Consider the following 50149-nt stretch of genomic DNA (forward strand, 5'->3'; position numbering starts at 1 on the left):
CACGGCGCCTTCACCGGCCGCAGCCTCTCCTCGGCCTCCCGGCTGCGCGTCTCCCGCGTCTCGAAGCTGACGGACGCCTCCTTCGCGTACTCCTCGCTCTCCGGCTGGGAGGAGCAGGGCCGCCTCAACGGCTTCCTGGACCTGACCCGCGAGGTGTGGCGCACGCGCGCGTACGGCGACTTCTGGCCCTACATGCTGGTCGCCGAGGGCGCGGTGGACATCTGCGCCGAACCGGAGCTGTCCATGTGGGACATGGCCGCCAACGCGATCATCGTGACCGAGGCCGGCGGCGAGTTCACCGGCCTCGACGGCCGCCCCGGCCCGCACAGCGGGAACGCTGCGGCGTCGAACGGGCTGCTGCACGACGAGTTGCTGGGCTATCTCAACCAGCGCTACTGACCGGCGCGTAGGGCACACCCGTCGAGCGCAGATGAGCACGCACGCCCTCAATCGGCCGTGCGCGCCCTCTTGTTGACCGTTGCTTTACCTGCAACTCTGAGGGCACCCTCAATTTGTGAACTTGTGAATCCCTGAACTATCAGGGGTTCCCGGGAGGTGACTCGCAGCCCATGCTCGTCCGCGAAGCCATGAGCACCGTGGTGCTCACGATCGGCCCCGCCCACACCCTCCGCCAGGCAGCCGCCCTGATGTCCGCCCGCCGAGTCGGCGCCGCCGTGGTCCTCGACCCCGACGCCGGTGGCATCGGCATCCTCACCGAACGCGACATCCTCAACTCCGTCGGCCTCGGCCAGAACCCGGACTCCGAACGCGCCCACGCCCACACCACCACCGATGTCGTCTTCGCCGCCCCGTCCTGGACGCTGGAGGAGGCGGCGAGCGCCATGACCCACGGCGGCTTCCGCCACCTCGTCGTCCTGGACCGCGGCGACGCCGTCGGCATCGTCTCGGTCCGCGACATCATCCGCTGCTGGACACCGGCCCGACAGCACGTACCCGCCTGAGCACATGGTGGCGCCTTCGCGGGCGCCACCATGGACAAAGTCCAAGACCGGGCAAGCTCCAAAGTCACACCTGTTCGGATTCTGGGCCTCCCACTGTTAAACTGGCCCGCATGAGTGACCTTCTGGAGCGGCTGCGCGGACGCGGATGGCGGATGACCGCACAGCGGCGTGTCGTGGCCGAGGTCCTGGACGGCCGGCACGTCCACCTGACCGCCGACGAGGTGCACGCGCGCGCTGTCGCGAAGCTCCCCGAGATCTCCCGGGCGACCGTGTACAACACGCTGGGCGAGCTGGTCTCCCTCGGCGAGGTCCTGGAAGTCTCCACCGACAAGCGCGCCAAGCGGTACGACCCGAACGCGCACCAGCCGCACCACCACCTGGTCTGCGCCCAGTGCGGCACCATCAAGGACGTCCACCCGAGCGGCAACCCGCTGGCCGACCTCCCCGACTCGGAGCGCTTCGGCTTCAAGGTCTCGGACGTCGAGGTGACGTACCGCGGCGTCTGCCCGAACTGCTCGGCGGCCTGACGGCTTTCGACTTCGACGAAGCCCCGGCATCCTCCGCTTGAGTTCTAGTGGACGCCGGGGCTTCGCGCTGCGCGCAGGCATCCTGTCGCCCCGTACGGACCTTCCGTCGTCGCCTACAGGCTTCCTCAATCTGACGGTCCGTCATATCGTCTTGCGGCACCCTCCACTCCGTGACGAACTCCGCAAGGAGCAACCGTGGGAGACCCGCACCCCAAACTCCACGCCTCCGACCTGACCCGCGTCTTCGGCCGAACCCCCCACACCGTCGACGCCCTCGGCCCGCTCGATCTCACGGTCGCCCCCGGCGAGTTCGTCTGCGTCGTGGGCCCCTCCGGCTGCGGCAAGTCCACGCTGCTGCGGATCGCCGCCGGCCTGCTGCGCCCGAGCACCGGCACGCTGGCGATCCGTGCCTCGACCGCCCGACCGGCGGCGATGATCTTCCAGGACTACGGCATCTACGACTGGAAGACGGTCCAGGCCAACGTCCGCTTCGGCCTCGACGTCCAGCGCGTCCCGCGTCGGGAGGCGAACGCCCGCGCGGCCGACTGGCTGGCCCGCATGGGCCTCGCGGACTTCGCCGACGCCTACCCGGCCACGCTCTCCGGCGGGATGCGCCAGCGCGTGGCGATCGCCCGCGCCCTCGCCGTCGAGCCCGAACTGCTGCTCATGGACGAGCCGTTCGCCGCCCTGGACGCCCAACTCCGCATGATCCTCCAGGACGAGCTGCTGGAGATCACCCAAGCGCTGCGCACCACCACCCTGTTCATCACCCACAGCCTGGAGGAGGCGATCGTGCTGGGCGACCGCGTCCTGGTGATGTCGGCCCGCCCGGGCCGGATCATCGCCGAGCACCGCCCGCCGTTCCCCCGCCCGCGCACCGGCGACATCCGCTCGGCGCCCGAGTTCACGGCGCTCAAGAGCCAACTCTGGGAACTGCTGCGGAAGGAGGCGGTGCCGGCATGACGACCATCGCCCCCGGCAGGCAGCCGGAATCGGTCCTGGTCCGCCGCCCGGGCCCCGAGGAACTCCACCCCGTACGCACCCACCGCCGCCGGCGCGCCCTGGAACTGTCGCTCGCGGTCGCCGTGCCCCTCGTGCTGGTCCTGTGGTGGCAACTGGCCGCGGATCAGCGCTGGATCGACGCCCGCGTCTACCCCGCGCCCTCCACGATCCTGTCCGACGGCTGGGACCGGGCCGCCGCCGGTGACCTGTGGCCGGACGTGTGGGCGACCTTGAAGCGCGTCCTGGCCGGCTACGCGATCGGCACCGCGGCGGGCTACGCCCTGGGCCTCCTGATGGGCTCGCTGCCCTTGATCAGAGCGGCCCTTGAGCCTCTCCTGGACGCCCTGTACGTCGTCCCGAAGCTGGCGCTGCTGCCGGTCTTCCTGAATATGTTCGGCCTGGGCGAGGGCCCGCAGGTGGCGTTGGTGGCGGCGACGGTGTTCTTCTTCGTCTGGATCTCCACGATGTCCGCGGTGATCGCGATCCCGTCCGGCCACCTCGACGCGGGCCGGGTCTTCGGCGCCTCGCCCTGGCAGATGTTCCGGCACGTCCTGCTGCCTGCCTCGCTGCCGTCGGTCCTGGTCGGCGCGCGGATCGCGGCGGGCGTGGCGGTCCTGGTCATCGTCGCCTCGGAGCAGATCGCCGCGAGCAACGGCCTGGGCCACCTGATCTTCGACTCGCGCGCGCTGTTCCAGAACGACGTGATGTTCGTCGGCATCGTCTGCGTGGCCGTCCTCGGGGTGCTCTTCTCCGAACTGGTGCGGATCCTGGGCCGGTTGCTGACGCCGTGGGCACCTCGGGACCGGGGAAGGGGACAGTCATGAGAAGGCATGCGTACGGTCGTGCGTACGGTCTCGTGGCGGCCGTGGCCGCGCTGCTCGCGTCGGCGGCCTGCTCGTCGACGCCGTACTCGGACGACGCCGGTGCGCCGGCGGGCACGGGCGGGCGCACGATCCGGCCCGTCGACGGGTGCGGCAAGTCGTCCTGGACGGACCCGGCCGACCTCGCGACGGACCGGCTGCCGGCCCGCTGCATGCCGCTGGCGCCCGGCCCGCAACCCCTCGCCAAGACACGGAAGTTGACGATCGCGACGGGCACGCTGAGCGCCGAGTACGTGGCGCCGCTGGAAGTCGCCCTCGACAAGGGCGAGTTCGAGAAGGAGGGCCTGGACGTCACGCTGAAGGTCCTGCCGACGCCGGACGCGCTGCCCCTGCTGGCCAAGGGGGACATCGACGCGCTCTGGGCGGCGCCGGAGGCGGCCGTGATGAACGGCATCAAGGGCGGCTTCGACATCAAGTGGGTCGCGGGCAACTTCTCGCCCGCCCCGAAGTCGAAGAGCGGTCTGTGGGCGCGGCTGAAGGACGGCGAGACGGCGGCCCAGGTCCGGCTCGCGGGCCGCAGCCTCGGCACGATGATCGGCAAGGGCTCCGTGATCGCGTACCCCATGGAGAAGACCCTGGAGCGGCACGGCGGCGGCCTCGACAAGATCCAGTACCGCCAGCTGGGCTCCGCCGACGTCCTCACCGCCCTGCAGAACGGCGGTGTCGACTCGGCCTGGCTGCTCGACCCGATCTGGCGCAAGGTCGACGGAAGGCCGGGATACGCCTTCCTGGGCGGCCAGCCGCTCGGCGAGCCCCTCGGGGGCATGCTGTACGGCCGCAGCCTGCTGCACGACGACGTGGACGCCGGGGTGGCCCTGCTGCGGGCGTACCTCCGGACGGTGAACACGTACTTCGCGTCCGACTACAAACAGGACGCGGGCTTCGTCGGCTACCTCGCGAAGCTCCTGAAGACCGACGAGGCGGTCCTGGAGTCCACCCCGTCGCTCCGCATGGACTGGGAGATCCGCGAGGGCACCACGACCCGCCTCCAGTCCGCCTACCGGGCACAGGGCGTCGCGACAGGGGATGCGCTGCCCGAGTCGAAGACGGTGGACCGCTCGCTGTACGAGGAGGCCGTGGGCCACGTGCCGTGAGCACGATGAGCACCGTGAACACACCGAAGGCCGGAACCCTGATGGGTTCCGGCCTTCGGCCTTGAGTAGCGGGGACAGGATTTGAACCTGCGACCTCTGGGTTATGAGCCCAGCGAGCTACCGAGCTGCTCCACCCCGCGTCGGTAAACGCAACATTACGTCAGCCACGCGAGCAGAAGCAAATCGATTGACCGGCGGTCACTGAGAGGCGTCCGACCAGGTCTTTTGCGGCTCAGGCCGACAGCTCCTGGCCCAGCGCGTCCCGCAGCCGGGCCGCCCGCTTGCTCACCTCGGCCGGCCCCAGCGTCACCGCGCGGTCGGCCCAGCGCTGCCCCTCGGCCAGCTCGCCGCGCCGCGCGTAGACCAGGGCGAGCCGCAGCGCCGCGCGGCCGTGCCCGGCGTCGGCGGCGCGGGTCCACCACACCGCCGCCTCCGGCTCGCTGCCTTCGCGGGCGAGCAGCAGCCCGAGATTGAAGGCGCCGTTGCGGGAGCCTGCCTCGGCCGCCGCCCGGTACCAACGGGCCGCCTCGACGACATCGCCGCGGGCAGCGGCCATCATCCCGACACGCACCTGCGCGCGCCGGTGGCCCTGGGAAGCCGCCCGCTCGTACCACTCCTCGCACTCGGTCTTCTCGTGCACCGTCTCGCCCAGCTCGTGCGCCGGCTCCGGCGGGCGCCGCGCGTCGAGCACGGTGGCCAGCCGGTACGCCGCCTCCGGGCTGCCGCCGCCGGCCGCGCACCGCAGATGCCGCTCCGCCGCGCGCTCGTCGCCGTCGCGCAGCCGGGCGATGCCGACCTGCAGCGCCGCCTCGGTGTGCCCGGCGGCGGCCGCCCGCTCGTACCAGCGCAGCGCGACCTCGTCCTCGTCGCGCCCCGCGAACAGGATCCCCAGGTTGAAGGCCGCGTCCACGCTGCCGGCCTCCGCGGCCTTGGAGAACCACGGCTCGGCGCCGGTCGTGTCGCCGCCCTGCAGCAGCAGGATGGCCAGCGCGTTCGCCGCCTCGCGGTGCCCGGCGTACGCCGCCCGCCGGTACCACTGCTCGGCCTGCGCCGTGCGGCTCTGCTCGGCGCAGAGCAGCCCGAGGTTGTACGCGCCGTTGTCGTCGCCCGCGTCCATCGCCGCGCGGTACCAGCGCTCGGCGGTCTGGGTCTCGCCGCGCTCTGCGTGCAGGGCGCCCAGCGCGTTGGCCGCGTTGCCGTCGCCGTCCTGGGCAGCGCGGAGCCACCACACGGCGGCGCTCTCGGTGTCGCCGGCGTCGCGCAGCAGAAAGCCCAGGGCGCAGGCGGCCCGGGCCTCGCCGTCCTTGGCGGACGTCAGGTACCAGCGCCCGGCCTCCTTGAGCTCGCCGCGCCGCTCCAGGATCGCGCCGAGCTGCAGCGCGGCCCGCCGGTGTCCGCGCGCGGACGACTGCCGGTAGAACCGCTCGGCCTCCGCGGACAGCGCGGCGCCGTCGTCTCCCCCTGACCCGGTCTCGCTCTCGTGCGCGGCCCTGCGGTCGAGCGCGCGTGCCAGTCGGTACGCCGCCTCCCGGTGCCCCCGCTCGGCGGCGGCCCGCATCCAGTCCTCGGCGCCCGCGTCCGCGCGGTGCTCCAGCAGATCGGCGAGCGCGTAGGCGCCCAGGGCGTGTCCCTGCTCGGCGGACTGGCGCAGCCAGTACTCGGCGGCGGGCTCGTCCCCGCGCTCACGGTGGTACCGCCCGAGGGCGTGCGCGGCCGCGGCCGATCCGGCGACGGCGGCGATCCGCCACCATCCGGCGGCCTCGTCGGCGTAACCGCGCTGGTGGAGCAGGACTCCCAGGTTGTTGGCGGCGGCACGGTCGCCCGCCGCGGTGGCGCCACGCAGATGGGGCTCGGCTCCGTCGAGGTCGCCACGGCGCAGCAGCATGGCCCCGAGGACACTCTTCGCCTCGGCGTCGCCGGCCTCGGCCGCGAGCCGCTGACGAAGTTCCTCGGCAGCCTCCTCAGCGGCCTCCACGGCATCGCTCTGCCCGGAGGGCTGCACAAATCGCCCTGTCTCGAACAGAGTTGCCTTGTCCCCCATAACGTCCATCGTCGCACCACCTGCAACCTGGGTACACCTGGTATACCGCAGCCAGTGAGGTCACTTCAGCGTTTTGTCGACTTGCCCACAGAGAGACAAGTCAAACACAGTTCCCCCAACTCCCCACAGCGGCACGGCCACCTCCGGGTCGGTACATGCGTTCGCACACGCCGAAGGCCCGGATCCTTAAAGGATCCGGGCCTTCGAACTGCAGTAGCGGGGACAGGATTTGAACCTGCGACCTCTGGGTTATGAGCCCAGCGAGCTACCGAGCTGCTCCACCCCGCGCCGTTGTGTGGCAACCGTACCACGGTGCGAGGTGGGCACTTGACCGGTCATTCGCCGGTCAGGTGCTGCCAGGACTGCTGCTCGGTCTGCTCGTCGCGCTGGGACTACCGCTGGGTTTGGGACTGCCACTGGGACTTGGGCTGGCCTTGTTGCCGCTGCCGCCACTGCCGCTCGCCTTGTCGGCCTTGGACTGCGCGTCCTCGGCCCGCTGCAGCGCGTCCTGCAGATCCTTCTGCGCCTCGCCGTACGCCTCCCAGTCACCCTTCTTGAGCGCTGCCTGGCCGGCGTCGAAGGCCTTCTGGGCGTCGGTCAACGCCTCCTGGACCGTGGGGTTGTTGGACGTCGGTGGCGGGTTGGTGGTGGTGTCGTCGTCCGGTGGCGTGGTGACCGGACCCTCCGCTCCGAAGACCTTGTTGAGGGCCTGGTCGAGGGTGTCCTCGAAGGCGGTGGCGCCGCCGTAGGTCACCAACACCTTTCTCAGCAGCGGGTACTTGAGCCCGCCACCGCGCACATAGACCGGCTCCACGTAGAGCAGTCCGCCGTCCAACGGGACCGTCAGCAGGTTGCCGTACTCGACCTCGGAGTCGCCGCCCTTGAGCAGCTTGATCGACTCGGCGATGTCCTGTTCGGAGTTGAACTGGCTCTGCACCTGTTTAGGCCCGTTGACGGTCGTGCTGGTCGGCAGTTTCAGCACTCTGATCTTGCCGTAGTCGGGAGTGCCCGCCTCGGCGTCGACCGTCATGAACGCACTCAGGTTGTCCCGGCCGTTGGGCGAGAAGGTCGTCGTCAGCGAGAACGCCTGGGACGACTGGTCGGGCATCTTCATGCTCAGGTAGTACGGCGGCACCGCGTCACCCGACTTGTTGGTCGGGTCGTCCGGCACCTGCCACACCTCGCTGCCGGACAGGAACGTCTGCGCGTCCTTGACGTGGTAGCGGGTGAGCAGCTCGCGCTGGACCTTGAACAGGTCCTGCGGATACCGCAGATGGGCCATCAGCTCCGGCGAGATGGACTTCTTGGACTTCACCGTGTTCGGGAACGCCTTCATCCAGGTCTTCAGGACCGGATCCTCGGTGTCCCACTGGTAGAGCTTGACCTCGCCGGTGTACGCGTCGACGGTCGCCTTCACCGAGTTGCGGATGTAGTTGACCTGGTTCTGCTGGGCCACCACCGCGCGCGAGTTGTTCGTCGCGGTCAGCGAGTCCGCCGTCGTGTCACCGAGGGTCGTACGGGAGGCGTACGGGTATCCGTTCGTCGTGGTGTAAGCGTCGACGATCCACTGGATACGGCCGTCCACCACCGCCGGATAGGCGTCGCCGTCGATGGTCAGCCACGGGGCGACCGCCTCGACGCGCTCCTTGGGCGTGCGGTTGTATAGGATCCGCGAGCCCTCGCCGATCGCGCCGGAGTAGAGCATCTGCGGCTCGCTGAACGCCACCGCGTACGCGGCCCGGTTGACCGGGTTGGAGAGGTTGACCCCGCTCTTGCCGGTGTAGCTGGTGGTCTTCTCACCGCTGTCGTCGGAGTAGTCGATCTCCTTCTGGGGACCGCCGACGATCGAGTACGTGGTGGTCTTCTCGCCGTAGTAGATCTGCTGCTCGTACGAGCCCAGGTCGCCCTTGGAGGGCAGGTCGGACTCGGTGAAGACCGGGCGGCCCTCGGAGTCGGCCGTGGTGCCCTTGGCGGCGACCACGCCGTAGCCGTGGGTGTAGCGGAAGTGGTCGTTGATCCAGTTGTTCTTCGGAATGCCGTTGAGGTTCAGCTCACGCAGACCGATGACCGTGTCCTGGTCCTTGCCGTCCTTGCTGTAGCGGTCGACATCCAGGTTGGTCGGGAACGCGTAGTAGTTCCTGATCTGCTGGAGCTGCTGGAAGGTCGGCGAGACGATGTTCGGGTCCAGGATGCGGATGCTCGCCGTGGAGTCGACGTCGTCGCGCAGCTTGGTCTTGTCCTTGGTGTTGCCGGTACCCGAGTACTCGGTGACCTTGGCGTCGTCGATGCCGTACGCCTCGCGCGTCGCCTTGAGGTTCTTCTCGACGTACGGCGCTTCCTTGGCCTGCTCGTTCGGCTGGACCTGGAACTTCTGGACGATCGCCGGGTAGAGCCCGCCGATGAGGATCGCCGAGAGCACCATCAGGCCGAAGCCGATCACCGGGAGCTGCCAGGTGCGCCGCCACAGGGTGGCGAAGAACAGCAGCGCGCAGATGACGGCGATGCAGAACAGGATCGTCTTGGCCGGCAGATAGGCGTTCGCGTCGACGTACCTCAGGCCGGTCCAGTTGTCCGTCGCCTTGAAGTCGCTGGACTTCACCGCGAGGCCGTACCGGTCGAGCCAGTACGCGACCGCCTTGAGGGCGACGAAGATGCCGAGCAGCACCGACAGGTGCCCGGTCGCGGCGGCCGTGGCACGCGCGCCCGGGGAGGTGATCCGCAGTCCGCCGTACAGGTAGTGCGTGAGGGCGGCGGCGATCACGGAGAGGATCGCGGCCGCGAAGCCGAAACCGAGCAGGAACCGGTACCAGGGCAGGTCGAACGCGTAGAAGGACACGTCGAGGTGGAACTGCGGGTCCTTCTGATGGAAGGAGACGCCGTTGACCCACATCAGCCAGGTGCGCCACTGGCTGGACGCCGACGCGCCGGCGATCAGACCGACCAGGGAGGTGATGCCGAGCAGCAGCCACCTCTTGTAGGGCGCGATGCCCATCCGGTAGCGGTCCAGGCTCTGCTGCTCCATCGACATGGCGCTCAGCGGCGGCCTCAGCCGGTGCGCGAGCCAGATGTTGAGGCCGACCGCGAGGGCCATCAGCAGGCCGAAGACGAAGAACAGGCCGATCTTGGTCCACAGCGTGGTGGTGAAGACGGACGAGTACTTCACCGACCGGTACCAGAGCCAGTCCGTCCAGAAGCCCGCGAACATGGTGAACGCCATGCCGAGGACGGCCAGCACGCCCAGTGTCATGAGCAGGGTCCGGACGCGCCGCGACGGGCGGCCCACTCTCATCCGCGGCCCCGTCGGGCCTCCGCCGCGGTCCGGCATCTGGAAAGCCAAGGTGCGCACCTCGAAGTTCGCTGTCGATCCGTCAGGCCCGCGTGTTCGTGGACCTCCCGTGGCCCCCCGTGATCGCGGGCCCACACCTATGCAACTTACTCACCGCTTACTCGGTTCCCGATTCAGGTGACGAACGAGGCAGGATTGTGACCATGTCCAACACTCCCATGGCGGCGAGCCCGCTCACCCGGGCCGTGCTCGAGATCGACGAGTACGTCTCCGGCCTCGGCTGGGACCAGCCCGCCCGCCTCTTCGCCCTCGTAGACACCGCACGGCTGCGGGTCCAGGAACCCGCCCTCGCGGCCCAGCTCGGCCTGACGGACGAACAGGAAGTCACCGGTCTCACCCCGATCGAGCAGGAGGAGATCCCGGCCGGCAAGCCGCTGGACGAGTTCCTCGGCACGATCGCCTGGCCCGACGCGGTGGTCGGCTGCGCGCTCACGGTGGAGCGGCTGATGCTGCCGCCGTCCGCCGAGGCGTCCGTCCCCGAGGGGCTGAACGAGAAGAAGCTCGCCCAGTGGGTGGCCGAGCACCCCAGCCGTCAGGAGGTCCGGATGACGGTCGCGGTGCTGCGCGACGGCGCCCGTGACTCGGCCCTGCGGCTGCGCGAGAAGGACACGCCGACGGAGGTCCTCACGGGCGGCGCCCTGGTGCCTGGCCTCGCGGAGGCGCTGGCGGCGACGTTCGAGGAGTAGCGGGCGGCGGGTCCTACGAGGGGCGCCGGGGAGTCCGGTCGGCGGGACACTGTCCCGCCGGTCCGGCTACGAGGTCGTGCACTTCGGCAGGTCGGAGGTCTTGCCGGAACGGATGTCCTTCAGCGCGCCGAGGGCGTCGTCGATGGTCTTCACCTTGACCAGGGTGAGGCCGTCGGGGGTGTCCTTGGCGGCGGCCGCGCAGTTGTCGGCCGGCGTCAGGAAGTACTGGGCGCCCTTGCTGCGCGCGCCCACCGTCTTCATCTCGATGCCGCCGATCGGGCCGACCTTGCCGTCGTCGTCGATGGTCCCGGTGCCGGCCACGAACTTGCCGCCGGTGAGGTCGCCCGGAGTGAGCTTGTCGTAGATGCCGAGCGAGAACATCAGACCGGCGCTCGGTCCGCCGACGTCGGCGAGCTTGATGTCGATGGTGAACGGGAACGTGTGGTCGGTCCCGGCGGAGATCCCGACGATCGCGCGCTTCTCGCCGGTGTCGTCCGAGGCGACGGTCGTGACCGTGATGTCCTGCGTCTTGGTCGCCGTCTTGTTCTCCTTCTCGGCGGCGGCCTGCTCCTTGGCCGGCACGACCGTGAAGACGACGTCCTGGCCCGGCTGATGCTTGGTCACGAGCTTTGCGACGTCGGTCGGCTCCTTGACGGTGGTGCCGTCGACGGCCTTGATCACGTCACCGGCGTGCAGCTTGCCCTCGGACGGCGAGTCCTTGACGACCGTCGAGACGATCACCCAGGACTTCACCGGTACCTTCAGCTCCCTCAGGGCGGCGACCTTGGCGCTCTCCTGGGACTGGCTGAACTCCTCGGCGTTCTCCTGGGTGGACTGCTCCTCCGTCTTGCCGTCCGGGTAGAGCGTGTCGTGCGGGACGACCTTGTTGTCGTGCGCGAGCCAGCCGTACACGGCCTCGACGAGGTTCATCCGGTAGTCCGCGCTGGTGACCCGGACGGTGGTCATGTTCAGGTGGCCGCCGGCCGCATAGGTCTTGCGGCCGGAGATCTGCAGCACCGGCTCGCCGTCGTGGTCCCCGAGCGTGTTCACGGTCGGCCCCGGTGACATCTCCGAGTACGGCACGGGGATGAAGACTCCCGCGCACAGGAGCGCGATCAGCATCAGGGTGGAGGCGAGCATCGTCGCGGTGCGGCGTGGCATGGCACGACAGTACGGGACGTCACTGTCAGCGCACCGTCAGCCCCACCCCGCTTGGGGTACCGGGGCGTCAGGTGCCCGAGTGGGACTTCTCCATGGCCTCGCGGAACCGGGCGTATCCGTCCAGCTCGGGGCCGTCGCTGCGCACCTTGCGGGTGCGGTTGGCCCAACTGCCCCACAGGCCGGCGCCGACCGCGGCGATGAACGGAATCAACAACCAGAGAAGCGCTCCCATGTCGACCTCCCAACCCCGGTGAGCGTCCGCGTGAACTGACTGATCAGCAGATTAACCAGCCGCACTGACAACGCTCATGCCCGGGGTGCGGTTACGCAACCGGAGGGAGCGCCCGGAAGGCCGCGCAGTGACTCGCGCGGGGGCGCGCGCCGGTCAACAGGCGCCGACCCACTCCTCGGTGCCGTCGGAGAACGTCTGATGCTTCCAGATCGGCACTTCGTGCTTGAGGTCGTCGATCAGCTTCCGCGACGCGGCGAAGGCCTCGCCCCGGTGCGGGCACGACACGGCGACGACGACGGCGATGTCGCCGACCTCCAGGTCACCGATCCGGTGGACGGCGGCGAGCGCCCGCACCGGGTACTCGGCGACGACCTTCTCGGCGATCCGCCGCATCTCGGCCTCGGCGCTGGGGTGGCACGAGTACCCGAGCCGCTCGACGTCGGCCCCGCCGTCGTGGTTGCGCACGGTCCCCACGAACAGCGTGCTCCCGCCGGCGGCGGAGTCCCCGACGGCCCGGAAGACCTCGTCCACGGAGAGCGCCGTGTCACGGATCGCGATCAGCCTGATGGGGTCGTCCGCGGCCTGCTCACCGGGGTGGTCGCTCGTGGGTGCCATGACTCCATCGTGCCTCACGCCCGCGACAGCGCGGAATAGCACTTTCACCAGGCACGCGTGTGTGCGGCCTTGGAGCCTCCTACAGGGCGCACGCCGGACAGACCACGCCGGTCAGATCCGCCGACGTGCCTTCCGCGCGCGGCGCACCACGGCCGCCGCGCCCAGCAGGGCCACCGTCGCGCCCGCCGCGCCGGCCGCGGTCGCGTCCTTGCGGCCCAGCCGCCGGCCGACGACGGTGTGCCGCCCGGTGACCTCCTCAAGCAGCTCCGCGAGCACTTCCTCGTTGGTCCACTGCGGCCGCCACCCCGCGTCGTGCAGTCGGCTCCCGCTCACCACCCAGGGGTACATCGTGTACGCCAGGTCACCGGCCGGGGACGGCGTCAGCCCGATGCGGTGCAGCCGGGCCGCCGCGCCGAGCGCGACCGCGGACGGCAGCTCCATCCGCCGGATCCCGCTGAGCTCCTCGACCTCCTCCTGCTCCAGCCAGCCCTCGCAGCCCACGGCGAGTTCCCCGTCGACCTTCTCCAGGACGGCGTACTCCAGGGCGCTGCACAGGTCCTCGACGTGGCAGAACTGCCAGGCGGGCCGCGAGCCGGCCACCACGAGCAGCCGGGGCGACTCGAAGTACCTGGTCAGCGCGGTGTCGGTGCCGCCGATGAGGACGGCGGGCCGGACGACGGTGACATTGAGGCCGGGGTGCGCCCGGGGCGCGCGCCGCGCGAGCCGCTCGATCTCCAGCAGGTCGCCGACACCGGTGGCCTCGGCCGTCGCGCGCAGCTCGGCGTCCTCGGACAGCGGCAGCTCGTTGTCCGGCAGCGCCCCGTAGACCATCGCCGACGTGCACAGCACGACCCGGTGGACCCCGGCCGCGGCGGCCGCCGTGAGCACCGTCTGCGTCCCCCGGACGTTGTACGCCGTCCGGGCGGCGGCATCGGTCTTCAGGTCCAGGTCGAGCGCGAGGTGCACGACGACGTCCGCGCCGCGCAGCTTGTCGGCGATGGCCGGATCCCGTACGTCCAGGATGTGCCACAGGGCCGCCGCGCACTCGCCCCGCCGCTCGTCGATGGCGATGACCTGCTTGATCTCCTGCGAAGCGGCCAGCCGCTCGGTGAGCAGCGCTCCGATGCCGGACGCGGCGCCGGTGACCGCGACGACGGGCCCGCGCAAGGCGGGCGGGGTTGATTCGTTTCGCGCTGCGCGAACCTGCGGATCTGGGGAACTCACCGGGCGTCTCCAGCGGTTGTCTTCAGTACGAGCGCGAGTGACGCGTACGTACCAGGTGGCATCCATCCTGCCGCAGGCCGCGAGTCGGCGAAGCACCGAGGCCCGATCGGTCCGCGGTGTCTACGCTGGGTGGTGTTATCGGGCAGTCGTGCCGCCGGAGGCAACCGGTGGCCTTACCAGCCGAGGAATCCCGTGAGTGACACCCCATTCGGATTCGGCCTTCCGCCGGAGGAGCCGGACGACGGCGACGAGGGCAAGAAGAAGGACCAGGAGAGCGGTGGTGGTCAGGGCCCGGCCAACCCGTTCGGATTTGGCGGGCTGCCCGGCGCCGGCGGCTTTGGCGGCCCCGGTGCGGACAATCCGCTCGCAGCCATGTTCGGTTCGCTGAACCCCAACGACCTGGGCGCGGCCTTCCAGCAACTGGGCCAGATGCTCTCGTACGAGGGCGGCCCGGTGAACTGGGACATGGCCAAGCAGATCGCCCGCCAGACCGTCGCCCAGGGCACCGAGGACGGCACCAAGGACGCGAGCGTCGGCCCCGCCGAGCGCACCGCGGTCGAGGAGGCCGTGCGCCTGGCGGACCTGTGGCTGGACGACGCGACGTCCCTGCCCTCGGGCTCGGGCTCCGCCGTGGCGTGGTCCCGCGCGGAGTGGGTCGAGGCGACCCTGCCCGCGTGGCAGGAGCTCGTCGACCCCGTCGCGGAGCGCGTCGGCGCGGCGATGGGCGACGTCCTGCCGGAGGAGATGCAGGCCATGGCGGGCCCGCTGATCGGCATGATGCGCTCGATGGGCGGCGCCATGTTCGGCACCCAGATCGGGCAGGCCGTCGGCGTGCTCGCGGGCGAGGTCGTCGGCTCATCGGATGTCGGGCTGCCGCTCGGCCCGGCGGGCCGGGCCGCGCTGCTGCCGGTGAACATCGAGGCGTTCGGCAAGGACCTCGGCGTGCCCAAGGAGGAGGTGCGGCTGTATCTCGCCCTGCGCGAGGCCGCCCACCAGCGCCTCTTCGCGCACGTGCCGTGGCTGCGCTCGCACCTGTTCGGCGCGGTCGAGGGGTACGCGCGCGGGATCAAGGTCGACACGGCCAAGCTGGAGGACGTGGTCGGCCAGTTCGACCCGCAGAACCCGGAGCAGTTGCAGGACGCCCTTCAGCAGGGCATGTTCCAGCCGGAGGACTCGCCCGAACAGAAGGCGGCCCTGGCCCGGCTGGAGACGGCTCTGGCGCTCGTCGAGGGCTGGGTGGACGCGGTGGTCCACGCGGCCGCGAAGCCGCGCCTGTCGTCCGCTGACGCGCTGCGCGAGACCCTGCGCCGCCGCCGTGCGACGGGCGGCCCGGCGGAGCAGACCTTCGCCACGCTGATCGGCCTGGAGCTGCGCCCCCGCCGGCTGCGCGACGCCTCCCGCCTGTGGGCGTCCCTCACGGACGCGCGCGGGGTCGACGGCCGGGACGCCCTGTGGGCCCACCCGGACATGCTGCCCACCGCCTCCGACCTGGACGACCCGGACGGCTTCGTGCACCGCGAGCAGCTGGACTTCTCGGAGCTCGACAAGATGCTCGGCGAGGCGGCGGACGGCTCCGCCGAGAAGCCGAACCTGACGAAGGACGACGCGCCTAAGGACGACACCGAGGGCGACGCCAAGGGCAAGGGCGACGGCACGGAGTGAGCCTGTACGACGACGCGGTCCTCGTGCTGAAGGGGTACGAGGGCCAGGAAGAGCTGCGCCAGGCCTATCTGGATCATCTCCAGGCACACCCGGACGGCCTGTGGAAGGCCTGCCACGCGGGCCACATCACGGCGAGCGCCCTGGTGGTCGATCCGTCGCGCGAGCGCGTTCTGCTGACCCTCCACAAGAAGCTGCGCAGGTGGCTCCAGATGGGTGGCCACTGCGAGCCCGGCGACACCTCGCTGGAGGCGGCGGCCCTTCGGGAGGCGACGGAGGAGTCCGGCATCCCGGGGCTGACCCTGCTGCCGGGCGGCCCGGCCCGCCTGGACCGGCATCCGATCCCGGCGCCCTGCCACTGCCACTTCGACGTGCAGTACGCGGTCGTGGCGCCGCCGGGCGCGGTGCAGGAGATCAGCGACGAGTCCCTCGACCTGCGCTGGTTCGCCTACGACGAGGTCGCCGACGTGGCCGACGAGTCCGTCCTGCGCCTGCTGGAGGCGACCCGCGCGAGGCTCGCCGCCTGAGACATGCGTAAGGGGCGCCCGGAACGGCCGGCGCCCCTTACCTCGTACTCCTGCTACGTCGTACTCCTGGAGGCTCAGCTCCAGGCGTTGCCCTGGTTCTGTGCCCGAGCTCCCTGCTGCCCCATGCCGTACTGCGCGGCGAGACCGCCGCCGATGTTGGCGTTCTGCGGCGGCAGCAGCTCGCTGGGCTGAACGAGTGCGAACCCGCTGCCCATGAAGCTGAGCTCCCAGCCCTCACCGGTGCTGCCGCGGCGCCGCCACACCCCGGAGGAGTGCGTCTGGGCCTGCATCTGCACGCGCAGGCCGGTCGACCAGGCGACGATCGCGTCGGCGTCACAGTTGGCGTACTTGTCGGGCGTCACCTGCATCAGCAGCGGCGCGCCCGACGTCATCAGGGCGACCCGGCCGCGGCCGGTGATGTTGAGCTGGTACTTGCCCGAGCCGGAGATGCCGTACTGGCTGTCGACGGCGATCACCTCGTGGTGCAGCGAGGAGTCCATCGCCAGCACATAGCTGCTGTCGACGGTGAGGCCGTCCTGCTCGACGTCCATCACATGGACGTGCTGGGCGAGGTTGGCGAGGTAGACCGTGCCCTGCCCGTGGCAGCGCATCAGGTTGAGGCCCTCGCCGGTGGCGGCACGCGCGTACGCCTGCTGGGTGTTCTGGTACTCGGCGTCGAACTCGACGAGCCCCTGGTAGGCGACCATCGTGCCCTTGCGGGCGAGGATGTCGTCGTGGCCCTCCAGGGTGACGCGCAGCATCTGCTTGTTCTGCAGACTCCAGCGTTCCTGGGTCTGCTGGTCGTTGTAGCCGAAAAGCGAGCTCTGCATGACGGTTCTGGCTCCCCCTCAGCCCCGGACCCGGAGTCGGTCGGTGCTGTCCTCGCTGGGCTGGACGACGACGATGCCCTGACCGGAGAAGGCCATCTGGTAGGCCTCCCCGCTGCCGCGGCCGATCAGCGACTGCGCCTTGAAGCTGCGCTTGCCCTTCACCTTGAGGTTCGGGGACCAGGCGACGAGCGCGTCGGGGTCGACGTACGTCTCGTCCTCACCGCCGCCGCAGTCGACGACGATCGGCTTGCCCCGGGAGGTCAGCGCGACCCAGCCCGACCCGGTGATCTTGGTGTTCCACAGGCCCTGTCCGGCGAACTTCGCCAGGCCCTTGACCCGCTCGACACCCCAGGTGAGGTGGCTGTCGAAGGCGAGCAGGTTGGTGGCGTTGACGGAGATACCGTCCCCGTTGAGGTTGATGACGACGACATTGGCGCCGTAGTCGGCGAGATAGAGCAGTCCGTCGCCGGAGCACTTCATCAGCGGGGCGCCCTCGCCGGTCATCCAGTCGCGGGCGATCTGGCGCACGGCGGGCGGGTTGGGCTCGTACTGGATGAAGCCTTCGTAGGCGACCATCGAGCCCACGCGCGCGAAGAGGTCGCTTCCGGACTGCATGGCGACCTTCAGCATGTGGTTGCCGTGGTTCTCCATCCGGGCGGTGACGGGTGCGGGGGCGAAGCCCGCGAGTGGCTGGTTCATGACGGGCTCCCTCAGACCTCGTAGGGCTGGACGACGACGAAGTTGCCGGGAGCGGCCCGGAACTGCAGGTTGACGCTCTCGCCGGTGTCGCCCGGGTAGGCGTTGCGGCGCATACGTACCTGGCTGGAGACGATCACCTGGGCCGCGGCCGACCAGGCGACGACCGCGTTGCAGTCGGCGAAGGTGGTCGGCGTGACCGGCAGCACCACGGGCGTGCCGTGCGTCTTGACGACGATCGTGCCGGTGCCCTGGAACTGCATCGTGAACAGCGCGCCCCCGGGGATGCCGTGTCCCTCGATCCGGCGGACCTCGTACTGAAGGCTCTCGTCGAAGGCGAGGACGTTCTCGGCGGAGACGCAGATCGCGTCGCCCTGGAGCTCGACGGGGTGCAGATGGGTGGCCTCCTCGGCGAGGAAGACCTGGCCCTGGCCGGTGCAGCGCATCAGCTGCATCTCCTGGCCGGTCGCGTTGCCCACGAGCCGGCCGGCGAACCCGGCGCCCTTGTAGCTGAAGTCGACCTTGCCCTGGTAGAGCACCATGCTGCCCTGCCGGGCCAGCACGGGCTGGCCGCCGATGCCGAGGTCGACGCGGACGAGCTTCTTGTTCTGCTGCGTCCAGCGCTGGCCGGTGGGCGTCTCCTTGAACTGCTGGAGCGCCGCGGTCACACCGGCACCGCCCTGCGGCGCGCCCTGGGGGACGCCGTAGGACTGCTGACCCGGCACCTGCCCGAAGGCGGCGGGCTGCTGGCCGTAGCCCGGAGGCGGGGTCGGCTGCCCGTAGCCGGGCGGTGGGCCCGGGGCATGAGGCGCCTGCGGTGCCGGGGGCTGTCCGTAGCCGGGCGGCGGCGGGACGCTCTGGCCGGGCGGCTGACCGTACGGCTGCGGCTGGGGCGGCTGGCCGTAGGGCGCGGGCGCCGGGGCGGGCGGCGGCACCTGGGCGCCACCGGGCGGGGTCATCGGCGCGATGACGGTGGGCGCGCCGTGCACATTCGGTGCGGGCGCCGGGGCCGGAGGCGGCGTGAAGCCCTGCGGGGCGGGCTGCGGAGCGGCGAAAGGAGCAGGGGCGGGCGCGGGCGCCGGGGCTGCCGGGGCGCCGAACGCGGGCGGGGCGGCGGCCTGGGCCGGCGGGGCGAATCCGGGGGTGGCGCCGGTCTGCGGCTGCTGGGGAGCGGGCGCCGCGGGCGCCTCCTCCTCCATGACCTCGCCGCCGAAGTTCTTCAGCAGCGCGTCAAGACCGCCGTCGAAGCCCTGTCCGACGGCCGCGAACCGCCACACGTCCTTCAGGTAGAAGTCGCCCAGCATCACGGCACGCTCCGTGGAGAACTCCGAGCCGTTGAACGAATACCGGGCCACTTCTTCGCCGCCCGCGACGATCCGGATGTATCCGGGGGCGACCTGCGACATCTGCCCGGCGCCGTCGAGCGTCGCGGTGAACGACAGCTTGTGGATCTGCGCCGGGATCCGGTCGAGCGTGACCCGGAAGGACTCCGTGTCACCCGCCTGGGTACCCAGCAGCTGAATGGACTCCTCGGGAGACTTCGGCTGGTTGAAGAAGACGAAGTACTGGTCGTCCGAGAGCCGTTCGTCGGCGTCCAGGCCGAAGCAGCTGATGTCGAACGTCAGCCCGGGGCCGCCGATCTGCACACCTACGTACAGATCGGTGCCCGCAGTGAGGTCACTGATCTTGGCCTTGTGGCCGCGTTGGAATTCCCTGGCCATGCGTAACGACCGTCCCCCATCCCGAATGCGAGTGCGTCGCGTCAGGCTAACGGCAAACGCCGACACCGGAGGAAGTCGGTACAGACCCGGTACACAAGACCCACATGCACCAGGGAGGAGCCGTCAGTCGCCGCGGGCTCCCGGCGGGTGCGGCAACCGCTCGGCGGCGACCACCCCTTCGAGGTAGCCCCGGGCCCGCTCGGTACGGGGATACGCCTCCAGGAGCCGCCAGAAACGCGGCCCGTGTCCGGGCACCAGCAAATGGGCCAGCTCGTGCAGAAGCACGTAGTCGACGACGTACTCGGGCATGCCCTGCAGCCGGTGCGACAGCCTGATGCTGCCCTCCGCCGGGGTGCACGAGCCCCAGCGCGTGTTCTGGTTGGTGACCCAGCGCACCGAGGTGGGCCGGGCACGCCCCTCGAAGTACTGGGCCGACAGCCGCGCGGCGCGCTCCGCGAGCTCGTCGTCGCCGAGCACCCGTTTGCTTTCCTGTGCGGCGAGTTTGTCGAGCATGACGGTGACCCAGCGTTGCTCCTCCGCCTCGGACATCCGGGCAGGGATCAGTACGACGGTGCGATCGCCCTCGCGGTACGCGGAGACCGTCCTGCGGCGACGGGTGCTCCTGCGAACCTCGATCGCGCTCGCCCCGGAGCCGCTCGGCGGCTGGCTCGTCGTACTGCGCTGTGGCATTCCGGCGCGGTGCAGTGGGTCGGCGGGCACGCCCCGACGTTACCCGTTGCACACGGGGGAAGTCCCCTCTCCGGGACGGTTCCGTGGCGATCCCCCACCGAGCGTTTGATTTGTGCGACGAATATCCACCCCCTGTGGACAACTTTCGGCACCCCCTCCCCCGGTCCGTGCATGCTGACTCTCGCCGGCGGGGCCAGGACGGGCTTCACCGGCTCACGGGGACGTACGACGGGGGCTTGCCATGCAGTCGATGGACCGAATGGATCAGACGGACCAGATGAATCCGGTGGATCAGGTGGATCAGGTGGATCAGCCGGGTCGGGCGGATCGAACGGGGCGCACGGATCGGGTGGGCGACCAGATCGACGACCGGACCGGCAACCGGATCGACGATCGGATGGTTCCGGTAGTGAAGCCCGCGCTCAGGCGAGCCTGGCGCGATCTCAACACGGTGCAGTTCGGGATGGCTCCGGCACACGCGCTGACGCTGGGACCGATGGACACGGCGACCGGCAGTTTCCTTGACCAGCTCAACGGCACCCGCGGGCTGCCCCTGCTGCGCGAGGAGGGCCGTCGGATGGATCTGCCCGACGGGCACGTCGATGCGCTGGTGGAGGGGCTGGCGAAGGCCGGTCTGCTGGACGACGCGCGGGGAGGCGGCGCGGCTGCGGACGAACTGCGCGGCAAGAAGGACGTTCTCGACCGGCTGCGCCCGGACCTCGCTTCCCTGTCCCTGCTCACCGCCGAGCCGGGCGACGCGATGGGACGCCTCGCCGCCCGCCGGTCACTGCGCGTGCAGGTTCGGGGTGCCGGCCGGGTGGGTGCGGTCATCGCCGCGCTGCTGGCGGGTGCCGGGATCGGCGAGGTCGACGTGCGCGACGTGGGCCGGGTCGAGCCGTGGGACGTCGCGCCGGGCGGGCTGCCCGTCGAGTCGGTCGGCGAGCGCAGGGACGAGGCCGCCCGGCAGTCCGCACGCCGATCCGCGCCGGACCGCCCGCCACGCCGGGGCGCGAAGTCGGCCCGCACCGACGACGAGCCCGGTTTCTCGCTGGTGATCCTGGCCCCGCGGGACGACGTCGCTGTGCACGCGCCCGCTCAAGCCGAGGCCGAGCCGCTGATCGCCGCGGGCACCCCGCATCTGTACGCCGGGGTGGTGGAGGCGACCGGTGTCGTGGGTCCCCTCGTCCTGCCAGGTGAGACGGGCTGCGCGCGCTGTCTGCACGAGGGGCGTACCGACCGGGACCCGGTCTGGCCACGCCTGGTCGCGCAGTGGCGCTCGGGGGCACCGCGTCAGGCGCGGCCCTGTGACCTGACGCTGGCCACGACCATCGCCGGCCTGGCCGCCGCACATGCGCTCGCCTTCCTCGACGGCCGGCCGCCTTCGAGCACCGGCGCCCGCTGGGAGGTGTCGCTACCGGGTCTGAACTGGCACGCGCGGCCGATCTGGGCGCATCCGGCATGCCCCTGCGGGGCCGCGGAGAAAGGTAAGGGGGAACACACACCTAAGGACGGGGAGTCACACGAGACAATGAGGGGGCATCGGTCGTCGAAGGAGTCACGCCGTAAGGCAGACACGGCACGACCGGCTGGGACTTGGAGGGCGCATGTCTGATCTTCCCCGCAAGGCGGTCACCCGTACTGCCAAGCTGGCCGCGCTGCCACTCGGCTTCGCCGGGCGGGCGACCTGGGGACTCGGCAAGCGGATCGTCGGTGAGTCGGCGGAGCTCGTCGGCCGAGAGCTGCAACAGCGCACGGCGGACCAGTTGTTCAAGGTCCTCGGTGAGCTCAAGGGCGGCGCGATGAAGTTCGGCCAGGCCCTGTCCGTGTTCGAGTCGGCGCTTCCCGAAGAGGTCGCGGGCCCCTACCGGGCGGCCCTGACCAAACTGCAGGAGGCGGCACCGCCGATGCCGACACGCACCGTGCACGCGGTGCTGGAGGAGCGGCTCGGGAAGGACTGGCAGGAGCTGTTCCTGGAGTTCGAGGAGAAGCCCTCGGCGGCGGCGTCGATCGGCCAGGTGCATCACGGGGTGTGGCACGACGGCCGCGAGGTGGCGGTCAAGGTGCAGTACCCGGGAGCCGGCGAGGCCCTCCTCTCGGACCTCAACCAGTTGAGCCGCTTCGCCCGTCTCCTGGGTCCGCTCATCCCGGGCATGGACATCAAGCCCCTGATCGCCGAACTGAAGGACCGCGTCTCGGAGGAACTGGACTACGGCCTGGAGGCACAGGCTCAGGAGGCACACGCCGAGGAGTTCACGGACGACCCTGACGTCGTGGTGCCCGGAGTGGTCCACCAGTGCGAGCAGGTGCTGGTCACCGAGTGGATGGACGGGATCCCGCTCTCGGAGATCATCGCGGACGGCACGCCGGAACAGCGGGACCGCGCCGGCCAGTTGCTGGCCCGCTTCCTCTTCTCCGGCCCGGCCCGCACCGGCCTCCTGCACGCCGACCCGCACCCGGGCAACTTCCGTCTGCTGCCCGGCGGTCCGGCCGGCGACGACGACTGGCGCCTGGGCGTCCTGGACTTCGGCACGGTCGACCGCCTCCCGGGCGGCCTGCCGACCGTGATCGGCGACTCCCTGCGGATGACGCTCGACGGAGACGCGGAGGCGGTCTACGAGCTCCTGCGCGCGGAGGGCTTCGTCAAGGACTCGATAGAGCTGGACCCGAGCGCCGTCCTGGACTACCTGGTGCCGATCATCGAACCGGCCCGGGTCGACGAGTTCACCTTCACCCGTGGCTGGATGCGCAGCCAGGCGGCCCGCGTCGCCGACCCCCGCTCCCCCGCCCACCAGCTCGGCAAGCAGCTGAACCTGCCGCCCGCGTACCTGCTGATACACCGGGTGACGCTCAGCACGATCGGCGTCCTGTGCCAGTTGGGCGCGACGGTCCGCATGCGCGACGAACTGGAGGAGTGGCTGCCGGGGTTCGTCCTGGAAGACGTTGTGGACGTGGAAGAGGAGTCCGCCGCGGAGGCGTGATCCCGGCAACTGTGCCGCATGGCTGCGTGCTGCACAGCGGCCGTACAGCCTGGCTGCGTACAGCACGGCTGCATGACCGCGGGGGCCGGTCCGTTCGGACGGACCGGCCCCCGCGGGGAGCTTTCGCCTCCCGGGTCGGGAGGCCACTGCTTCAGGTGTGATCGTTTACTGCATGACGGCGATGGCCAGCGCACGGCGGGCACGCATCGAGGCGCGCTCGGCCCTGCGCTGCATCCGGCGGGCGGACGCCAGGCTCACGGCCCGGCGTTCGCTCTCCGCCTCCTGCAGTCGGTCGTGCATATGCGCACGAGCCAGGGCTTCTGGGATGAGTTGCATCTCGCGGGTCCTGTTCTGGCGCGAGTCGGTCGCGCCGGTGGTGGTGTCTTCGATCGCGGAGCCGGCAGTGGGCTCGTTGGTGGACGGCTTCATCGGGGCCTGCTTCTTGGGGTCGTGCGTAACGGGGCGGTCGATCGTTCCTGCGATGTTCATGCCGTGACCGGGTTCTTGCGCGGGCGACCACGGGGCCGCTTCCGGGCGACGACAACACCCTGGACGAACAGCTCGCCACCCCAGACGCCCCAGGGCTCACGCCGCTCCTTGGCGCCGGCGAGGCAGGCCTCGATCAGCGGGCAGGTGCGGCAGAGGGACTTGGCGTACTCGACGTCGGCCGGCGACTCGGCGAAGAAGACCTCCGGGTCGTAGGAACGGCAGGGGACGGGTACGCCGAGGTTCTCGATGGCGTCGTCGAGCGCGGTGAGCGCGGTGAGCGGGATCAAGGTGGAGTCCTCCGTGAGGCCGGGCGGGGGGATCGTTTCGGAAGGCGGTACGGACGGGGCGTGCGCTTCGAGATGCACGGTCGGTCTTCCTCGTCTGGTCGTTCCGGTCCTGTTGGACCGGGTGGCGGCTGGGTACCGGGTGCTGCTTCTGTCCCGAGGCCCCTTCGCTCCGTCGTCCCGTTCGAGGACAAACAGAAGGGCCGCGGATCCCGGGTGGGGTTCCGCGGCCCTGAAGGCGCCGGCCTGATCGACGATCAGGCTGGATCACTCCAGGGTTCTGGCCCACGGAAGGCCCACATCAGGTGGTGCTGCGTCGTCTTCTTCCGGCTTCCGGCACCGGTCGCCGTAAAGGCATAGGCCTGCGCCTGTGCCCCTACTGTTTCCAGTGCCTTAGTCGGTCGCTCATTGCGCTCACTCACGGGGAGACCCGCGAGAGACACGGAGGACGCCGGCCGGGCGGCACGGATGCCGGACAGACCGGTGCCCAGGAACGAGGCGTCGAGGATGCACAGAGAAGCGACGACCGAGCGATCGGTCATTTTGACGGCGCTGGTGGAGCTGCTGTTGATGCTGATCACTGGACTCGCCTCCTCTCGGCGTCTCGGGGGACTGGGATGAACCAGCCCTACGGATATGCAAGTAGAACACGGAATCGGGGCCTTCGAGAAGGCCTCCGTCCCCGTGGATAAGAACCTATGGGGATTGCCGGGGCATGCGCAAACTATTTTCTCGACGAGTTTGAATCAGTCCTCCTCGTCGTCCACTCCACTGTCCTGGCCTGCGCAGATGGCCAGGACATCGGCCCCGTAGCGGTTCAGCTTGCGCACGCCGACGCCGGGGATCCGCGCCAACTCGCCGTCGTCGTCCGGGACGGTCTCGGCGATCGCCATCAGCGTCTTGTCCGTGAAGACGCAGTAGGCCGGCTGCCCGCTGCGCTGCGCCTGGACGGCACGCCACTCGCGCAAACGCTCGTAGAGCCCCTCGTCCATGTCGGACGGGCAGTCCTCACAACGCATCAGTTTCATCTCGCCCGCATCGGTGAGCGTGCGCCCGCACACCCGGCAGCGAGCCGGCGTGCGCTGGGTGCGCCGCGGCACGGCATCGGGTCTGCTCGTGGTGAAGCCACGCTCGACGCCCCCCGGTCCGCCCGCGGCGGCGCGCCCTGCGGTGCCGGTGGAGCCGGGACGCAGCCCGTCCAGGAAGCGGCTCGGGCGGCGGCTCGCGCGGCCGCCCGGCGAGCGGGAGAGCGCCCAGGAGACGTGCAGGCGCTCGCGGGCGCGGGTGACGCCGACATAGAGGAGGCGGCGCTCCTCCTCGATCTGCTCGTCGGTCTTCGCGTAGGTGATCGGCATCATGCCCTCGGCGACGCCGACCAGGAAGACGACGTCCCACTCCAGGCCCTTGGCCGAGTGCAGGGAGGCCAGAGTGACGCCCTGCACGGTCGGGGCGTGCTGGGCGTTGGCCCGCTCGTCCAGCTCCGCGACGAGGTCGGCGAGGCTCGCGCCGGGCTTGGCGGCGGCGAAGTCCTGCGCGAGGTTGACCAGCGCGGCCAGCGACTCCCAGCGCTCTCTGGCGGCCCCGGAGCCGGCCGGGGGCTGGGACGTCCAGCCCTCCCCCGACAGCACGGCACGGACCTGGGAAGGCAGGTCGACGACATCGTCCAGGAGGGAGTCGTTGCCGCCGAAGCGGGCCCCCGCACGCAGGGCGATGCTCGCCTTGCGCACCTCGGGGCGGTCGAAGAACCGCTCGGCACCACGCAGTTGGTAGGGGACACCGGCGTCGGCGAGAGCCTGCTCGTAGGTCTCTGACTGCGCGTTCGTCCGGAACAGGATGGCGATCTCGCTCGCCGGGACGCCGGCGTCCATCAGTTCACGGATGCGGCGGGCGGCGCCCTCGGCCTCGGCGGGCTCGTCGGTGTACTCGGTGTAGCCGGGCTCGGGGCCGGCCGCGCGCTGGGAGATCAGCTCCAGACGGTGGTCGGCGGCTCGGCCGCTGGCCTGGGCGAGGAGGCCGTTGGCGAGGTGGACGACCTGGGGTGTGGAGCGGTAGTCGCGGACGAGCTTGACGACGGTGGCTCCGGGGTGGCGGGTGCGGAAGTCCAGGAGGTGGTCGGGGGTCGCTCCGGTGAACGAGTAGATCGTCTGGCTGGCGTCGCCGACCACGCACAGGTTGTCCCGCTCGCCGAGCCACAGCTCCAGGAGCCGCTGCTGGAGGGGGCTGACGTCCTGGTACTCGTCGACCACGAAGTGCTGGTACTGGGAGCGGACCTGGTCGGCGATGTCGTGCCGGTCCTGGAGGACGGCGACGGTCAGCAGCAGGACGTCCTCGAAGTCGATGACGGCGCGGTCCCGCTTGAGGTCCTCGTAGACCGAGTAGAGCTGGGCGATCTCCGCCGGGTCCCTGGGCGCGTCGCGGCCCGCCTTGACGGCCGCGAGGGCGTAGTCGGCGGGGACGGTCTGGGTGACCTTGGACCACTCGATCTCGGCGGTGACGTCCCGCAGCTCGCCCCGGTCGAGGCGGATGTGGCAGGCCGCCGCCGCGTCGGCGACGAGCTGGATCTTGCGGTCGACGAGCCGGGGCATGGAACCGCCGACCGCCTTGGGCCAGAAGTACTGGAGCTGGCGCAGGGCGGCCGAGTGGAAGGTGCGGGCCTGGACGCCGGCGGCGCCGAGCTGGCGCAGCCGACCGCGCATCTCGCCCGCGGCGCGGTTGGTGAAGGTGACGGCCAGCACGCTGGAGGGATGCAGGATCCCGGCACGCACTCCGTAGGCGATGCGGTGGGTGATCGCCCTTGTCTTGCCCGTGCCGGCGCCTGCCAGCACGCACACCGGACCGCGCAGGGCGGTGGCCACCTCGCGCTGCTCGGGGTCGAGCCCGTCGAGCACCGCGTCGGCCGAATCCGGTACCTGCGGGAAGAGCGTGGAGTGCGTTGCTGCTGTCACACGGCCATGCTGCCAGGTCGCCGGAGACGGGTGAGCCCGTTGTCCACAGGGAGACCCATGCAGTCGTACTAATGCGGCAGGCGTCACGTCCGTCGCGGCACCAGGTGTGGGAATGGTGGCTCTTTCAAGTACGTTCCATCCCTGCGAGGACGGATCCCCGAGCAGCTGAGGAGTGCGAGAAACATGCCGGGCACTGTGACGATGTACAGCACCACGTGGTGCGGCTACTGCCGCCGGCTGAAGGGCCAGCTCGACCGCGAGGGCATTGCGTACGAAGAGATCAACATCGAGCAGGACCCGGAGTCGGCGCTGTTCGTGGAGAAGGCGAACGGCGGCAACCAGACGGTTCCCACGGTTCTTTTCCCGGACGGCTCGACGCTGACGAACCCCTCGTTGGCGCAGGTCAAGCAGAAGGTCGGCGCCTGACCGCTCCCGCTGCCGTAGCAAAAGAAGGCGGCCTCTGAGACACACGCGCGTGTGTCTCAGAGGCCGCCTTCTTCTTTGGTCAGACGCTCCGCGTCGGCAGCGGCTTGCCGTACCAGAGCTCGATCAGGCGGGCCGCGATGGAGATGCCGTACGGCGGGAGCACCTCGCCGGACTCGAAGGCGGCGCCCAGTTCGTCGCGGGAGAACCAGCGGGCCTCGTGGATCTCCTCGCCGTCCACGTCGATCTCGGTCGAGGTGGCGTGGGCCATGAAGCCGAGCATGAGGCTGGAGGGGAACGGCCAGGGCTGGCTGGCGACGTACTCGACCTGGCCGACGACGATGCCGGCCTCCTCGAAGACCTCGCGGCGCACCGCCTGCTCGATGGACTCGCCGGGCTCGACGAAGCCGGCGAGGGTCGAGAAGCGCCCCTCGGGCCAATGGACCTGGCGGCCCAGCAGGATGCGGTCCTCGTCGTCGGTGACGGCCATGATCACGGCGGGGTCGGTGCGCGGGTAGTGCTCGGCGCCGCAGGCCGGGCAGCGGCGGATGTGGCCGGCCGCCGCGATGACGGTGCGCTCGCCGCAGCGGGAGCAGAAGCGGTGGGTGCGCTGCCAGTTCTCCAGGCCGACCGCGTGCACCATGAGGCCCGCGTCGCGCGCCGACAGGAGCAGACCGGCCTCACGCAGGCCTGCCGCGCGGGCGGACTGGTCGATACGCCCTGGCAGGGCGTCCTTCTGGAGGGCGAAGTAGCTGACGCCGTCCTCGTCGGTGCCCAGGAAGTAGCGGTGTGCCTCGGTCAGAGGGGCCTCGAACGAGGGGGTCATGACGATCTCGGTGTGTCCGTCCGAGGTCTCGTCTATGAGGACCTGGCCGCCGGAGACCACGAAGCAGCGGGTTGTGGGGTGGCTCCACGCCGCCGCGAGCCAGGCCTCGTCGAGCCGGTGGTGGGCGGCGCGGTCGATGCCGCTCGGGGCGGTCAGCGAGATGGGTCGGTCGGCGGTGTGGTCGGTCCAGGTGGTCACGTGTGCTTCCAACTCCCCCAGGGGAACGGGCTGTTTCGGCGAGCGGTTCGGCGGGACGTACGGCGGGAGGCGACCGGGTCCGGCGGGATCGAGCGGTTCGGGACGGTTCTTCCAGTGTGCCCCTCGCGCGCTGCGACTCCGGACGGCGCGGGGTGGTCAGGGCGCACGGCGCCAGGTCTCCGCGAGGTCGCCCCACAGGTACGCGGCGGTTTCGACGCCCTTGCGGAGCAGGTCGAGCTCGACCTTCTCGTTCGGTGCGTGCCAGCCGTCGGAGGGGACGGAGATGCCCAGGAAGAGCACGGGTGCGCCGAGGACTTCCTGGAGGTCGGCTGCCGGTCCGGAGCCGCCCTCGCGGGTGAAGCGCACGGGTTTCTCGAAGGCGCGGCCCATCGCGCGGGCGACGGACTGCAGGGCGGGGTGGTCCAGCGGTGTCAGGCACGGGCGCGTGGCGGCGCCGAAGACGATGTCGTGCCGGATCCCCGCGGGCAGTTGCTCGGCGACCCAGGCGCGGACGGCTTTCTCGATGTGGTCGGGGTCCTGTCCCGCGACCAGGCGGAAGGAGAGCTTCACCATGGCCGAGGACGGGATGATCGTCTTGCTGCCAGGGCCCTGGTAGCCGCCTCCGATGCCGTTGACCTCGGCGGTGGGGCGGGCCCAGACGCGCTCCAGGGTGGTGTGGCCGTCCTCGCCGTGGGTGGCGTGCGACTTGGCGGTGCGCAGCCACTCCGTCTCGTCGAAGGGCAGCTCGGCGAAGAGTTCGCGCTCACGGTCGGCGAGCTCGACTATGCCGTCGTAGAAGCCGGGGATCGCCACGCGTGCGTGCTCGTCGTGGAGGGCGGCGACCAGGCGGGCGACGGCGGTGGCCGGGTTGGGCACAGCGCCGCCGAAGGAGCCGGAGTGGATGTCCTGGTCGGGGCCCTGCAGCCGGATCTCGCACTCGGCGAGGCCGCGCATGCCGGTGCACACCGTGGGGGTGTCCTCGGACCACATGCCGGTGTCGGAGACGATCACGGCGTCGGCGGCGAGCCGGTCCGCGTGCTCCTCGATGAGGGCGCGGAAGTGCGGGGAGCCGGACTCCTCCTCCCCCTCGATCAGAAGTTTCAGGTTGACCGCAGGGGCGGTACGGCCCGTGGCGGCGAGGTGGGCGCGGACGCCGAGTGTGTGGAAGAACACCTGGCCCTTGTCGTCGGCCGCACCGCGCGCGTAGAGGCGGTTGTCCCGGACGACGGGCTCGAAGGGCTCGCTGTCCCAGCCGTCCTCGCGGGCGGCCGGCTGCACGTCGTGATGGCCGTAGACGAGAACCGTGGGCGCCCCGGGGTTGTCGGAGGGCCACTCGGCGAAGACGGCGGGGGCGCCCGACGTCTGCCAGGCCTCGGTGGTCGGGAAGCCGGTCTCCTTGAGCTTGGCGGCGAGCCAGTCGGCGCTTTTGCGGACATCGGGCGCGTGGTCGGGCTGGGCCGACACGGACGGGATGCGCAGCCACTCGGCGAGTTCGTCGAGGAAGGCGGCGCTGTGCTCCTCGATGTACGTACGGACGGCGCTGTCCGGGGTCTGGCTCATGGTCACGAGCCTATCGGCCCGCACCGACATCCTCGGTGGGCGGTTCCTCACAGTTTGCTTGCCCGCCCGGCTCCTCCAGCAGCAGCCGTTCCAGGGCGGCCCGGTCCGGCAACTCCTCGGGGCGTACGACTTCACCGCCGCGCACGTACAGGAACGCGGCGCCGACCGACTCCAGCGGTACACCCCGCTGCTCGGCCCAGGCGAGCCGGTAAAGGGCGAGCTGGAGAGGATCGGCTGTGCGGCTGCGGTTGGTCTTCCAGTCGACGATCTCGTACGTCGCCCCGTCGCCGTCGCCCTCTTTGTAGACGGCGTCGATGCGCCCGCGGACCACCCGGCCGGCGATGGCCAGCTGGAAGGGGGCCTCCACGCGGTAGGGCGTGCGGTGGGCGTACTCGGTGCGTTCGAAGGCGTCCTTGAGGGCCTCCAGGTCGCGTTCGTCGGCGATCTCGGCCTCGCTGCCGGGCAGGTCGTCCGGCTCCAGCATGGGCAGCGTCAACGCCTCGAAGCGGGCCTCCACCCATGCGTGGAACCGGGTGCCTCGGCGCGCGGCGGGTTGTGGGGGGCGCGGCATGGGGCGCGCGAGTTCCCGCGCGAAACCGTCCGGGTCGGCGGCCAGGCTCAGTACCTGGGACGCGGTGAGCGACGCGGGCAGGGGGACGTCGGTGACGGCCTCGCGGGCGCGCAGGAGCTCTCCGGTCAGGGCGTCGAGGTCACGGTCCCAGGAGGCGATGGCGCGGGCCTCTTCGGAGGTGAGGCGGGGACGGCGGGGGGTGACGCGACTGTGCTCCGGGCTGACGCGGGTGTGCTCCGGAGGGACGCGGGTGTGCTCGACGCGGTCGGAGGCCGCGGCCTGACTGCTGTCCGGGGCGCTCGCCTGATGAGGGACGGCCGGGCGGTCCGGAGACCAGGAGTCCCAGTCGGTCGGCTCCTCGTCGGCCAGGAAGGCCTCGCCCTCGGCGCCCGTGTGCTCGGCGCCGTACTCCTCGCCGTCCGGGTCGGGCGGTCCGTCGTAGCTCTCGTACGGGTCGTCGTCCGGTGGCGGAGGCCAGTCCGGGTCGCCGTGGTCGTCCGGGTCGTGCGTGGCCGCCGGGTGGCCGTCCTCGTGGGAGGCGAGGTCCTCCAGGTGGGCCAGGACGGTCTCGGCGGCGGCCCGGCGGCGGGCGAGGGACGCGTCGTCGAGAGGCAGGGGCCACACCTGGTCGGCGCCCTCCAGGTGCAGGGCGGGGTTCTCCTCGTCCTCGGCGGGCTCGTCGGCCCAGGCCTCGATCTCGCCGAAGCCGGCCGCGCAGTGCTCGTACAGGTCCTGGAGGAAGTCGGAGGGTCCGCGCGGCTTCTTCTGGCTGGGGCCCCACCAGTGGCCGGAGCCCAGGAGCAAGGAGCGGGGGCGGGTGAAGGTGACATAGCCGAGGCGGAGTTCCTCGGTGTGCTGGTGCTCCTTCATGGCCTCCTGGAAGGCCTTCAGGCTTCGGGAGGTCCAGCCCTCGATGTCGGGCAGGGTGTCGGCGTCGCCGCGCAGTTCGTGCGGGAGCACCTTGCCCTGGGCGGTCCACTTCTCGCGGCCCCGGGTGCTGGGGAAGCTGTCGGTGACCAGGCCCGGGACGGCTACGACGTCCCACTCCAGGCCCTTGGACTTGTGCGCGGTGAGCACCTTGACGGTGTTCTCGCCGCCGGGGAGGGCGTTGTCGAGGCCCTTCTCGTACTGGGCGGCGGTGCGCAGGAAGGCGAGGAAGGCGAGCAGGGTGGCCTCGCCGTCGCCCGCCGCGAACGAGGCGGCGACATCCAGGAAGTTCGACAGGGTCTCCCGGCGTCGGGCGGCCAGCGCGTGCGGGGACGCCGACAGCTCCACCTCCAGACCGGTGACGGCGAGGACGCGGTGCAGGACGTCCATCAGCGGGTCGGCCAACGAGCGGCGCAGGTCGCGCAGTTCGGCGGCGAGGCGGGCGAAGCGCACGCGCGCGTCCGGCGAGAAGGGCAGCCCGTCGTCGTCCCGCTCGGCGTCGAGCGGCGTCTCCAGGAAGGTGTCCAGGGCGTCTGCGAGCGATATCACCTCGGACGGGTCGACCCCCTCGACGGCCTCGGCGAGCCGGCGGTCCCGGTCGTCGCCGGCGTCCACGCGTGCGTGCGCCACGAGGAACCGGGCGCGGCGCCCCAGAAGGGCGAGGTCGCGCGGGCCGATGCGCCAGCGGGGGCCGGTCAGCAGGCGGACCAGGGAGGCGTTGGCGCCGGGGTCCTGGAGTACTTCGCAGACGGCGACGAGGTCGGCGATCTCGGGCAGGTGCAGCAGCCCGGACAGGCCGACCACCTCGACGGGCACGTCCCGGGCGACGAGCGCGCCCTGGATCTGCGCGAAGTCGGTCGCGGTGCGGCACAGGACGGCGATCTCGCCGGGCGCCTCGCCGGTACGGACGAGGTGGGCGATCGAGTCGGCGAGCCAGTCCATCTCCTCGGCGTGGGTGGGCAGCAGCGCGCAGCGCACCATGCCGTCGCGTTCGGCACCGGGGGCCGGGCGGAGGGCCTCCACGCCCGCGTGCATGGCGCGCAGGGGCTCGGCGAGGCCGTTGGCCAGGTCGAGGAGGCGGCCGCCGCTGCGGCGGTTCTCGCTGAGCGACTGGCGGGTGGCGAGGCGGCCGTCGGGGTGCGCGAAGTGCTCGGGGAAGTCGTCGAGGTTGGCGACGGAGGCGCCGCGCCAGCCGTAGATCGCCTGGCAGGGGTCGCCGACCGCGGTCACCGGGTGGCCGGTGCCGCCGCCGAACAGCCCGGCCAGCAGGATGCGCTGGGCCACCGAGGTGTCCTGGTACTCGTCGAGGAGGACCACCCGGAACTCCTCGCGCATGATCCGGCCCACCTCGGGGATCCCCGAGAGCCGCGCGGACAGGGCGATCTGGTCGCCGAAGTCGAGCAGGTCGCGCTCGCGTTTGGCGGCCCGGTAGCGGACGACCAGGTCGGCGAGTTCGCTGCGCGCGGCGGCCGCCTCGGGGACCTTGCGCAGGTCGGCGTTGGTGAGCTTGACGCCCTCCAGGGACCGCAGCAGTCCGGCGTCGTACGCGCGCAGGGCCTCGGGCCGTACGAGGTGTTCGGCGAGTTCGGCGTCGAGCGCGAGCAGGTCGCTGACCAGGTCGGCGAAGGAGCGGGTGAGCGCCGGATAGGGGCCCGGGGCCTCGCGCAGCACGCGCGCGGCGAGCTGGAAGCGGGTGGCGTCGGCGAGCAGGCGGGAGGTCGGCTCCAGCCCTATGCGCAGGCCGTGGTCGGTCAGGAGGCGGCCGGCGAAGGCGTGGTACGTCGAGATCACCGGCTCGCCCGGCGGGTTGTCCGGGTCGATGACGTCGGGGTCGGTGACGCCCGCCTTGATGAGCGCCTTGCGGACGCGCTCGGCGAGTTCGCCGGCGGCCTTGTTGGTGAACGTGAGCCCGAGGACCTGCTCGGGGGCGACCTGGCCGGTGCCGACCAGCCACACCACGCGGGCCGCCATCACCGTCGTCTTGCCCGAGCCGGCTCCGGCCACGATCACCTGCGGGGCGGGCGGCGCGACGATGCAGGCCGTCTGCTCCGGGGTGAAGGGGATGCCGAGGAGCTCCTTGAGCTGATCGGGATCGGTGATACGGGCGGGCATGTCGCAGAGGCTAGCGGCGCGCACTGACAGTGGCGGACGAATCGCCCCTCGCTGCGGAAGAGACGCTGGTCAGCACGTGTGGTGCGACCGGTCACACAAGCGCCCTCACTCCACCACGTGCCGCCCCTCGGGCTGCGCGCTGCACGACGCCCGGAACGCGCAGTGCGCGCAGTGCTGTCCGGCGGTCGGTGTGAACCGTTCGTCGAGGACCTTGCCGGCCGCGGTGGCGAGCAGGTCGCCCACCCACTCCCCCTCCAGCGGTTCCTGCGCCTGCACCTTGGGCAGGGTCTCGCCGCCGTCGCGCTGGGCGGCACCCTGGCGCAGCTGCACGAGTTCGGCCCCGCCCGGCTCGGGCCGTACGCCGTCGAAGGCCTCGTCGACCGCTCCCTCGCGGACGGCGAGCTGGTAGACGGCGAGCTGCGGATGGTGGACGACCTCGGCCTTGCTGACGGCCTGTTTGCCGGTCTTGAAGTCGACGACGTACGCGCGGCCCTCGCCGTCCGCCTCGACGCGGTCCATCTGGCCGCGGATGCGTACCTCGTAGTCGCCCGCTCCGATGGTGACGTCGAAGTCGTGCTCGCTGGCCACGGGGGTGCGGCCGGTGCGGTCCATGACGTGCCACTTCAGGAAGCGTTCGAGCGCCACGCGCGCGTTCTCCTTCTCCTGCGCCGACTTCCAGGGCGCGTCGAAGGCGAGCGCGTTCCACACGGAGTCGAGGCGCTCCATGAGGACGGCGAGATCGGCCGGGGTGTGTCCGGAGGCGACCTCGTCGGCGAGGACGTGCACGACGTTGCCGAAGCCCTGGGCGACGGTGGCGGGCGCGTCGGCCTTCACCTCGCGGCCCAGGAACCACTGCAGGGCGCAGGTGTTGGCGAGCTGGTCGAGGGCGCTGCCGGAGAGCACGACGGGATGGTCGCGGTCGCGCAGCGGCACCTTGCTCTCGGTCGGCTCGTACATGCCCCACCAGCGGTAGGGGTGGGCCGACGGGACGAGCGGGCGGCCGTCCTCGTCGGCGAGCGCGGCGAGCCGGGCCAGCCGGTGGGCGGCGGCCTCCCTGAGGGTGTCCGACACACGCGGGTCGACGGTCGTGGCGCGCAGTTCGGCGACGAGTGCGGCGACGGACAGGGGGCGCCGCGGGCGACCGGTGACGTCCTTGGGCTCGACGCCGAGTTCGTTGAGGAAGCGGGAGGGCTGGTCGCCGTCGTCGGCGGGGGCCTTCACCGCGGTGACGACGAGGCGTTCACGCGCGCGTGTGGCGGCGACGTAGAAGAGGCGGCGTTCCTCGGCGAGCAGGGCTCCCGGGGTGAGCGGTTCGGCGAGTCCGTCGCGGCCGATGCGGTCGGCCTCCAGGAGGGAGCCGCGGCGGCGCAGGTCCGGCCACAGGCCCTCCTGGACGCCCGCGACGACGACCAGGCTCCACTGGAGGCCCTTGGAGCGGTGCGCGGTCATCAGGCGTACGGCGTCGGGGCGTACGGCACGCCGCGTGAGGGTGTCGGCGGCGATGTCCTCGGCGTCGATCTCCGCGAGGAAGTTGAGGGTGCCCCGGCCGCCGCTGCGCTCCTCCGCGCGGGCGGCGGTCGCGAACAGCGCGCACACGGCGTCGAGGTCGCGGTCGGCGTTGCGTCCGGCGGCGCCGCCGCGCCGCGCGGACCGCTCCAGGCGCGTGGGCCACGGGGTGCCCTCCCACAGGTCCCACAGCGCCTCCTCGGCGCTGCCACCGCCCGCCAGGCGCTCCCGGGCCTTGCGCAGCAGCGCGCCGAGGCGCTGGGCGCCCCGGGCGTACGCGGGGTCGTGCGCGACCAGGCGCTCGGGTTCGGCGAGCGCCCGCGCGAGCAGTACGTCCGACGGCGGCGGCAGCGCGTTGCCGGCGGCCCGCTCCTCGTCGCGCAGGGCCCGCCCGAGGCGGCGCAGGTCGGCGGCGTCCATGCCGGCGAGGGGGGAGGCGAGCAGGGTGAGGGCGGTCTCGGTGTCGAGCCAGGAGGTGTCCGACGACGGCTCGTAGGGAGGCTGCTGTGGCTCGTCGGAGGCGTCTTCAGAGGCATCCTCCGAGACACGTACGTCATCGGCGTCCCCGTCCGAGTGCACGGGTGCCTCAGCGTCCGCGCCCCTCTCGGGACCCGCCGCCTCCGCCGTCGCCACTGCCCGCAGTGCCGTCAACAAAGGCGCGACCGCCGGTTCGTGGCGCAGGGCCAGGTCGTCGCCGTCGATGTCCAGGGGCACGCCGGCCGCGGTGAGCGCGCGGCGGACCGTCGGGATCGTGCGGGACCCGGCGCGCACGAGGACGGCCATCTCGCCCCAGGGGACGCCGTCCTCCAGGTGCGCCCGGCGCAGGATGTCGGCGATGTTGTCGAGTTCCGTACCGGGCGTCGGATACGTGTACACCTCGACGCGGCCGCCGTCCCGGACCGGGGCGAGTTCGCGGTGGGCGCGGACCCTCTCCGCCGGGAGCCGGGTCAGCGGCATGCGCTGGGTGATCAGGCGGGTCGCGGTGAGCAGGCCGGCGCCGGAGCGGCGGGAGGTGCGCAGGACCTCGACGGGCGCCGGGCGGCCGTCCGCGCGCGGGAAGGCGTCCGGGAACTCCAGGATGCCGTTCACGTCGGCGCCTCGGAACGCGTAGATCGACTGGTCCGGGTCGCCGAAGGCGACGAGGGTGCGGCCGCCGCCGGCCAGGGCGTGCAGCAGCCGTACCTGCGCGGAATCGGTGTCCTGGTACTCGTCGACCAGGACGGTGTCGTAGCGCGCGGCCAGTTGTGCGGCGACCTCGGGGCGGCGGGCGAGGAGCACCGCGCGGTGGACCAGTTCCGCGTAGTCGAGCACGCCTTGGAGGTCGAGCACGTCGAGGTACTCGGCCAGGAAGGCGGCGGCGGCGCGCCAGTCGGGGCGGCCGATGCGGCGGGCGAAGGCGTCCAGGGCGCCCGCGTCCAGGCCGAGTTCACGGCTCCGGGCGAGGACCGCGCGGACCTCGTCGGCGAAGCCGCGGGTGGTCAGGCAGGCGCGCAGTTCGTCGGGCCAGCGCACGTGCGCGAGGCCGAGCCGCTCCAGGTCGGGCTGGCCGGCGAGCAGTTCGCGAACGGCGACGTCCTGTTCGGGGCCGGACAGCAGCCGCAGCGGCTCCACGAACAGGTCGGTGTCCTGGTGGGCGCGGACCAGGGCGTAGCAGAACGAGTGGAAGGTGGTCGCCTGGGGAGCGTGGACGGCTCCGGTACGGGTCGCCATGCGGTCGCGCAGTTCGACGGCCGCCTTGCGGCTGAACGTCAGCACCAGGATGCGTCCGGGGTCGGCGCCGCGGGCGATCCGGGCGGCCACCGACTCGACGAGCGTGGTGGTCTTCCCGGTGCCCGGTCCGGCGAGGACCAGCAGCGGCCCGGCCCTGTGGTCAACCACCGCGCTCTGTGGCGCGTCCAGACGAGGGGGAGCCGGTCGGTCCGGTGGGGTACGCACCAGTCGGTAAGCGCCACGGTCCCCCTGACGCACCTGGGGGTGCGCCAGGCGCCTGGTGGAGGAAGAGGAGCTCACGTGGTTCGCCGGTCCTGGTGGTTGTGCTGGTTGTCGGGCCACCGCGCGTGCCGGGCGGTGATCGCGGGGTGAGCGGGACGCGTGCAGCCGACGCTACGCCGACGGATTCCATGGAAGCAGCGCTTCCGCTTCTTCCCACAAGACGCTCACGGCACGCGGGTCACGTGCGCCCCCTCCCCCTCGAACGTACGTCATGCCACGGACGTGCCCTCGTTCCCCCGTACGGAGCACGCGGCGCACCCGGGGGCCGCGTATGGCGGAAGCTGTCAGGTGTGACCGTCCGCGCGCTCGCCGCCGTCCCACCGCGCCCGCCTCATGTCGACGCGCGGCAGATGACCCTCCGCGGCCCTGCTCGCCTCCTTCAGAGGTGTGCCCTCCGACCGGTAGTGGCCGAGGGCCTGCAGTTCGTGGCCCGGCAGCAGGACGCCGTCCGCGCGCATGACGCGCCACCACGGAACGGCACTCCCGTAGAGGGCCATCACCCGGCCGACCTGCCGGGGTCCGCCCTCCTCCAGCCACTCGGCCACGTCTCCGTACGTCATGACACGCCCGGGCGGAATCAGTTCGGTGACCTCAAGGACGCGCTCGGCGTACTCCGGCAGCGCGTCCGGGGGCTCCGGGTGGACGTCCCGCGGCAGGCTCTCCTCGCTCATCCGGCCCATCCTGCACCACGCCACCGACAATGCGACGGGCCCGCGACCGCGGGTGTCCCTCGCCCCGAGGCGGCGCATCGGGCAGACTGTGCGCCCCCGCATTTGCACCCTGATGCCCCCGTGTGTCGGTGGGGCATGCCACCATCATGCGGGCGGTGACCGGTGATACGAGATCAAGAAGAGACGATGAAGCAGCAGGGTGCGCAGCCGGAGGATGCGGAAAGCACCTCTGACGCTTCGTCGCGCCCGGACACCGCCGACGGCGAGGACGCGGCCGCCAAGGACACGGCTTCCAAGGATGTCGGCCAGGGCGTCCAGGACGACGCCGACTGCGCCGACGAGGTGCACAGCGAAGAGGTCGAGGGCGACGAACCGCTGCTCCCCGCGCGCGTGCACCGTCCCTCCGACCTGATGCGCCTCCTGGTGGGCGTGCTGGCCGTCGCCGTACTGCTCGCGATCGCCGCGTTCGCCCACGGCACCACCTCGGGTCTCGAACAGGACATCAACAAGGGCACCGGACAGGCGCCCGATCTGCTCATCAAGATCGCCGGTCTGGCCTCCAGCATCGCGATCCTCCTAGTGCCGGTCGCGTTCGCGATCGAGCGGCTGATCAAACGCGACGGGCTGCGCATCGCCGACGGCGTGCTCGCCGCGGTCCTCGCGCACGGTGTGACCCTGGCCACGGACCTCTGGGTCGCCAAGGCCGCCCCCGGCTCCATCCAGGAGGCGCTCACCCAGCCCTCCCCCGGCGACATCCACGCCCTGACGGACCCGGTGCACGGTTATCTCGCGCCGGTCATCGCCTATATGACGGCCGTCGGCATGTCGCGCCGGCCGCGCTGGCGCGCGGTGCTGTGGATCGTGCTGTGCCTGGACGCCTTCTCGATGCTCGTCACCGGGTACACGACGCCGTTCTCGATCATCCTGACGGTCCTGATCGGCTGGACCGTCGCCTACGGGACGCTGTACGCGGTCGGCTCGCCCAACGTGCGTCCCACCGGGCGGACCCTGATGGCGGGGCTGCGGCACGTGGGCTTCCGGCCGGTGAGCGCCGCGCGCGAGGAGGTCCCGGAGACCTCGGAGACCGGCGACCGCGGCAGGCGCTACTTCGTCACCCTGGAGGACGGTCTACCGCTGGACGTGACGGTGGTCGACCGCGAGCAGCAGGCGCAGGGCTTCTTCTATCGCGCGTGGCGCAACCTGACGCTGCGCGGCTTCGCCACCCGCAGCAGCCTCCAGTCGCTGCGCCAGGCCCTGGAGCAGGAGGCGCTGCTCGCGTACGCGGCCATCGCGGCCGGCGCCAACGCGCCCAAGCTGATCGCGACCTCCGAACTGGGTCCCGACGCCGTGATGCTCATCTACGAGCACACCGGCGGGCGCACCCTGGACTCCCTCCTGGACGACGAGATCACCGACGAGCTGCTGCGCGACACCTGGCGCCAGGTGCAGGCCCTGCAGTCCCGGCGGATCGCCCACCGCAGGCTGGTGGGCGACGCGATTCTGGTGGATCGTTCCGGCACCGTGATCCTCACCGACCTGCGGGTCGGCGAGATCGCCGCCGGCGATCTGCTGCTGCGCATGGACATCTCGCAGTTGCTGGTGACGCTCGGTCTGCGGGTGGGCGCCGAGCGCGCGGTGGCCTCCGCGCTGAGCGTGCTCGGCCCGGACGCGGTCGCCGACTGCCTGCCGATGCTGCAGCCCATCGCGCTCAGCCGGACCTCGCGCGCGACCCTGCGCAGGCTGGCCCGGGAACGGGCCCAGCGCGAGCGCGAGGCGGTCCTGGAGGCGTCCCAGCAGGACAAGCAGGCCCGCCTCGCCGCGGCCGGACACGACCACACCACGCCCGTACTCGAAAAGCCCGACAAGAAGGCCGTACGCGCGGAGCAGCGGGCCGAGAAGCGGGCCATCGACGACGCGCTGGAAGAGGCGCGCGAGGACGACCTGCTCACGCTGATCCGGCACGAGGTGCTGCGGATCAGGCCGCAGGCGCCGGTCGAGCCGGCCCGCCTGGAGCGGGTGCGGCCGCGCACGCTGATCAGTTTCATCGCCGGTGCCATCGGCGCGTACTTCCTGCTGACGCAGCTCACCCACATCGAGCTCGGTCCGCTGGTGGCCAACGCCGAGTGGGGCTGGGTCGCGGCGGCCGTGCTGTTCTCGGCGGCGAGCTACTTCGCGGCGGCGATGGCGCTGCTCGGGTTCGTACCCGAGCGGGTGCCGTTCCTGCGGACCGTGGGGGCGCAGGTCGCCGGCTCGTTCGTGAAGATCGTCGCGCCGGCCGCGGTCGGCGGTGTCGCCCTCAACACGCGCTTCCTGCAGCGCGCGGGGGTGCGGCCCGGGCTCGCGGTGGCGAGTGTCGGCGCCTCGCAGCTGTTCGGACTCGGCTGCCACATCCTGATGCTGCTGTCCTTCGGCTATCTGACCGGCACCGAGAAGACGCCGTCGCTGTCGCCGTCCCGGACGGTCATCGCGGGTCTGCTGACGGTCGCGGTGCTCGTGCTCGTGGTCACCTCGGTGCCGTTCCTGCGGAAGTTCGTCGTCACGCGCGTGCGCTCACTCTTCGCGGGTGTCGTGCCGCGCATGCTCGACGTGCTGCAGCGGCCGCAGAAGCTCATCACGGGCATCGGCGGCATGCTGCTGCTGACCGCCTGCTTCGTGATGTGCCTGGACGCCTCGATCCGCGCCTTCGGCCAGGAGGGGGCCTCGATCAGCATCGCCAGCGTCGCCGTCGTCTTCCTCGCCGGCAACGCGCTCGGCTCGGCGGCCCCGACCCCGGGCGGCGTGGGCGCCGTCGAGGCCACTCTGACGGTCGGTCTGATCGCCGTCGGCCTCCCCAAGGAGGTCGCCGCTCCGTCCGTGCTGCTGTTCCGGCTGCTGACGCTGTGGCTGCCGGTGCTGCCGGGCTGGCTGGCCTTCAACCACCTGTCGCGCAAGGGCTCCCTGTAGGACGCACGCGCGCGTACGCCGCGCCCGGCACCGTACGGCGGGTCCACCCACGTACGCGCGCGAGGGCGCCGTACCTCGTACGGCCCGCGCCCCGAGCGCTCCGCCGCGTGCGACCGCAGGATGGGACCATGCCGAACCCGCCTCGCCTGCGCGCCGTTGCCCTGATCGCCTCCGCCGTACTGCTGTCGTCCGTGCTGGCGGGCTGCGGCAACGACGACACCAAGGACGAGGATCTGTCGGCCCAGACGCTCGGTTGGAAGGACTGCCCGGCGCCGTCCCAGGCGGAGGGCGGCGGCGGTACCCCCTCGCCGCTGCCGGGCGGCGACGAGTGGCAGTGCGCCACCCTGAAGGCGCCGCTCGACTGGGACAAGCCCAAGGGCGACACGATCGGCCTGGCGCTGATCCGGGCGAAGGCCAGTGGGGACAAGAGCAAGCGCATCGGCTCGCTCGTCTTCAACTTCGGTGGCCCCGGCGGCTCGGGCGTCACCACGCTGCCCGCCTTCGGCGAGGACTACGCGAAGCTGCGCACCCGCTACGACCTGGTCAGCTTCGACCCACGCGGAGTCGGCCGCAGCGCCCCCGTGGAGTGCGAGAACGACCAGCAGCTCGACGCGTACTTCCAGCAGGACGCGACCCCCGACGACGCCGCCGAGCGCACCGAGCTCCTGGAGAACACCAAGAAGTTCAACGCGGCCTGCGAGAAGAACTCCAAGAAGGTGCTGCCGCAGGTGCGCACCACCGACGCGGCCCGCGACATGGACCTGATGCGACAGGTGCTCGGCGACGCCAAGCTGCACTACTTCGGCATCTCCTACGGCACCGAACTCGGCGGTGTCTACGCCCACTTGTTCCCCAAGAGCGTGGGACGCGCGGTCTTCGACGGGGTCGTGGACCCCACGCAGAACTCCGAACAGGGCTCGCTCGGACAGGCCGAGGGCTTCCAGCTCGCGCTCGACAACTTCGCGAAGGACTGCACGTCGAAGGCCGAGGACTGCCCGGTCGGCGACACCGCACAGGACGTCAAGGACCGCATCGCCAAGCTGCTCAAGGACCTCGACAGCAAGCCGATCCCCGGCATCTTCCCGCGTCAGCTGACCCAGACCGCCGCGACCAACGGCATCGCGCAGTCCCTGTACTCGAAGGACTTCTGGGAGTACCTCACCGAGGGCCTGGAGCAGGCGTACGACGGGGACGGCAAGACCCTGATGCTGCTGTCCGACTCGATGAACGGGCGCAGCGAGAACGGCGAGTACAGCAACATCACCGCGGCCAACATCGCCATCAACTGCGCCGACGACAAGCCCCGGTACACCTCGGACTTCGTGCAGGAGAAGCTGCCGGAGTTCCGGGCCGCCTCGCCGTTGTTCGGCGACTTCCTGGCGTGGGGCATGGTCAGCTGCACGGGATGGGCGGTGGCGGGCGCCGCCGACCATCCCGACGTGAGCGCGGCCGGCTCGGCGCCGATCCTCGTCGTGGGCAACACCGGTGACCCGGCGACGCCGTACGAGGGCGCGCGGAAGATGGTGGACGCCCTCGGCAAGGGCGTCGGCGTCGAGCTGACGTACAAGGGACAGGGACACGGCGCCTACGACAGCAAGAACAAGTGCGTGCAGAGCGCGGTGAACGGCTATCTGCTGGACGGGAAGGTGCCGGCGGCCGGCACCGTCTGCTCCTGACCCCGACCATGCCCGACCTCCCTCGGAATTCCGGGAAAACTTGCAGGTCAGACGGTTATCCACAGGCTTTCACGAGCTCGACGTGATCCGCCTACTATGGCCAGACCGCCGTCGGCCGGCCGATGCCGGCGGCTCGTGAGGGGGGAACGCACATGGCGCGACTCGTACGGTGGGCGGCGCTGGGGGCCGCCGCCGCGCTGCTGGTGGGGGGCTGCAGCGGCGGCTCGTCGTCCGACGACGGCAAGGGAGAAGGGGACACAGGCGCGGCGGCCACGCCGTCGGCCGACTCCCCCGACTCTTCCGGTACGACCGCAGCCTTGCCCTCCTCTCTGACCGCGCAGCGGCTCGACTGGGGACGCTGCAAGGCCACCGCCGACTCCGCCGCGCCGGGCAACGACTGGCAGTGCGCGACGCTCAAGGTGCCGCTGGACTGGTCGAAGCCGGACGGCGAGACGATCGGCCTCGCCCTGATCCGCGGCAAGTCCCGCGGCGACAAGCCCATCGGCTCGCTCCTGTTCAACTTCGGCGGTCCCGGCGGCTCCGGTGTCTCCACGCTGCCGTCGTACGCGGCCACGGCCTCCTCGTTGCGTGAGCGGTACGACCTGGTGAGCTGGGACCCGCGCGGGGTCGACCGCAGCGAGGGCGTGCGCTGCCGCGGCGACAAGGCGATCGAGGCCGCCGAGGACATCGATGCCACCCCGGACACCCCGGCCGAGGAGAAGGCGTACTTCCAGGACGCCGTCGACTTCGGCAAGGGCTGCCGGAACGCCACCGGCAAGTTGCTGGCGCACGTGTCGACGACGGACACCGCGCGCGACATGGACCTGATGCGCCAGGTGCTGGGCGACGCGAAGATGCACTACTTCGGCATCTCGTACGGCACCGAACTGGGCGGTGTGTACGCCCACTTGTTCCCCAGGAACGTGGGACGGCTGATCCTCGACGCGGTCGTCGACCCGAGCGCCGACACCGTGGGCCACGCGGAGAACCAGAGCAGGGGCTTCCAGCGCGCCCTCGACGACTACCTCAAGTCGACCGGGCAGGACCCGAAGCAGGGCACCCAGAAGATCGCGGACCTGCTCGACCGGCTCGACGCCAAGCCGCTGCAGACGTCGTCCGGGCGTGAGCTCACACAGACGCTGGCCGTCACCGGCATCGTCCTGCCGCTGTACAGCAAGGCCGGCTGGCCGACCCTGACCAGCGCCCTCGATGCGGCCGAACAGGGCGACGGCTCGGAGCTGTTGGACCTCGCCGACGGCTACAACGAACGTGACACGTCGGGGCACTACGGCACGACGACCCACTCTCAACGGGTCATATCGTGCTTGGACGACAAGCAGCGGCCGACCGCCGAGGAGACGAAGAAGCTGCTGCCGACGTTCGAGAAGATCTCGCCCGTGTTCGGGGACTTCCTCGGCTGGGACACGGCCGGCTGGTGTCACGACTGGCCGGTGGCCGGGCAGTACGACACCCCGGAGGTGAGCGCGGCCGGCGCGGCGCCGATCCTGGTGGTGGGCAACACCGGCGACCCGGCGACACCGTACGAGGGCGCCCGGAAGATGGCCGACGAGCTGGGCAAGGGCGTCGGTGTGGAGCTCACCTGGAAGGGCGAGGGGCACGGTGCGTACGGGAGCGGGAGCGACTGCGTCGACTCCACGGTGAACGCGTATCTGCTGAAGGGCACGGTGCCGAAGGACGGCAAGGTCTGCGCCTCGTAGGAGCTGGGGCAACGGAAAGGGGCCCGGCACGCGTGGTGCCGAGCCCCTCCCGGGAAAGCGTTCGCCTAGTAGACCGGCTTGTCCGGCTCGATCTGGTTGACCCAGCCGATCACACCGCCGCCGACGTGCACGGCGTCGGAGAAGCCCGCGGACTTCAGGACCGCGAGGACCTCGGCACTGCGGACACCCGTCTTGCAGTGCAGGACGATCTTCTTGTCCTGCGGGAGGGTCTCCAGGGCGGTGCCCATGAGGAACTCGTTCTTCGGGATCAGCTTGGCGCCCGGGATGGAGACGATCTCGTACTCGTTGATCTCGCGGACGTCGATGATCTCGATGTTCTCGCCGTCGTCGATCCACTCCTTGAGCTGCTTGGGAGTGATCGTCGAGCCGGCGGCCGCCTCCTGGGCCTCCTCGGAGACGACGCCGCAGAAGGCCTCGTAGTCGATGAGCTCGGTGACGGTCGGGTTCTCGCCGCAGACCGCGCAGCCCGGATCCTTGCGGACCTTGACCTGGCGGTACTGCATCTCCAGGGCGTCGTAGATCATCAGGCGGCCGACGAGGGGCTCACCGATGCCGGTGAGGACCTTGATGGCCTCGGTGACCTGGATGGAGCCGACGGACGCGCACAGCACGCCCAGGACGCCGCCCTCGGCGCAGGAGGGGACCATGCCGGGGGGCGGGGGCTCCGGGTAGAGGCAGCGGTAGCAGGGGCCGTGCTCGGACCAGAAGACCGAGGCCTGGCCGTCGAAGCGGTAGATCGAGCCCCACACGTACGGCTTGTTCAGCAGCACGCAGGCGTCGTTGACCAGGTAGCGGGTCGCGAAGTTGTCCGTGCCGTCGACGATCAGGTCGTACTGGCTGAAGATGTCCATCACGTTCTCGGCCTCGAGCCGCTCTTCGTGAAGGATCACGTTCACGTACGGGTTGATGCCGAGGACGGAGTCGCGCGCGGACGCGGCCTTGGAGCGGCCGATGTCGGCCTGGCTGTGGATGATCTGACGCTGCAGGTTCGACTCGTCGACCTCGTCGAACTCCACGATGCCGAGCGTGCCCACGCCCGCCGCGGCCAGGTACATCAGCGCCGGCGAGCCCAGGCCGCCGGCGCCCACACACAGCACCTTGGCGTTCTTCAGCCGCTTCTGCCCGTCCATCCCGACGTCCGGGATGATCAGGTGGCGGGAGTACCTGCGGACCTCGTCTACGGTGAGCTCAGCAGCTGGCTCGACCAGGGGTGGCAGCGACACGGGGACTCCGTTGATCGGTCAATCACTACGGTGGTTCTCTGTGTAACACTGCCATGCCCATCTTCATTCCGAGACACCCGTCCCGACCCGCGAGACGATGTCGTCCCAGTAGCCGGGCAGGGTCTCCCAGGGATCGGCGCGTCCGCCCCGGTCCGTGCGGTCGGTGAAGTAGATCGTCGCGGCGCCCTGCCAGCGGGCGATGCGCAGCGCCTCATCGAGATGGGGTCCGGGCACTCCGTGGACGAAGTGGCAGAAGCGCTCGGGTGGATGGTCCGCGGTCCACTCGGCCACCTGCGACCAGCGGTAGTCGCTCCAGGACCCGGAGAAGGTGACCAACTGGTCGCCGCACTCGGCGTAACCGGGGTGCGGGTGGGTGCCGTGGCCGAGGACGACATGCGCGTCGTCGCAGATCGAGCGGAGCGTGTCGACGGTCCGGCGGATCTCGGGAAGCGAGACGCGTTCGGTCGGACAGCGGTCCAGGAGGAAGCCGTCGACCCGGTACCAGTCGCGGTAGCGGTGCGCGTCGGAGATCAACTCTCCGAAGGTGCGGGCCCCGTTCGCGCTGTCGAGGTGGCCGAGGACCCGGACGCCCGCGTTGCGCAGTCGGCCCGCCGCCTCCAGGCAGTGCGGATCGGGGCGGGCGCCGGGGCCGTCGGCGATGTCGAGGACGACCCAGTGCAAGGGGGTGCCCGGCCGGGTGAGTTCGGCCCACTCGGCGGGGGCGACCAGAGGGTGGGCGTAGCCGGGGATGCCGAGGCCGGTGCGGACGTCGGTGCTCGCCGTGCCCGCCCTGGTGCTGGTCAGATACGGCATGCCGCCTCCATCCAGATGTCGGCGAGGGACTCTTCGAGATTGATCCGGGGCCGCCAGCCGAGCCGGTCGCGCGCGGTGCGCACGTCGGCCTGCTGCCAGCTGCCGCAGCCGTCCGGGTACGGGTACGCGACCGGGGACGCGTGGTCGGACTCGGTGCGCGGGTGGCCGATGGCCGCCCGCATCAAGGGGCCGGGCGGGCCGTCCAGTTCGTGGAGGGCTCCGCCGTATCCCGCTACCCGCGCGAGCGTGGCGGCGGCGTCGCGCAGCCGGACGGCACGGCCGGAGCCGATGTTGATGACGCCCTGGGCGGCGGAGAGCGAGGCGGCGTGCACGGCGCGGGCCACGTCGCGTACGTCGACGAAGTCGCGCTGGGCGCCGAGGCCGGCGAGCTTGAGCTCGCCGTCGCCGGACTGCATGGCGCGGCGCATGGCCTCGGCGAGCCGGCCCAGCGGCGAGCCGGCGGGCGTGCCGGGACCGGCCGGTGAGAAGACCCGCAGCACGACCGCGTCCAGACCGGAGCCGAGGACGAGTTCGGTGGCGGCGAGCTTGCTGACGCCGTACGGGCCGCCGGGGCGTGGCACGGCGTCCTCCGCGGTGGAGGAGCCGGGCTGGCTGGGGCCGTACTCGGCGCCGCAGCCGATCTGCACCAGCCGGGCGCCGCAGCCGCTGCGGCGCAGGGCCTCGCAGACGGTGGCGACGGCGACGGTGTTGTGCCGCGCGAGTTCACGGGCGCCGCCTCGGGTCGCGCCGGCGCAGTTGACGACCACGCCGGGGTGGACCGCGTCGAGGAAACGGGTGAGGGCACCGGGGCTGCCGGACGCGAGGTCGAAGCGGACGTCGGCGTCGTCGCCGCGGCCGAGCGCGGTGAGCTGGACGGCGGGGTCGGCGAGCAGACGGTCGGCGACGAAGCGGCCCAGATAGCCGTTGGCTCCGATCAGCAGGACTCTCATCGCACGGCTCCCGGAGCCGAGGGTTCGGGTCGGGAGGTGATCATTTGGTGTTCTCCTTCAGCGAGGGTGGTGCCGTTGCCTCGGGGTCGGGCGCCCGCGGCGCGGTGGGCGGTGGGCGGGATGTGCCGGGTCAGCACGGCCGGTCGGCCGGTGCGTGGGCCGAGGCCCGGGTGAGGGTGCGGGTCGCGTGGACCAGCAGGGTCAGCGCGGCCGCTCCGCAGGCCAGGGCCGGGACGCTGCCCGGACCCGTGGCGTCGAGGAGGGCTTCCACAGGGGTGGCGAGGAAACCGCAGCCGGGGAGGCGGGCCGCGAAGACCGTGACCAGGGCTGCCGCCTCGGCCGTGGCCGTGGCGGCCAGGACGAGCGCGGGTGCGTGGGTGAAACCGTGCGTGGTGAGGAGGCGGGCGAGGAGCAGGAGGGCGCCGAGGGTGAGGGCCTGGGCGTAGGCCGCGGGCTGGTCCAGAGCGGTGGCGCACAGGGCGAGCAGGGCCGCCAGGGCGCACACGAACAGGGTGAACGTGCCGAGCAGCAGCGGCCGTACGGACGCGGCGAAGTCCGCCAGGCCGCGGCTGGCCGTCAGTCTTCGCCGGGCGCGCACGGTGAGGAGGTGGGCGCTCCAGGCGGCGGGGGCGCAGGCCAGGGTGAGGGCAAGCACGGGGGCCGTCGCGACGGGCCAGGGACCGTCGGCCGCGCCGGTGGGCAGGCCGTCGGGGCCGCCGCCGACGGCCACGCTCAGAAGTCCGTCGCCCAACAGGGCGTAGGCGATGAGCCAGCACGTCCACAGGCCGGTGCCGGGAGTGTGCGGGGCGGGTCCCGAAGGCGTGCGGTCGGTCACGCCGAGCGGGCCGCGGGCGAGCGCCGAGCGCAGGCCGAGGGCCACGGCGAGGGCGCCGGCCAGGGCCACGGTCAGGCGGAGCCGGCCGTGGGTGAAAGGCAGGCCGATCACGGTCGCCGCGCACAACGTGCCCGGCAGGAGGGCGAGCAAGGCCCAACCGACGCGCCCGCCCGAAGTCGACGGAGTCTCGGGGCTCGGCTGCGTCTCCTCGCCGTGGGAGGCGCGGGCGTACATCTCCTCCGCGAGCGAGAACACGTCCCGGTGCCGGAAGCGCGTCGCGGTCCGGTCGGTGACGCCGTGCGCCTCCAGCCCCGCCGCGATCTCCAGCGGGTCCACGGCCCGTTCGCACAGGTCGCGGTGACGGTGCATCAGCGCCTTGACCGGGTCGGCGGCGGTGGCGCGGCGGCGGGGGGTGGGGGGTTCGGGGACGGTGGGGGCGGGGGTGGGGGTGGGGGTGGGGGTGGTTGAGGCTGCGGGAGTTGGGGCTACGGAGGCCGAGGTTGCAGAGATTGAGGTGTCGGACAAGGCAGAGGAGGTTGCCGCGCTGCCGACGTCGGCGGGCCCGTCCCCAGGCTCCGTCTCCTCACGGCCCCACTCCTCCGAACGTTCGTCCCACGCCCCCGGATTCGTCGGTGTGCCGGGCCGGTCCAGTTCTCCGAGGCCGCTCATCGGGCTCCCTCCGGGGCCCGCGTCACGGTCGGCGTCGTGGTCGACGTCGCCGTCGTCGCGCGGACCGGCGCGCCCGCAGCCCAGCCGGGCCCGCCGCGGGCGACAACGCGGGCGGCGGGGCCGGTCCAGCGGCCCGGTACGTGGGCCTCGGCGGGGGCGGCGAAGGGCAACGGCTCCCCGGTGTCGTCGAGGACGACCCGGCGTACCGGTGTGTGCGAGACGATCTCCAGGTAAATGCCGTGAAATGCCGTGATGTTCTGCTCGACGGTGAACAGTTCGAGCGCCCGCGCGCGTGCGGCGGCGCCGAGGCGCTCACGGCGCGCAGGGTCGCGCAGCAGCGCCACGCACGCCTCCGCGAGCGCCCGGGGGTTGCGCGGCGGTACGACGAGCCCCGTGCCCCCGATGGCCTCCACCACCGCGCCGACGTCGGTGGACACCGTCGCCCGCCCGCAGAACATGGCCTCTACGAGAGTGATCGGGAAGCCTTCGACGACGCTGGAAAGGACGGTCACCGCGCCGGCGGCGTACGCGTCGGCCGGGGTAGGTACCTCCGGCCCGCCGATCTCCTCGAAGGAGACGGGGTTGTCGCCGACGGCGTGCATCCCGTCGGCCTCGTCGGGGAAGAGCTGCGCGGCGAGCGCCCGGCAGTGCCCCAGGTAAGCCGCGCCCTCGGCACCGACCGGCGCACCGACGATCCGCAGCCGGGTCTTCGGCTCCTCCTTGCGGATCTCCGCGAAGGCGTGCAGCAGCGACACCAGGTCCTTGGTGGGTTCGACGCGCCCGACCCACACCAGCGTGTCGGGGTCCGCGCACTCCGGGGACTCCCCCACCTCGGCGAAGTGCGTGGCGTCCATGCCCGGGTAGACCGTGCGGAGCTTGGCGCGGTCGGCGCCGCAGCGCTCCTGCCAGCGGCGGGCGTGCGTGTTGCCGGGCGTGATGATCGTGGCCCGGTCGTAGATCTCGGCGGCGAGCCTGCCGTGGAAGGCGGCGAGCAGGGACCGCACGGCCGGCGGTGCCTCGGCCGCGGCCAGGTAGTGCGTGCGCAGCCGCACCCCGTACTCGGTCACCAGCAGGGGTACGCCGAAGAAGTGGCGGGCGAGCAGTCCGGGCAGGGCGGCCGGGCCGCCGGACGCCGCGTGGCACAGGTCGACCGAGCCGAGCCCGTCCTCCTCGCACCAGTCGAGCGAGAGGGGGCGCAGGGCGCGTTCCAACTGCGCCGCCACGGCGAGGAGATCGGGTACGCGCGCCTCGCGCGCCGTGCGCAGGGCGCCGGGCGCACGACAGGCGCGCTCAAGAGCGCTCACGGCGGCCTCGGAGCGCAGCGCGCCCACCAGCCCACCCTCATCGCGGGCGAGTTCGGCGAGCCCGTACAGAGCGCTGCCGAAACGGTCCGCCTGAGCGGCGGACGCCTCCCCGGGGGAACCGGGAGACTCCCCCGCGCTCCCCGCACTCACCCCCGCACACAGCACGGCCGCCAACTCGCCGTAGCACTCGGCGAACCGTCGGCGCGCCCGGCGCCCGTAGCTCACCCCGTCGTCCTCCGCACCCCACAGCGGAGCCGTACGCACCCGGCTGACCTGCGGCGGCAACTCGACCCAGCCCTCGGCCTCCTGGCGCTCGCTGCGGCTGAGGGCGTAGATGTCGAACTCGTGCTGCCCGAGCCCGCGCACGAGCCGGTCGCACCAGAGCCTGGCATCACCGCTCACATACGGATAGCCACCCTCCGTAAGCAGTCCGATGCGCACAGGTGCACCCCCGATCTCCCGTATGGGGAGCCGCCGTTGACCCGGCGACTCGCAGCGGGACGAACGTATGCGGACAAGGCGGTGGCGGGGGGGCGCGGGGGGGGGGGCGGCCCCCCCCACGGGGGGGGGGGCGCGCGGAGCCCGGCGGGGTGGGGGGGGGGGGGGGCGGGGCGGGAGCCG

At 71.5% G+C, this 50149-nt stretch carries 40 protein-coding genes and 2 tRNA genes (1 of these 42 running past the window's edge); 15 read left to right on the top strand and 27 right to left on the bottom strand.

The window, feature by feature from the left end; translation table 11 throughout:
- The 6 genes from hisN to M2283_RS36625 form a co-directional block, all read left to right on the top strand.
- Positions 1 to 399, top strand: partial view of a histidinol-phosphatase gene (gene hisN, locus M2283_RS36600; RefSeq protein ID WP_280880790.1) — the final stretch only. The gene continues 402 nt to the left of window position 1, outside the view; 399 of the gene's 801 nt are visible here — the last part of the coding sequence; its start codon lies off the left edge, out of view; it ends in the stop codon at positions 397 to 399.
- A 170-nt stretch (positions 400 to 569) separates the two neighbouring features.
- Positions 570 to 962 (top strand): CBS domain-containing protein, encoded by a 393-nt coding sequence (locus M2283_RS36605; RefSeq protein WP_280880791.1) that lies wholly within the window; start codon positions 570 to 572, stop codon positions 960 to 962.
- 110 nt (positions 963 to 1072) lie between these two features.
- Positions 1073 to 1489, top strand: coding sequence for a Fur family transcriptional regulator (locus M2283_RS36610; RefSeq protein WP_280880792.1), 417 nt, complete (start codon positions 1073 to 1075; stop codon positions 1487 to 1489).
- Between the two features lie 195 nt (positions 1490 to 1684).
- Complete coding sequence (locus M2283_RS36615; RefSeq protein WP_280880793.1) at positions 1685 to 2452, top strand: ABC transporter ATP-binding protein; 768 nt, start codon at positions 1685 to 1687, stop codon at positions 2450 to 2452.
- A complete protein-coding gene (locus M2283_RS36620) occupies positions 2449 to 3315 on the top strand; it encodes an ABC transporter permease (protein WP_280880794.1) in 867 nt (288 codons plus the stop codon). Before M2283_RS36615 ends, M2283_RS36620 begins: the two co-directional genes overlap by 4 nt.
- Positions 3312 to 4466 carry an ABC transporter substrate-binding protein gene (locus M2283_RS36625; RefSeq protein ID WP_280880795.1) on the top strand — a complete coding sequence of 385 codons (1155 nt, stop codon included), beginning with the start codon at positions 3312 to 3314 and terminating at the stop codon, positions 4464 to 4466. The genes M2283_RS36620 and M2283_RS36625 overlap by 4 nt, the downstream gene beginning before the upstream one ends.
- A gap of 66 nt (positions 4467 to 4532) precedes the next feature.
- On the opposite strand, the gene M2283_RS36630 is transcribed toward M2283_RS36625, so the two are convergent.
- The 4 genes from M2283_RS36630 to M2283_RS36645 all read right to left on the bottom strand — a co-directional run bounded on the left by M2283_RS36630 (position 4533) and on the right by M2283_RS36645 (position 9832).
- Positions 4533 to 4606, bottom strand: a tRNA-Met gene (locus M2283_RS36630).
- Positions 4607 to 4698: 92 nt separating this feature from the next.
- Positions 4699 to 6516, bottom strand: a complete 1818-nt coding sequence (locus M2283_RS36635) for a tetratricopeptide repeat protein (protein WP_280880796.1) — start codon at positions 6514 to 6516, stop codon at positions 4699 to 4701.
- 205 nt (positions 6517 to 6721) lie between these two features.
- A tRNA-Met gene (locus M2283_RS36640) sits at positions 6722 to 6795 on the bottom strand.
- Positions 6796 to 6853: 58 nt separating this feature from the next.
- Positions 6854 to 9832 carry a UPF0182 family membrane protein gene (locus M2283_RS36645; RefSeq protein WP_280880838.1) on the bottom strand — a complete coding sequence of 993 codons (2979 nt, stop codon included), beginning with the start codon at positions 9830 to 9832 and terminating at the stop codon, positions 6854 to 6856.
- A 164-nt stretch (positions 9833 to 9996) separates the two neighbouring features.
- Between M2283_RS36645 and M2283_RS36650 the strand changes: the two genes are divergently transcribed.
- A complete protein-coding gene (locus tag M2283_RS36650; RefSeq protein WP_280880797.1) occupies positions 9997 to 10539 on the top strand; it encodes a PPA1309 family protein in 543 nt (180 codons plus the stop codon).
- Positions 10540 to 10605: 66 nt separating this feature from the next.
- Here M2283_RS36650 and M2283_RS36655 read toward each other — a convergent pair whose 3' ends face one another.
- From M2283_RS36655 to M2283_RS36670, 4 genes are all read right to left on the bottom strand, one after another.
- Positions 10606 to 11700 (bottom strand): YlbL family protein, encoded by a 1095-nt coding sequence (locus tag M2283_RS36655; RefSeq protein ID WP_280880798.1) that lies wholly within the window; start codon positions 11698 to 11700, stop codon positions 10606 to 10608.
- Between the two features lie 67 nt (positions 11701 to 11767).
- Positions 11768 to 11932, bottom strand: a complete 165-nt coding sequence (locus tag M2283_RS36660; protein WP_280880799.1) for a hypothetical protein — start codon at positions 11930 to 11932, stop codon at positions 11768 to 11770.
- A gap of 153 nt (positions 11933 to 12085) precedes the next feature.
- Positions 12086 to 12547 (bottom strand): molybdenum cofactor biosynthesis protein MoaE, encoded by a 462-nt coding sequence (locus tag M2283_RS36665; protein WP_280880800.1) that lies wholly within the window; start codon positions 12545 to 12547, stop codon positions 12086 to 12088.
- Positions 12548 to 12658: 111 nt separating this feature from the next.
- A complete protein-coding gene (locus M2283_RS36670) occupies positions 12659 to 13771 on the bottom strand; it encodes an SDR family oxidoreductase (RefSeq protein WP_280880801.1) in 1113 nt (370 codons plus the stop codon).
- A 192-nt stretch (positions 13772 to 13963) separates the two neighbouring features.
- Here M2283_RS36670 and M2283_RS36675 point away from each other — a divergent pair, with 192 nt between their 5' ends.
- Positions 13964 to 15433, top strand: coding sequence for a zinc-dependent metalloprotease (locus tag M2283_RS36675; protein WP_280880802.1), 1470 nt, complete (start codon positions 13964 to 13966; stop codon positions 15431 to 15433).
- Positions 15430 to 15957, top strand: coding sequence for an NUDIX hydrolase (locus tag M2283_RS36680; protein WP_280880803.1), 528 nt, complete (start codon positions 15430 to 15432; stop codon positions 15955 to 15957). Before M2283_RS36675 ends, M2283_RS36680 begins: the two co-directional genes overlap by 4 nt.
- A 74-nt stretch (positions 15958 to 16031) precedes the next feature.
- On the opposite strand, the gene M2283_RS36685 is transcribed toward M2283_RS36680, so the two are convergent.
- From M2283_RS36685 to M2283_RS36705, 5 genes are all read right to left on the bottom strand, one after another.
- Positions 16032 to 16787: an AIM24 family protein gene (locus tag M2283_RS36685; RefSeq protein WP_280880804.1), complete on the bottom strand. Its 756-nt coding sequence runs from the start codon at positions 16785 to 16787 to the stop codon at positions 16032 to 16034.
- An 18-nt stretch (positions 16788 to 16805) separates the two neighbouring features.
- Positions 16806 to 17486 (bottom strand): AIM24 family protein, encoded by a 681-nt coding sequence (locus M2283_RS36690; RefSeq protein WP_280880805.1) that lies wholly within the window; start codon positions 17484 to 17486, stop codon positions 16806 to 16808.
- 11 nt (positions 17487 to 17497) lie between these two features.
- Complete coding sequence (locus M2283_RS36695) at positions 17498 to 19204, bottom strand: TerD family protein (RefSeq protein ID WP_280880806.1); 1707 nt, start codon at positions 19202 to 19204, stop codon at positions 17498 to 17500.
- Positions 19205 to 19327: 123 nt separating this feature from the next.
- Positions 19328 to 19924 (bottom strand): M48 metallopeptidase family protein, encoded by a 597-nt coding sequence (locus M2283_RS36700; protein ID WP_280880807.1) that lies wholly within the window; start codon positions 19922 to 19924, stop codon positions 19328 to 19330.
- Between the two features lie 175 nt (positions 19925 to 20099).
- On the bottom strand, positions 20100 to 20372 hold the full coding sequence (locus tag M2283_RS36705) for a hypothetical protein (RefSeq protein ID WP_280880840.1): 273 nt from the start codon (positions 20370 to 20372) through the stop codon (positions 20100 to 20102).
- On the opposite strand from M2283_RS36705, the gene M2283_RS36710 reads away from it, so the two are divergent.
- A complete protein-coding gene (locus M2283_RS36710; protein WP_280880839.1) occupies positions 20292 to 21506 on the top strand; it encodes a TOMM precursor leader peptide-binding protein in 1215 nt (404 codons plus the stop codon). The two genes, M2283_RS36705 and M2283_RS36710, sit on opposite strands and share 81 nt — an antisense overlap.
- On the top strand, positions 21499 to 22872 hold the full coding sequence (locus M2283_RS36715; RefSeq protein ID WP_280880808.1) for an ABC1 kinase family protein: 1374 nt from the start codon (positions 21499 to 21501) through the stop codon (positions 22870 to 22872). The genes M2283_RS36710 and M2283_RS36715 overlap by 8 nt, the downstream gene beginning before the upstream one ends.
- Before the next feature lie 165 nt (positions 22873 to 23037).
- Here the strand turns inward: M2283_RS36715 and M2283_RS36720 are convergent, their stop codons facing one another.
- From M2283_RS36720 to M2283_RS36735, 4 genes are all read right to left on the bottom strand, one after another.
- On the bottom strand, positions 23038 to 23361 hold the full coding sequence (locus tag M2283_RS36720) for a hypothetical protein (protein WP_123997877.1): 324 nt from the start codon (positions 23359 to 23361) through the stop codon (positions 23038 to 23040).
- On the bottom strand, positions 23358 to 23726 hold the full coding sequence (locus tag M2283_RS36725; RefSeq protein ID WP_280880809.1) for a WhiB family transcriptional regulator: 369 nt from the start codon (positions 23724 to 23726) through the stop codon (positions 23358 to 23360). The genes M2283_RS36720 and M2283_RS36725 overlap by 4 nt, the downstream gene beginning before the upstream one ends.
- A gap of 176 nt (positions 23727 to 23902) precedes the next feature.
- Positions 23903 to 24226, bottom strand: coding sequence for a hypothetical protein (locus M2283_RS36730; protein ID WP_280880810.1), 324 nt, complete (start codon positions 24224 to 24226; stop codon positions 23903 to 23905).
- 165 nt (positions 24227 to 24391) lie between these two features.
- Positions 24392 to 26590 carry an ATP-dependent DNA helicase UvrD2 gene (locus tag M2283_RS36735; protein WP_280880811.1) on the bottom strand — a complete coding sequence of 733 codons (2199 nt, stop codon included), beginning with the start codon at positions 26588 to 26590 and terminating at the stop codon, positions 24392 to 24394.
- Positions 26591 to 26773: 183 nt separating this feature from the next.
- Here M2283_RS36735 and M2283_RS36740 point away from each other — a divergent pair, with 183 nt between their 5' ends.
- On the top strand, positions 26774 to 27016 hold the full coding sequence (locus M2283_RS36740) for a mycoredoxin (protein ID WP_280880812.1): 243 nt from the start codon (positions 26774 to 26776) through the stop codon (positions 27014 to 27016).
- A gap of 79 nt (positions 27017 to 27095) precedes the next feature.
- Here M2283_RS36740 and nudC read toward each other — a convergent pair whose 3' ends face one another.
- The 5 genes from nudC to M2283_RS36765 all read right to left on the bottom strand — a co-directional run bounded on the left by nudC (position 27096) and on the right by M2283_RS36765 (position 37376).
- Positions 27096 to 28037 carry an NAD(+) diphosphatase gene (gene nudC, locus M2283_RS36745; protein ID WP_280880813.1) on the bottom strand — a complete coding sequence of 314 codons (942 nt, stop codon included), beginning with the start codon at positions 28035 to 28037 and terminating at the stop codon, positions 27096 to 27098.
- A gap of 156 nt (positions 28038 to 28193) precedes the next feature.
- Positions 28194 to 29597 carry a dipeptidase gene (locus M2283_RS36750; protein ID WP_280880814.1) on the bottom strand — a complete coding sequence of 468 codons (1404 nt, stop codon included), beginning with the start codon at positions 29595 to 29597 and terminating at the stop codon, positions 28194 to 28196.
- Positions 29598 to 29607: 10 nt separating this feature from the next.
- A complete protein-coding gene (locus M2283_RS36755) occupies positions 29608 to 33207 on the bottom strand; it encodes an ATP-dependent DNA helicase (protein ID WP_280880815.1) in 3600 nt (1199 codons plus the stop codon).
- Between the two features lie 105 nt (positions 33208 to 33312).
- Positions 33313 to 36723, bottom strand: a complete 3411-nt coding sequence (locus tag M2283_RS36760; protein WP_280880816.1) for an ATP-dependent helicase — start codon at positions 36721 to 36723, stop codon at positions 33313 to 33315.
- 266 nt (positions 36724 to 36989) lie between these two features.
- Positions 36990 to 37376: an MGMT family protein gene (locus M2283_RS36765; RefSeq protein ID WP_280880817.1), complete on the bottom strand. Its 387-nt coding sequence runs from the start codon at positions 37374 to 37376 to the stop codon at positions 36990 to 36992.
- A gap of 186 nt (positions 37377 to 37562) precedes the next feature.
- On the opposite strand from M2283_RS36765, the gene M2283_RS36770 reads away from it, so the two are divergent.
- The 3 genes from M2283_RS36770 (at position 37563) to M2283_RS36780 (ending at position 43713) form a co-directional block, all read left to right on the top strand.
- The gene (locus M2283_RS36770; protein WP_280880818.1) at positions 37563 to 40319 is read left to right on the top strand and encodes a lysylphosphatidylglycerol synthase domain-containing protein; all 2757 of its coding nucleotides are present in this window, start codon (positions 37563 to 37565) and stop codon (positions 40317 to 40319) included.
- Between the two features lie 128 nt (positions 40320 to 40447).
- Complete coding sequence (locus M2283_RS36775; RefSeq protein ID WP_280880819.1) at positions 40448 to 41995, top strand: alpha/beta hydrolase; 1548 nt, start codon at positions 40448 to 40450, stop codon at positions 41993 to 41995.
- Between the two features lie 152 nt (positions 41996 to 42147).
- Positions 42148 to 43713 (top strand): alpha/beta hydrolase, encoded by a 1566-nt coding sequence (locus tag M2283_RS36780; RefSeq protein WP_280880820.1) that lies wholly within the window; start codon positions 42148 to 42150, stop codon positions 43711 to 43713.
- A gap of 65 nt (positions 43714 to 43778) precedes the next feature.
- Here M2283_RS36780 and moeZ read toward each other — a convergent pair whose 3' ends face one another.
- The 5 genes from moeZ to M2283_RS36805 all read right to left on the bottom strand — a co-directional run bounded on the left by moeZ (position 43779) and on the right by M2283_RS36805 (position 49969).
- The gene (moeZ, locus tag M2283_RS36785; protein WP_280880821.1) at positions 43779 to 44957 is read right to left on the bottom strand and encodes an adenylyltransferase/sulfurtransferase MoeZ; all 1179 of its coding nucleotides are present in this window, start codon (positions 44955 to 44957) and stop codon (positions 43779 to 43781) included.
- 63 nt (positions 44958 to 45020) lie between these two features.
- Positions 45021 to 45770: a spherulation-specific family 4 protein gene (locus M2283_RS36790; RefSeq protein WP_280880822.1), complete on the bottom strand. Its 750-nt coding sequence runs from the start codon at positions 45768 to 45770 to the stop codon at positions 45021 to 45023.
- Positions 45758 to 46720: an NAD-dependent epimerase/dehydratase family protein gene (locus M2283_RS36795; protein WP_280880823.1), complete on the bottom strand. Its 963-nt coding sequence runs from the start codon at positions 46718 to 46720 to the stop codon at positions 45758 to 45760. Before M2283_RS36795 ends, M2283_RS36790 begins: the two co-directional genes overlap by 13 nt.
- Positions 46721 to 46850: 130 nt before the next feature.
- The gene (locus M2283_RS36800; protein ID WP_280880824.1) at positions 46851 to 48224 is read right to left on the bottom strand and encodes a hypothetical protein; all 1374 of its coding nucleotides are present in this window, start codon (positions 48222 to 48224) and stop codon (positions 46851 to 46853) included.
- Positions 48221 to 49969: a DUF3492 domain-containing protein gene (locus tag M2283_RS36805; RefSeq protein ID WP_280880825.1), complete on the bottom strand. Its 1749-nt coding sequence runs from the start codon at positions 49967 to 49969 to the stop codon at positions 48221 to 48223. The genes M2283_RS36800 and M2283_RS36805 overlap by 4 nt, the downstream gene beginning before the upstream one ends.
- Between the last annotated feature and the right edge of the window lie 180 nt (positions 49970 to 50149).

The organism is Streptomyces pseudovenezuelae (genome assembly GCF_029892565.1).
In the GTDB taxonomy this organism is placed as follows: Bacteria; Actinomycetota; Actinomycetes; order Streptomycetales; family Streptomycetaceae; genus Streptomyces; species Streptomyces pseudovenezuelae_A.

Excerpts from the sequence above, each read along its gene's own strand:
- M2283_RS36605 (WP_280880791.1), top strand. The coding sequence starts at position 570 with ATGCTCGTCCGCGAAGCCATGAGCACCGTGGTGCTCACGATCGGCCCC.
- M2283_RS36610 (WP_280880792.1), top strand. The coding sequence starts at position 1,073 with ATGAGTGACCTTCTGGAGCGGCTGCGCGGACGCGGATGGCGGATGACC.
- M2283_RS36620 (WP_280880794.1), top strand. The coding sequence starts at position 2,449 with ATGACGACCATCGCCCCCGGCAGGCAGCCGGAATCGGTCCTGGTCCGC.
- M2283_RS36625 (WP_280880795.1), top strand. The coding sequence starts at position 3,312 with ATGAGAAGGCATGCGTACGGTCGTGCGTACGGTCTCGTGGCGGCCGTG.
- M2283_RS36635 (WP_280880796.1), bottom strand. The coding sequence starts at position 6,516 with ATGGACGTTATGGGGGACAAGGCAACTCTGTTCGAGACAGGGCGATTT.
- M2283_RS36645 (WP_280880838.1), bottom strand. The coding sequence starts at position 9,832 with ATGCCGGACCGCGGCGGAGGCCCGACGGGGCCGCGGATGAGAGTGGGC.
- M2283_RS36650 (WP_280880797.1), top strand. The coding sequence starts at position 9,997 with ATGTCCAACACTCCCATGGCGGCGAGCCCGCTCACCCGGGCCGTGCTC.
- M2283_RS36655 (WP_280880798.1), bottom strand. The coding sequence starts at position 11,700 with ATGCCACGCCGCACCGCGACGATGCTCGCCTCCACCCTGATGCTGATC.
- M2283_RS36660 (WP_280880799.1), bottom strand. The coding sequence starts at position 11,932 with ATGGGAGCGCTTCTCTGGTTGTTGATTCCGTTCATCGCCGCGGTCGGC.
- M2283_RS36665 (WP_280880800.1), bottom strand. The coding sequence starts at position 12,547 with ATGGCACCCACGAGCGACCACCCCGGTGAGCAGGCCGCGGACGACCCC.
- M2283_RS36685 (WP_280880804.1), bottom strand. The coding sequence starts at position 16,787 with ATGCAGAGCTCGCTTTTCGGCTACAACGACCAGCAGACCCAGGAACGC.
- M2283_RS36690 (WP_280880805.1), bottom strand. The coding sequence starts at position 17,486 with ATGAACCAGCCACTCGCGGGCTTCGCCCCCGCACCCGTCACCGCCCGG.
- M2283_RS36695 (WP_280880806.1), bottom strand. The coding sequence starts at position 19,204 with ATGGCCAGGGAATTCCAACGCGGCCACAAGGCCAAGATCAGTGACCTC.
- M2283_RS36710 (WP_280880839.1), top strand. The coding sequence starts at position 20,292 with ATGGTTCCGGTAGTGAAGCCCGCGCTCAGGCGAGCCTGGCGCGATCTC.
- M2283_RS36715 (WP_280880808.1), top strand. The coding sequence starts at position 21,499 with ATGTCTGATCTTCCCCGCAAGGCGGTCACCCGTACTGCCAAGCTGGCC.
- M2283_RS36720 (WP_123997877.1), bottom strand. The coding sequence starts at position 23,361 with ATGAACATCGCAGGAACGATCGACCGCCCCGTTACGCACGACCCCAAG.
- M2283_RS36740 (WP_280880812.1), top strand. The coding sequence starts at position 26,774 with ATGCCGGGCACTGTGACGATGTACAGCACCACGTGGTGCGGCTACTGC.
- M2283_RS36750 (WP_280880814.1), bottom strand. The coding sequence starts at position 29,597 with ATGAGCCAGACCCCGGACAGCGCCGTCCGTACGTACATCGAGGAGCAC.
- M2283_RS36755 (WP_280880815.1), bottom strand. The coding sequence starts at position 33,207 with ATGCCCGCCCGTATCACCGATCCCGATCAGCTCAAGGAGCTCCTCGGC.
- M2283_RS36765 (WP_280880817.1), bottom strand. The coding sequence starts at position 37,376 with ATGAGCGAGGAGAGCCTGCCGCGGGACGTCCACCCGGAGCCCCCGGAC.
- M2283_RS36770 (WP_280880818.1), top strand. The coding sequence starts at position 37,563 with ATGAAGCAGCAGGGTGCGCAGCCGGAGGATGCGGAAAGCACCTCTGAC.
- M2283_RS36775 (WP_280880819.1), top strand. The coding sequence starts at position 40,448 with ATGCCGAACCCGCCTCGCCTGCGCGCCGTTGCCCTGATCGCCTCCGCC.
- M2283_RS36780 (WP_280880820.1), top strand. The coding sequence starts at position 42,148 with ATGGCGCGACTCGTACGGTGGGCGGCGCTGGGGGCCGCCGCCGCGCTG.
- M2283_RS36790 (WP_280880822.1), bottom strand. The coding sequence starts at position 45,770 with ATGCCGTATCTGACCAGCACCAGGGCGGGCACGGCGAGCACCGACGTC.
- M2283_RS36795 (WP_280880823.1), bottom strand. The coding sequence starts at position 46,720 with ATGAGAGTCCTGCTGATCGGAGCCAACGGCTATCTGGGCCGCTTCGTC.
- M2283_RS36800 (WP_280880824.1), bottom strand. The coding sequence starts at position 48,224 with ATGAGCGGCCTCGGAGAACTGGACCGGCCCGGCACACCGACGAATCCG.